The 57384-nt window shown below is 59.6% G+C and carries 53 protein-coding genes (1 of these 53 running past the window's edge); 35 read left to right on the forward strand and 18 right to left on the reverse strand.

Translation table 11 applies throughout. The features are described from left to right. Positions 1-44: 44 nt before the first annotated feature. The 5 genes from ubiG (at position 45) to yfaE (ending at position 5736) form a co-directional block, all read left to right on the forward strand. On the forward strand, positions 45-746 hold the full coding sequence (ubiG, locus tag DCS96_RS06110; RefSeq protein ID WP_116473422.1) for a bifunctional 2-polyprenyl-6-hydroxyphenol methylase/3-demethylubiquinol 3-O-methyltransferase UbiG: 702 nt from the start codon (positions 45-47) through the stop codon (positions 744-746). Beyond that, positions 746-1423, forward strand: coding sequence for an HAD family hydrolase (locus DCS96_RS06115; RefSeq protein WP_116473423.1), 678 nt, complete (start codon positions 746-748; stop codon positions 1421-1423). The genes ubiG and DCS96_RS06115 overlap by 1 nt, the downstream gene beginning before the upstream one ends. Positions 1424-1768: 345 nt before the next feature. Continuing rightward, on the forward strand, positions 1769-4048 hold the full coding sequence (nrdA, locus tag DCS96_RS06120) for a class 1a ribonucleoside-diphosphate reductase subunit alpha (RefSeq protein WP_116473424.1): 2280 nt from the start codon (positions 1769-1771) through the stop codon (positions 4046-4048). Positions 4049-4333: 285 nt separating this feature from the next. Next, positions 4334-5467 (forward strand): class Ia ribonucleoside-diphosphate reductase subunit beta, encoded by a 1134-nt coding sequence (gene nrdB / locus DCS96_RS06125; RefSeq protein WP_116473425.1) that lies wholly within the window; start codon positions 4334-4336, stop codon positions 5465-5467. Then, positions 5464-5736 carry a class I ribonucleotide reductase maintenance protein YfaE gene (yfaE, locus tag DCS96_RS06130; protein ID WP_116473426.1) on the forward strand — a complete coding sequence of 91 codons (273 nt, stop codon included), beginning with the start codon at positions 5464-5466 and terminating at the stop codon, positions 5734-5736. The genes nrdB and yfaE overlap by 4 nt, the downstream gene beginning before the upstream one ends. Positions 5737-5934: 198 nt before the next feature. On the opposite strand, the gene DCS96_RS06135 is transcribed toward yfaE, so the two are convergent. Together DCS96_RS06135 and DCS96_RS06140 are read right to left on the reverse strand one after the other, a co-directional pair. Next, positions 5935-7329 (reverse strand): DEAD/DEAH box helicase, encoded by a 1395-nt coding sequence (locus DCS96_RS06135; protein ID WP_116473427.1) that lies wholly within the window; start codon positions 7327-7329, stop codon positions 5935-5937. Between the two features lie 487 nt (positions 7330-7816). After that, positions 7817-8128 (reverse strand): DUF6172 family protein, encoded by a 312-nt coding sequence (locus tag DCS96_RS06140; RefSeq protein ID WP_116473428.1) that lies wholly within the window; start codon positions 8126-8128, stop codon positions 7817-7819. A 331-nt stretch (positions 8129-8459) separates the two neighbouring features. Here DCS96_RS06140 and DCS96_RS06145 point away from each other — a divergent pair, with 331 nt between their 5' ends. Next, positions 8460-8753 (forward strand): DUF6482 family protein, encoded by a 294-nt coding sequence (locus tag DCS96_RS06145; RefSeq protein ID WP_269801914.1) that lies wholly within the window; start codon positions 8460-8462, stop codon positions 8751-8753. A 92-nt stretch (positions 8754-8845) separates the two neighbouring features. Here DCS96_RS06145 and ppsA read toward each other — a convergent pair whose 3' ends face one another. Beyond that, on the reverse strand, positions 8846-11227 hold the full coding sequence (ppsA, locus tag DCS96_RS06150) for a phosphoenolpyruvate synthase (RefSeq protein ID WP_116473430.1): 2382 nt from the start codon (positions 11225-11227) through the stop codon (positions 8846-8848). A 188-nt stretch (positions 11228-11415) separates the two neighbouring features. Between ppsA and ppsR the strand changes: the two genes are divergently transcribed. After that, the gene (gene ppsR, locus DCS96_RS06155) at positions 11416-12228 is read left to right on the forward strand and encodes a posphoenolpyruvate synthetase regulatory kinase/phosphorylase PpsR (protein ID WP_116473431.1); all 813 of its coding nucleotides are present in this window, start codon (positions 11416-11418) and stop codon (positions 12226-12228) included. A 272-nt stretch (positions 12229-12500) separates the two neighbouring features. Then, positions 12501-13916 (forward strand): uracil-xanthine permease family protein, encoded by a 1416-nt coding sequence (locus tag DCS96_RS06160; protein ID WP_116473432.1) that lies wholly within the window; start codon positions 12501-12503, stop codon positions 13914-13916. A gap of 81 nt (positions 13917-13997) precedes the next feature. Here DCS96_RS06160 and DCS96_RS06165 read toward each other — a convergent pair whose 3' ends face one another. Next, entirely contained in the window at positions 13998-14300 is a 303-nt protein-coding gene (locus DCS96_RS06165; protein ID WP_116473433.1) for a putative quinol monooxygenase, read from the reverse strand. A gap of 77 nt (positions 14301-14377) precedes the next feature. Here DCS96_RS06165 and DCS96_RS06170 point away from each other — a divergent pair, with 77 nt between their 5' ends. From DCS96_RS06170 to DCS96_RS06185, 4 genes are all read left to right on the forward strand, one after another. Continuing rightward, positions 14378-14791 carry a VOC family protein gene (locus DCS96_RS06170; RefSeq protein WP_116473434.1) on the forward strand — a complete coding sequence of 138 codons (414 nt, stop codon included), beginning with the start codon at positions 14378-14380 and terminating at the stop codon, positions 14789-14791. Positions 14792-14911: 120 nt separating this feature from the next. Next, a complete protein-coding gene (locus tag DCS96_RS06175; RefSeq protein WP_116473435.1) occupies positions 14912-15952 on the forward strand; it encodes a 3-deoxy-7-phosphoheptulonate synthase in 1041 nt (346 codons plus the stop codon). A gap of 95 nt (positions 15953-16047) precedes the next feature. Then, positions 16048-17064, forward strand: a complete 1017-nt coding sequence (locus DCS96_RS06180; RefSeq protein WP_116473436.1) for an efflux RND transporter periplasmic adaptor subunit — start codon at positions 16048-16050, stop codon at positions 17062-17064. Beyond that, positions 17042-20095, forward strand: a complete 3054-nt coding sequence (locus DCS96_RS06185) for an efflux RND transporter permease subunit (RefSeq protein WP_116473437.1) — start codon at positions 17042-17044, stop codon at positions 20093-20095. The genes DCS96_RS06180 and DCS96_RS06185 overlap by 23 nt, the downstream gene beginning before the upstream one ends. A 70-nt stretch (positions 20096-20165) precedes the next feature. Here the strand turns inward: DCS96_RS06185 and DCS96_RS06190 are convergent, their stop codons facing one another. Both DCS96_RS06190 and btuC read right to left on the reverse strand, forming a co-directional pair. Further along, entirely contained in the window at positions 20166-20918 is a 753-nt protein-coding gene (locus DCS96_RS06190; RefSeq protein WP_116473438.1) for an ABC transporter ATP-binding protein, read from the reverse strand. Next, positions 20905-21915, reverse strand: coding sequence for a vitamin B12 ABC transporter permease BtuC (btuC, locus tag DCS96_RS06195; RefSeq protein WP_116473439.1), 1011 nt, complete (start codon positions 21913-21915; stop codon positions 20905-20907). Before btuC ends, DCS96_RS06190 begins: the two co-directional genes overlap by 14 nt. A 355-nt stretch (positions 21916-22270) precedes the next feature. Between btuC and speD the strand changes: the two genes are divergently transcribed. Together speD and DCS96_RS06205 are read left to right on the forward strand one after the other, a co-directional pair. Then, on the forward strand, positions 22271-23083 hold the full coding sequence (gene speD / locus DCS96_RS06200; protein ID WP_116473440.1) for an adenosylmethionine decarboxylase: 813 nt from the start codon (positions 22271-22273) through the stop codon (positions 23081-23083). An 88-nt stretch (positions 23084-23171) separates the two neighbouring features. Next, positions 23172-24047 (forward strand): LysR family transcriptional regulator, encoded by an 876-nt coding sequence (locus DCS96_RS06205; RefSeq protein WP_116473441.1) that lies wholly within the window; start codon positions 23172-23174, stop codon positions 24045-24047. On the opposite strand, the gene DCS96_RS06210 is transcribed toward DCS96_RS06205, so the two are convergent. Beyond that, positions 24040-24822 carry a TSUP family transporter gene (locus DCS96_RS06210; RefSeq protein WP_116473442.1) on the reverse strand — a complete coding sequence of 261 codons (783 nt, stop codon included), beginning with the start codon at positions 24820-24822 and terminating at the stop codon, positions 24040-24042. The genes DCS96_RS06205 and DCS96_RS06210 overlap by 8 nt on opposite strands. Positions 24823-25000: 178 nt before the next feature. Between DCS96_RS06210 and msrA the strand changes: the two genes are divergently transcribed. The 4 genes from msrA (at position 25001) to DCS96_RS06230 (ending at position 27932) form a co-directional block, all read left to right on the forward strand. Beyond that, complete coding sequence (gene msrA, locus DCS96_RS06215) at positions 25001-25606, forward strand: peptide-methionine (S)-S-oxide reductase MsrA (RefSeq protein ID WP_116473443.1); 606 nt, start codon at positions 25001-25003, stop codon at positions 25604-25606. A 15-nt stretch (positions 25607-25621) separates the two neighbouring features. Then, the gene (msrB, locus tag DCS96_RS06220; protein WP_116473444.1) at positions 25622-26092 is read left to right on the forward strand and encodes a peptide-methionine (R)-S-oxide reductase MsrB; all 471 of its coding nucleotides are present in this window, start codon (positions 25622-25624) and stop codon (positions 26090-26092) included. Between the two features lie 193 nt (positions 26093-26285). Then, entirely contained in the window at positions 26286-26630 is a 345-nt protein-coding gene (locus DCS96_RS06225; RefSeq protein ID WP_116473445.1) for a DOPA 4,5-dioxygenase family protein, read from the forward strand. 432 nt (positions 26631-27062) lie between these two features. Continuing rightward, entirely contained in the window at positions 27063-27932 is an 870-nt protein-coding gene (locus DCS96_RS06230) for an oxygenase MpaB family protein (protein ID WP_116473446.1), read from the forward strand. 168 nt (positions 27933-28100) lie between these two features. On the opposite strand, the gene DCS96_RS06235 is transcribed toward DCS96_RS06230, so the two are convergent. Beyond that, the gene (locus tag DCS96_RS06235) at positions 28101-28280 is read right to left on the reverse strand and encodes a hypothetical protein (protein ID WP_116473447.1); all 180 of its coding nucleotides are present in this window, start codon (positions 28278-28280) and stop codon (positions 28101-28103) included. A gap of 234 nt (positions 28281-28514) precedes the next feature. Here DCS96_RS06235 and trhO point away from each other — a divergent pair, with 234 nt between their 5' ends. Together trhO and DCS96_RS06245 are read left to right on the forward strand one after the other, a co-directional pair. After that, entirely contained in the window at positions 28515-29501 is a 987-nt protein-coding gene (gene trhO, locus DCS96_RS06240; protein ID WP_116473448.1) for an oxygen-dependent tRNA uridine(34) hydroxylase TrhO, read from the forward strand. 112 nt (positions 29502-29613) lie between these two features. Continuing rightward, positions 29614-29961, forward strand: a complete 348-nt coding sequence (locus DCS96_RS06245; RefSeq protein WP_116473449.1) for a carboxymuconolactone decarboxylase family protein — start codon at positions 29614-29616, stop codon at positions 29959-29961. Positions 29962-29982: 21 nt separating this feature from the next. On the opposite strand, the gene DCS96_RS06250 is transcribed toward DCS96_RS06245, so the two are convergent. From DCS96_RS06250 to DCS96_RS06260, 3 genes are all read right to left on the reverse strand, one after another. Then, complete coding sequence (locus DCS96_RS06250) at positions 29983-33939, reverse strand: sensor domain-containing phosphodiesterase (RefSeq protein ID WP_116473450.1); 3957 nt, start codon at positions 33937-33939, stop codon at positions 29983-29985. 232 nt (positions 33940-34171) lie between these two features. Continuing rightward, positions 34172-34909: a 5-oxoprolinase subunit PxpA gene (locus tag DCS96_RS06255; protein WP_116473451.1), complete on the reverse strand. Its 738-nt coding sequence runs from the start codon at positions 34907-34909 to the stop codon at positions 34172-34174. A gap of 37 nt (positions 34910-34946) precedes the next feature. After that, complete coding sequence (locus tag DCS96_RS06260) at positions 34947-36413, reverse strand: RimK family protein (RefSeq protein ID WP_116473452.1); 1467 nt, start codon at positions 36411-36413, stop codon at positions 34947-34949. A 134-nt stretch (positions 36414-36547) separates the two neighbouring features. On the opposite strand from DCS96_RS06260, the gene DCS96_RS06265 reads away from it, so the two are divergent. From DCS96_RS06265 to DCS96_RS06275, 3 genes are all read left to right on the forward strand, one after another. Next, positions 36548-37663, forward strand: coding sequence for a GNAT family N-acetyltransferase/peptidase C39 family protein (locus DCS96_RS06265; protein ID WP_116473453.1), 1116 nt, complete (start codon positions 36548-36550; stop codon positions 37661-37663). 139 nt (positions 37664-37802) lie between these two features. Further along, positions 37803-38366: a cysteine dioxygenase family protein gene (locus DCS96_RS06270; protein ID WP_157953594.1), complete on the forward strand. Its 564-nt coding sequence runs from the start codon at positions 37803-37805 to the stop codon at positions 38364-38366. 110 nt (positions 38367-38476) lie between these two features. Beyond that, positions 38477-39154 (forward strand): Dph6-related ATP pyrophosphatase, encoded by a 678-nt coding sequence (locus DCS96_RS06275; protein ID WP_157953595.1) that lies wholly within the window; start codon positions 38477-38479, stop codon positions 39152-39154. A gap of 267 nt (positions 39155-39421) precedes the next feature. Here DCS96_RS06275 and DCS96_RS06280 read toward each other — a convergent pair whose 3' ends face one another. Continuing rightward, a complete protein-coding gene (locus DCS96_RS06280) occupies positions 39422-40378 on the reverse strand; it encodes a LysR substrate-binding domain-containing protein (RefSeq protein WP_116473456.1) in 957 nt (318 codons plus the stop codon). Between the two features lie 103 nt (positions 40379-40481). Between DCS96_RS06280 and DCS96_RS06285 the strand changes: the two genes are divergently transcribed. Beyond that, a complete protein-coding gene (locus DCS96_RS06285; RefSeq protein ID WP_116473457.1) occupies positions 40482-41315 on the forward strand; it encodes a PhzF family phenazine biosynthesis protein in 834 nt (277 codons plus the stop codon). Positions 41316-41368: 53 nt separating this feature from the next. Here DCS96_RS06285 and DCS96_RS06290 read toward each other — a convergent pair whose 3' ends face one another. Continuing rightward, positions 41369-41719 carry a hypothetical protein gene (locus tag DCS96_RS06290; RefSeq protein ID WP_116473458.1) on the reverse strand — a complete coding sequence of 117 codons (351 nt, stop codon included), beginning with the start codon at positions 41717-41719 and terminating at the stop codon, positions 41369-41371. A gap of 95 nt (positions 41720-41814) precedes the next feature. Here DCS96_RS06290 and DCS96_RS06295 point away from each other — a divergent pair, with 95 nt between their 5' ends. Further along, complete coding sequence (locus tag DCS96_RS06295) at positions 41815-43770, forward strand: PhoX family protein (RefSeq protein WP_116473459.1); 1956 nt, start codon at positions 41815-41817, stop codon at positions 43768-43770. A 6-nt stretch (positions 43771-43776) separates the two neighbouring features. Here the strand turns inward: DCS96_RS06295 and DCS96_RS06300 are convergent, their stop codons facing one another. Continuing rightward, positions 43777-44265 (reverse strand): prolyl-tRNA synthetase associated domain-containing protein, encoded by a 489-nt coding sequence (locus DCS96_RS06300; RefSeq protein WP_116473460.1) that lies wholly within the window; start codon positions 44263-44265, stop codon positions 43777-43779. A gap of 404 nt (positions 44266-44669) precedes the next feature. Between DCS96_RS06300 and DCS96_RS06305 the strand changes: the two genes are divergently transcribed. Beyond that, the gene (locus DCS96_RS06305; RefSeq protein WP_157953596.1) at positions 44670-45887 is read left to right on the forward strand and encodes a porin; all 1218 of its coding nucleotides are present in this window, start codon (positions 44670-44672) and stop codon (positions 45885-45887) included. An 11-nt stretch (positions 45888-45898) separates the two neighbouring features. Then, complete coding sequence (locus DCS96_RS18550) at positions 45899-46066, forward strand: hypothetical protein (RefSeq protein ID WP_157953597.1); 168 nt, start codon at positions 45899-45901, stop codon at positions 46064-46066. 105 nt (positions 46067-46171) lie between these two features. Here DCS96_RS18550 and ovoA read toward each other — a convergent pair whose 3' ends face one another. Next, the gene (gene ovoA, locus DCS96_RS06310) at positions 46172-48289 is read right to left on the reverse strand and encodes a 5-histidylcysteine sulfoxide synthase (protein WP_116473462.1); all 2118 of its coding nucleotides are present in this window, start codon (positions 48287-48289) and stop codon (positions 46172-46174) included. Between the two features lie 244 nt (positions 48290-48533). Here ovoA and DCS96_RS06315 point away from each other — a divergent pair, with 244 nt between their 5' ends. From DCS96_RS06315 to DCS96_RS06335, 5 genes are all read left to right on the forward strand, one after another. After that, positions 48534-49226, forward strand: a complete 693-nt coding sequence (locus tag DCS96_RS06315) for an aspartate/glutamate racemase family protein (protein WP_116473463.1) — start codon at positions 48534-48536, stop codon at positions 49224-49226. 72 nt (positions 49227-49298) lie between these two features. Then, positions 49299-49613, forward strand: coding sequence for a pyrimidine/purine nucleoside phosphorylase (gene ppnP, locus DCS96_RS06320; protein ID WP_116473464.1), 315 nt, complete (start codon positions 49299-49301; stop codon positions 49611-49613). A gap of 111 nt (positions 49614-49724) precedes the next feature. Further along, positions 49725-50807: a PQQ-dependent sugar dehydrogenase gene (locus tag DCS96_RS06325; RefSeq protein ID WP_116473465.1), complete on the forward strand. Its 1083-nt coding sequence runs from the start codon at positions 49725-49727 to the stop codon at positions 50805-50807. An 82-nt stretch (positions 50808-50889) separates the two neighbouring features. Continuing rightward, a complete protein-coding gene (locus tag DCS96_RS06330) occupies positions 50890-51339 on the forward strand; it encodes a YtoQ family protein (protein WP_116473466.1) in 450 nt (149 codons plus the stop codon). A gap of 125 nt (positions 51340-51464) precedes the next feature. Next, positions 51465-51824, forward strand: coding sequence for a rhodanese-like domain-containing protein (locus DCS96_RS06335; RefSeq protein ID WP_116473467.1), 360 nt, complete (start codon positions 51465-51467; stop codon positions 51822-51824). 22 nt (positions 51825-51846) lie between these two features. Here DCS96_RS06335 and DCS96_RS06340 read toward each other — a convergent pair whose 3' ends face one another. Further along, positions 51847-53580, reverse strand: a complete 1734-nt coding sequence (locus tag DCS96_RS06340) for a potassium/proton antiporter (protein ID WP_116473468.1) — start codon at positions 53578-53580, stop codon at positions 51847-51849. A 303-nt stretch (positions 53581-53883) separates the two neighbouring features. Between DCS96_RS06340 and catB the strand changes: the two genes are divergently transcribed. Beyond that, a complete protein-coding gene (gene catB, locus DCS96_RS06350; RefSeq protein WP_116473470.1) occupies positions 53884-54528 on the forward strand; it encodes a type B chloramphenicol O-acetyltransferase in 645 nt (214 codons plus the stop codon). Positions 54529-54704: 176 nt separating this feature from the next. Here the strand turns inward: catB and DCS96_RS06355 are convergent, their stop codons facing one another. Beyond that, positions 54705-55112: a helix-turn-helix domain-containing protein gene (locus DCS96_RS06355; protein ID WP_116473471.1), complete on the reverse strand. Its 408-nt coding sequence runs from the start codon at positions 55110-55112 to the stop codon at positions 54705-54707. 137 nt (positions 55113-55249) lie between these two features. On the opposite strand from DCS96_RS06355, the gene tmpT reads away from it, so the two are divergent. Together tmpT and DCS96_RS06365 are read left to right on the forward strand one after the other, a co-directional pair. Further along, the gene (gene tmpT, locus DCS96_RS06360; RefSeq protein WP_116473472.1) at positions 55250-55912 is read left to right on the forward strand and encodes a thiopurine S-methyltransferase; all 663 of its coding nucleotides are present in this window, start codon (positions 55250-55252) and stop codon (positions 55910-55912) included. Then, positions 55906-56715 (forward strand): sulfite exporter TauE/SafE family protein, encoded by an 810-nt coding sequence (locus tag DCS96_RS06365; RefSeq protein WP_116473473.1) that lies wholly within the window; start codon positions 55906-55908, stop codon positions 56713-56715. Before tmpT ends, DCS96_RS06365 begins: the two co-directional genes overlap by 7 nt. A gap of 88 nt (positions 56716-56803) precedes the next feature. Here the strand turns inward: DCS96_RS06365 and cobO are convergent, their stop codons facing one another. Then, on the reverse strand, positions 56804-57384 hold the 3' portion of the coding sequence (gene cobO / locus DCS96_RS06370; protein ID WP_116473474.1) for a cob(I)yrinic acid a,c-diamide adenosyltransferase. Its footprint extends 43 nt past the window's final position; only the last 581 of its 624 coding nucleotides appear in the window; the start codon falls outside the window, past its right edge — the gene reads right to left on this strand; its stop codon occupies positions 56804-56806.

Below are 57384 nucleotides of genomic sequence, written 5' to 3' on the forward strand. Positions count from 1 at the left end.
ATAATGGCTGCTCTTAACTTTGCCAATCATTTAAGGCGTTGCCCGTGAATGTAGACCAACAGGAAATAGACAAATTCGAGGCCATGGCCTCCCGCTGGTGGGATCTGGAAGGCGACTTCAAACCCCTGCATAAACTCAACCCCGTGCGCCTGAACTGGATTGCCGACAAGGCCGGCGGCCTGTTTGGCAAACGGATAGTGGACATCGGCTGCGGCGGCGGCATCCTGAGCGAAAGCATGGCCCGGGAAGGCGCCGAGGTCACCGGGGTCGATATGGGCAAGGAACCGCTGACGGTCGCCCGCCTGCATGCCCTGGAGATGGGGGTCAGCGTCGATTATCGCCAGGCCACCGCCGAACAGCTGGCCGAGCAACAGCCGGAGCAATTTGATCTGGTCACCTGTATGGAAATGCTCGAGCATGTCCCCGAGCCCGCCTCTGTAGTGCAGGCCTGTGCCACGCTGGCTAAGCCCGGTGCGCCCCTGGTGTTTTCCACCATCAACCGCAATCCCAAGTCCTGGCTGATGATGATCGCCGCCGCCGAGCACCTGTTCAAGATGGTGCCCAAGGGCACCCATGATCACCGCAAATTCATCACCCCCGCCGAACTGTGCCACTATATCGAACAGGCCGGTCTGGTGGTCAGGGACATCAGCGGTGTGGTCTACCGGCCGCTGTCGGACAGTTTCACGCTCAGCCCGGACGCGGATGTAAACTATATGGTGTATGCCATCAAACCGGAGCTCTGATGCAGACCAAGGCGGTATTGTTCGATCTGGATGGTACCCTGCTGGATACCGCAGGGGATATGGGGGCGGCGGCCAATCATGTGATCCAGAGCCTGGGGCTGCCGCCCCTGTCCGACGACGTTATCCGCTCCACTACCTCGGACGGCTCCTATGCTCTGCTGCAGGCCGGCATTCATGCGGCACTGATCGAACAACTCGGGCTCGAACAACTGCGCCGCCGTATGCTCGACTACTATGCCCTCAACCTGTGCGTCCATACTCGTCCCTACCGGGGCATACCGGCGGTTATCGACTGGCTGGACAACCGGCAGATCCCATGGGGCATCGTCACCAACAAGCCGTCCGCCCTGACCTTGCCGCTGCTGGCCACCCTTCCCCAGTTTGCCCGTTGCGGCGTCACCGTCAGCGCCGATACCCTGCCCCGCAAGAAACCCCATCCCGATCCCCTGTTGTATGCCGCCGAGTGCCTGGCGGTGGCGCCCGGCCACTGCCTCTATATCGGCGATCATCAACGGGATGTCGAAGCCGGCCGAGCGGCGGGCATGGCCACCGCCGTCGCCGCCTGGGGCTATATTGCAGCAGACACCGCCCTGCCCCAGTGGCAGGCCGACCATATCATCGACTCGGTACAGGACTTCGGCCGCTGGCTGGAAGATACATTCGGCACCAACTGCTGAGGGATCGAGCAGGATCTCCATTGGCCCGTTTTGGCAAGCCATTTATTTGAAAAAAAGTTTCGATGAGGCCATAAAATCACCGCAGTTTTGTAAGCTCCTCATAGGAAACGCAGTAGCAGTTAGTGAGCACAAACCCCGAAAAGATCCACACAGATTATCCACAGAGTATGCAGATCCCTCGGCTTGAAAATAAGGGGGGCACCCACTATCTTGTAGTCCATCTTCAATACTACAACTATATGTTGTGCATTCCTCTCAATATTGGACCACAATAATGAGAGGTGAGGCTTGGGCCGCTCAACCGCCCACAGCCCTGCGCAATAACAATGGGAGACGGTCCGTTCCATGAATAAACATCTGCTGGTTACCAAACGTAGTGGCGCCCAAGAGCCTATCGATCTGGACAAGATCCATAGGGTAATCACCTGGGCCGCCGAAGGACTGGACAATGTCTCCGTCTCCCAGGTGGAGCTGCGCTCTCATATCCAGTTCTATGATGGTATCCGCACCGAAGATATTCATGAAACCATCATCAAGGCCGCCGCCGATCTGATCTCCGAGCAGACCCCGGACTATCAGTATCTGGCCGCCCGCCTGGCCGTCTTCCACCTGCGCAAGAAGGCCTTCGGCCAGTTCGAGCCGCCCCATTTCCATGACCATGTGGTCCGGCTCACCGAGATGGGCAAGTACGACCAGCATATCCTGGCCGACTACAGCCGCGACGAGTTCGAAGCCCTGCACGCCCATCTGGTGCATGAGCGCGACCTGACTTTCTCCTATGCGGCGGTCAAGCAGCTCGAAGGCAAATACCTGGTACAAAACCGGGTAACCGGCGACATTTACGAAAGCCCCCAGTTCCTCTACATGCTGGTGGCCGCCTGCCTGTTCTCCAAGTATCCCAAGGAGACCCGGCTCGACTATGTGACCCGTTTCTATGATGCGGTATCCCAGTTCAAGGTGTCGCTGCCCACACCCATCATGTCCGGCGTGCGTACCCCTACCCGTCAGTTCAGCTCCTGCGTACTGATCGAATGCGGCGACAGCCTGGATTCCATCAATGCCACCTCCGGCGCCATCGTGCGTTATGTGTCCCAGCGTGCCGGCATTGGCATCAACGCCGGCCGCATCCGCGCCCTGGGCAGCCCCATCCGGGGCGGCGAAGCCTTCCACACCGGCTGTATCCCCTTCTACAAGCACTTCCAGACCGCGGTCAAGTGCTGCTCCCAGGGCGGCGTGCGCGGCGGCGCCGCCACCCTCTTCTACCCCATGTGGCACCTGGAAGTGGAATCCCTGCTGGTGTTGAAAAACAACCGCGGCGTGGAAGAAAACCGGGTCCGCCATATGGACTACGGCGTACAGATCAACCGGTTGATGTACCAGCGGCTGATCAAGGGCGGCGACATCACCCTGTTCTCGCCTTCCGATGTGCCCGGTCTGTACGACGCCTTCTTCGAGGATCAGGCAAAGTTCGAGCAGCTGTATGTGCAGTACGAGCAGGATGACAGCATCCGCAAACGTACCATCAAGGCGCTGGAACTGTTCTCGCTGATGATGCAGGAGCGGGCCGGCACCGGCCGTATCTACATCCAGAACGTGGATCACTGCAACACCCACAGCCCGTTCGACCCCAAGGTGGCCCCGGTGCGCCAGAGCAACCTGTGCCTGGAAATCGCCCTGCCCACCAAGCCACTGATGGACATCAACGACGAAAACGGCGAAATTGCACTCTGTACCCTGTCGGCCTTCAACCTGGGCGCCATCGATAGCCTGGACGAGCTGGAAGAGCTGGCCGAGCTCGCGGTTCGCGCCCTCGACGCCCTGCTCGACTATCAGGATTACCCGCTGCTGGCTGCCCAGAAAGGCTCCATGAACCGCCGCACCCTGGGTATTGGCGTGATCAACTATGCCTATTACCTGGCCAAGCACGGGGTTAAGTACTCCGACGGCAGCGCCATCGGCCTGACCCACAAGACCTTCGAGGCCATCCAGTACTACCTGCTGAAAGCATCGGTCAAGCTGGCCAAGGAATTCGGTCCCTGCCCGGCCTTTAATGAAACCACCTATGCCCAGGGCGTGCTGCCTATCGATACCTACAAGAAAGACTTGGACGGTATCTGCCAGGAGCCGCTGTACCTGGACTGGGAAGCCCTGCGCGAACAGATCAAGACGGTGGGCCTGCGCAACAGCACCCTGACCGCGCTGATGCCGTCCGAGACCTCAAGTCAGATCTCCAATGCCACCAACGGCATAGAGCCGCCCCGTGGCCTGGTGTCGGTCAAGGCTTCGAAAGACGGCATCCTCAAGCAGGTGGTGCCCGACTATGCCGAGCTGAAGGATCAATACGAACTGCTGTGGAAAATGCCCTCCAACGACGGTTACCTGCAGCTGGTTGGGGTCATGCAGAAATTTGTCGACCAGGCCATTTCCGCCAACACCAACTATGATCCGGCCCGTTTCGAGGGAGGCCGGGTGCCGATGAAGCAGTTGCTGAAAGATCTGCTCACCGCCTACAAGTTCGGTCTCAAGACCCTGTATTACCATAACACCCGTGATGGTGCCGCTGACGCCCAGAACGATATGCAGGAAGAAGACGACGGCTGTGCCGGCGGCGCCTGCAAAATTTAAGTCATGACGGCGGGGTGAAGCCCCGCCTTGATGCGTAATGCCCGTCAGTCAAGTGCTATCGGGAGAAGAGAACCCCATGCCAACACGCAGCATACAATGGTCACCTTCGTTTTTACCTGCTGCGAACATTCACCGGATGTTCGGTCAGGTAAAAAACTCGGTACAAGCGAGCAAGCTCGCCCATCTATGCTCGGCGACGGCACCCCTGCCGTCGACGGTTGGCCTGGGGCCCCTCTTATCCCTCTTTTCTGGCTAGCATTGCGCCTTATGCGCGGAATAATAGAAATGTCTTACACTACTTTCAGTCAAGTTCAGAACGATCATATGAAAGAACCCATGTTCCTCGGCAATCCGGTGAACGTGGCCCGCTATGATCTGCAAAAATACGATATCTTCGAGAAACTGATCGAGAAGCAGCTGTCCTTCTTCTGGCGTCCGGAAGAAGTGGACGTGTCCCAGGACAGGATCGACTACCAGGCCCTGCCCGAGCACGAGAAGCATATCTTCATCAGTAACCTCAAGTATCAGACCCTGCTGGATTCCATCCAGGGCCGCAGCCCCAACGTGGCGCTGTTGCCGCTGGTGTCGATCCCCGAGCTGGAAACCTGGATTGAAACCTGGGCGTTTTCCGAGACCATCCACTCGCGCTCCTACACCCATATCATCCGTAATATCGTCAATAACCCGGCCACCGTGTTCGATGATATCGTGGCCAACGAACATATCCTCAAGCGGGCACGGGACATCGCCGGCTACTACGATGAGCTTATCGAATACACCAACTTCTATCATCTGTACGGAGAAGGCGAGCACGAGATCAAGGGCCGCAAGGTCACCGTCAACCGCTACGAGCTGAAGAAGAAGCTCTACCTGTGCCTGATGTGCGTCAACGCCCTGGAAGCGATCCGCTTCTATGTGAGCTTCGCCTGCTCCTTCGCCTTCGCCGAACGCGAGCTGATGGAAGGCAACGCCAAGATCATCAAGCTGATCGCCCGCGACGAAGCCCTGCACCTGACCGGCACCCAGCATATGCTCAATATCCTGCGCGCAGGCGAGGACGATCCGGAAATGGCCCAGGTGGCCAAGGACTGTGAGCAACAGTGCTTCGAGCTGTTCAAGGCCGCCGCCATTCAGGAAAAGGAGTGGGCCGAATACCTGTTCAAGGATGGCTCCATGATCGGCCTGAACAAAGACATACTGTGCCAGTACGTGGAATACATCACCAACCTGCGCATGCAGGCGGTGGGCCTGTCCCCGGCCTTTGACGGCGCCAAGCAGAATCCCATTCCCTGGATCAATGCCTGGCTGTCGTCCGACAACGTACAGGTGGCCCCACAGGAAGTGGAGGTCAGCTCCTACCTGGTCGGCCAGATCGACTCCCAGATGAGCCACGACGATCTGGGTGACTTCGAGCTGTGAGCCAAATCCACACCCGGCATGCGAGTTTTACCCTGCGAGCGGGGGAAACCCTGCTCGACGGGCTGGAGCGCACCGGCCATGCGGTGGAATACCAGTGCCGCAGCGGTTACTGCGGCTCCTGTCGCACCACCCTGCTGGCCGGCCAGGTGCGCTACCAGGAGATCCCCCTGGCCTGCGTGGCCAAGGACGAAATCCTGCCTTGCTGCTGCCGGCCGGTGGGTAACATCACCCTCGGCATAGAAGCCGAACCGGTAAAGAAGCAGGCTTAGACCATCCGGCATTCCTGCTGAATACTCAATGGCAGCCAGCTCCCTCCGGCTTTGGCTTGCTGCCGGATCTGTAACGCGCCTTGCCCAAAAAGGAAAGCCCCGGACATCATGGTCCGGGGCTTCCTATTTAAGCGTTCCTCATCGTGCTGCACAGGTCAGGGCAGCACGCAGCCTCGCCAAGTGGCACCGATTTTTTAGTTAACGTGAATATTGCTCGGCGCGTTTCCCCCGTAAAATTTTCTTCTTCGGGCCGCTATTTTTTTGCGCGTTCGTCTTTTTCAAGCGCACGGGCTTCGCCGTGGTCTTATTGCTCGTCCCTTCACCCGGCTTGGCGCGACCTTGCTTACCCTTGTGATGGGTATCATGTGAACCTTCCAGCTCGATAACGGTTTCACTGGCTCTGTTCGAGCGGCCGGACAGGACCTTAAGCGAGATACTTTTTAACAGTGAGCCACGGCTACTCACTTCAAAGCCCGGCTTGATAATGCGTTTGATGTCGGTACCAATCAGCTTTTGAATGCGTACCAGGGCTTGCTCTTCTTCACGACTGACGAATGAAATGGCAGTACCTTTCGCCCCTGCCCGTCCCGTGCGACCGATACGATGGACGTAATCTTCCGGCAGATATGGCAAGTTAAAGTTCACCACATAATCCAGGCCTTGAATATCCAGCCCCCGGGCGGCAACCTCGGTGGCGATCAGGATTTGCAATTTGCCGGATTTAAAATCAGCGATAGCGCGACGTCTCGACCCCTGGCTTTTATCGCCATGACAAACCGCTGCCTCGATCTTGCTCTTTTTAAGGCCGGCCAATAGTCGGTCGGCCTGCTCCTTGGTACTGGTAAACACCAAAACCTGAAACCAGTTATTCTCTGCCAATAACTGTTCAAACAGTTCGATCTTGCGACTTTCTTCTACCGGATACACCGCATGCCTTACGGTATCAGCCGTACTATTGATTTTAGTCACACGGATGTGCTGATGATTGTTCAGAATCTTATGTGACAACTCATTTACGGCGGGTGACGTGGTGGCTGAAAACAGCAGGGTCTGACGGGTCGGAGCTGTCAACTGCATCAACTTCAGCACATCGGTGATAAAGCCCATATCCAACATACGGTCGGCTTCATCCAGCACCACAAACTCGACATCACTTAATGCGACGTTACCCAGGGTAAGGTGCTCTAACAAACGGCCGGGGGTGGAAATCACGATATCAACGCCCGCTCTTAGTTTGTTGGCCTGGCCACCCATTTTAACGCCGCCATAGAGTGCCGTCACACCGAGAGGCAAAAACTGCGCATAAGCACCGATGGCGTCGGATAATTGCTCTGCCAATTCTCGGGTGGGCGTCAGGATCAATGCACGCGGGCGCCGTTCGACGGCTTTTTTGGGTTTATCCAGCAGGCGTTGTAAAACAGGAATAGCAAAGGCAGCGGTTTTACCTGTTCCCGTTTGTGCGGTCACTTGCAAGTCTTTACCGCGGCGGGCGGGCACAATGGCCTGCTTTTGTACGGGGGTCATAACACTGTAGCCACATCCAACAAGAGCTCGTTGCAGCTCAGGAGCCAAATCTAAAGATGAAAATTGCATGAGTTATCCTCTGTAGAGTCGCTACAGTCAAAAAATCGAGGGCAGAATATACAGTATTTTGGCGGTCGAGGTGAGGATTGATTGTGCTTTTGAGTAAACTGCCGTTGGAATCGCAACATCGCCGTTGCTGCCGACGCTCGCCAGTTATGGAGCTCCACTCGTCCAGGATTGCTGTTTTAAGCGCAACAACGGCCCCGCTCCTCGGGGTACTCCGACGGGATCCGCGACCCACCCGGCAGCATCCGTGTCGATTGCGCTATGGCAGGATTGGAAACCGCGGCCCGGGGCCATGATGCCCGTGGCAATACCACTGCTCGATGCGCTGTTCATCCAACCGATGAGTGAGCCGTGATCAAGCGAGGCCCGCTTGTATTGTCGCCAGGTGCTGAGATTGTGTCTGCCTTATCCATTCGTCTGCTCCCGCGCCCGTTCGTCAGGAGCCAGGCTCACGGGAGAGGCAGAAAGCTCTCAGGCAACATGGCGCTTGTTAATCCTGCTCCTCGACTGCAGCATTCGGCCGCGGCGCGTGGTTACAGGCTCTGGCCAGAATCTCTACATAGAAGCCGGGTAGTTCCTGCGCCACGGCGGCATCGATATGTTTATTGATTTCAGACGTATAGATCTCTACTGCTGTATCCTCTGACGCACCAAAGCGACAATCGAAAGTCCAGTAGTCCATACCTGCAGGCAGCGTCTTGCGGCGCTCTCTGTTAAGGTACTTTTTAATATCATGCTTGATTGAGTCTACCAGCCGGGCTGGTTTCAGCTTGGGATGGGTTAAAGCGATGGTCTTTTTCATGGAATTCCTACAGAAGCACACTCAACAGTAAAAGCTGAATGATCGTTAAAAAGCGCATTCTACATGGATGGCTGGCAGATCACTGTCATTTTCTGCGGTTTTCTACCCAGCCAAAGACCAGGCTATGCCCCATCGCCTCACGGTTACTTCATGGCTGGAAGTAACAAAATGGAACCGCCCGACTTTGTCGATACTTGCCGGTCAATGTGCGGCCATCGACAGCCGCACATTGACCGGCCCCTGACGCGCATCGAAGGTGCCGGCCCCGAGCCGGGATCAGGCTCTAACCGCTTTCCGGCTGACTATACTCTGTATGAGTGTGTTGACAGCGATGACGACCCGTTTCGTTCACATTCGGCACAACCCCGGAGGCAATATGAATCTGTTTATTGAATCGATTGAAGGCGGCACCTATCTCGCCAGCATGGTCGACGGGCAGGATAAAAAACTGGTCAGGGATAAACACAACCACCCCATGGCCTTTCATTGCCTGAATGAAATCAAGGAGCATTTCGCACACCAAACGTTTGACGAAGTGTGGCTGAAACAAGCCACGCCCTATGACGAAATGTGCGGCTCGGACATCAACCAGGAAAAACTGGAAATGCTGGTAGACTGGCATTAATGCCGCCGCTGGCTAAACAACCACAGACAGATGAAAAACAACAAGGGCGCCCGCAGGCGCCCTTGTTCAACTATGTTACTCAGCGTGTCGGCTTATGCTTCTTCGCCGAACTGCTTGGCCAGGTACAGCCAGGTGTCGACCACGGTATCCGGGTTGAGAGATACGGAGTCGATGCCCTGTTCCACCAGCCAGGCTGCGAAGTCGGCGTGGTCGGACGGACCCTGACCACAGATGCCCACGTACTTGCCGGCCTTGCGGGCGGCCTGGATGGCCATCGACAACAGCGCCTTGACCGCGTCGTCACGCTCATCGAAGGAGCCGGCCACCAGACCGGAGTCCCGATCCAGGCCCAGGGTCAGCTGGGTCATATCGTTGGAGCCGATGGAGAAACCGTCGAAGTATGACAGGAACTTGTCGGCCAGCAGGGCGTTGGACGGCAGCTCGCACATCATGATCACCTTGAGGCCGGCTTCACCGCGCTTGAGGCCGTTCTCCGCCAGAATGTCGATAACAGAGGCCGCTTCGGACAGGGTACGCACGAAGGGGATCATGATCTCGACATTGGTCAGACCCATATCGTCACGCACCCGTTTGACCGCCTCGCACTCCATGGCGAAACAGGCACGGAAGTCGTCGGAGATATAGCGGGAAGCGCCGCGGAAACCCAGCATGGGGTTTTCTTCGTCCGGTTCAAAGGCATCGCCGCCCATCAGGTTGGCATATTCATTCGACTTGAAGTCGGACAGGCGCACAATCACCCGCTCCGGCCAGAAGGCGGCGGCCAGGGTGGCGATGCCCTCGGTCAGCTTGCCGACAAAGAATTCGCGCGGGCTGTCGTAACCGGCGATCTGTTCGTCGATCTTCACCTTCAGCTCGGGGCTCTGCTTGTCGTATTCCAGCAACGCCTTGGGGTGTACGCCGATCATCCGGTTGATGATAAATTCCAGGCGCGCCAGGCCCACGCCCGCGTTGGGTAGCTGGGCAAAGTCGAAGGCCCGATCCGGGTTACCCACGTTCATCATCACCTTGACCGGTGATACCGGCATGGAGCCGACTTCGGAGGTGGACACATTAAAATCCAACTTGCCCTGGTAGATAAAGCCGGTGTCACCCTCGGCACAGGACACAGTGACTTCCTGGCCGGTCTGGATACGGTCGGTGGCATCGCCACAGCCGACCACGGCGGGAATCCCCAGCTCGCGGGCGATGATGGCAGCGTGGCAGGTACGACCGCCACGGTTGGTGACGATGGCCGCGGCCCGCTTCATGATCGGCTCCCAGTCCGGATCGGTCATGTCGGTGACCAGCACGTCGCCGGCCTTGATGTCATCCATCTGTTCGATGGAGGCGATGACTTTGGCGGCACCGGCACCGATCTTCTGGCCGATGGCCCGGCCTTCGGCAATCACTTCCCCTTTCTGGCTGAGCGCGAAACGCTCCAGCACATTGGCGTCCTGGCGGCTGCGCACGGTTTCGGGGCGAGCCTGTACGATATACAGCTTGCCGTCGACCCCGTCCTTGGCCCACTCGATGTCCATCGGGCGACCATAATGCTGTTCGATGATCATCGCCTGCTTGGCGAGTTCCATCACTTCGTCGTTGGTCAGAGAGAAGCTGCGACGCTCGCTCAGGCTGGTTTCCTTGATGTCGACCTGCTTGCCCAACTCGACCCCCTCTGCATAGATCATCTTCTGCAGCTTGGAGCCCAGGGTCTTGCGCACCACCGCCGGGCGACCGGCCTGGAGGGTCGGCTTGTGCACATAGAATTCGTCCGGGTTAACCGCCCCCTGCACCACCATCTCGCCCAGGCCCCAGGAGGAGGTAATGAACACCACCTGATCGAAGCCGGATTCGGTGTCCAGGGTGAACATCACGCCGGAGGCGGCGATGTCGGACCGCACCATGCGCTGGATACCGGCGGACAGCGCCACGCCTCGGTGATCATAGCCCTGGTGTACCCGGTAGGAGATGGCCCTGTCGTTGAACAGAGAAGCGAATACGTGCTTGATAGCCACCATAACGGCATCCAGGCCACGCACGTTGAGGAAGGTTTCCTGCTGCCCGGCGAACGAGGCATCGGGCATATCTTCGGCGGTGGCGGAAGAGCGCACGGCGAACGAAGCCTGATCACCGGCCTGACCGGCCAGCTGATGATAGGCATCGGCGATGGCCTGCTCCAGCTCGGGCAGGAAGGGAGTGTCGATCACCCACTGACGGATGGTACGACCGGCTTCTCCCAGGGCCGCAATATCGTCCACATTCAGGCTGTCAAGCAACGCATGAATGCGATCATTGAGGCCGCTTTGCTCAAGAAACTCATTAAAAGCATGGGCCGTAGTGGCAAAGCCACCGGGCACGGATACACCGGCACCGGCCAGCTGGCTGATCATTTCGCCCAAAGAGGCATTCTTGCCACCCACCCGGTCCACATCGTGCATACCGAGCTGTTCGTACCAAATCACATTATCCTGCACTGCGACGTCTCCATTAATTAGCCGAAGGTTCCGTTCAATCTTACTGCGAAAATGCACATGCCTGGTTTCACTCTTTTATTATTTACGTTCGCTTATGGGCGCATGCACGAGATGATTCTACAATGGCGCCAAAAAGCGGGTAAACGGTTTACCCAAGGCAAATGTTAAAAGTGAGACCTGGAGGTCCCATGCACACGGTTTTTTATGTTTCTGATGGGACGGCGATCACAGCCGAGGTATTCGGCCATGCGGTGTTGAGCCAGTTCCCGTTGCCTTTTGAACAATTCAGCATGCCCTTTGTCGAAGACCAGGAGAAGGCGCTGGCCGTCAAGGAGCGCATCAATCAGTGTTACCATCAAAGCGGCAAACAGCCACTGGTGTTCCATACCATAGTGGACGACAAGGTGCGCCATATCATCACCGACAGCGACGCCATGTGTTATGACTTCCTCAATACCTTCGTCGCCCCCATCGAACAGCAGCTGGGGGTCAAGGCCGAGCCACGCACCCACAGGACCCACGGCATGGACAACCGCCAGCATTACGATGCGCGCATCGATGCGGTCAACTATGCCCTGGACAACGATGACGGCATCAACACCAAGGAATACGACGAGGCAGACATCATACTGGTGGGCGTGTCCCGCTGCGGCAAGACCCCCACCAGCCTGTACCTGGCCCTGCAATTCGGCATCCGGGTCGCCAACTATCCCTTTATCGATCAGGACATGAAGCACCTGACCCTGCCGCCCATGCTCAAGGCCAACCGCCACAAGCTGTTCGGCCTGACCATAGACGCCAACCGGCTGCAGGAAATTCGCCAGCGCCGCCGGGCCGACAGCCGCTATGCGGATCCGGAGCAGTGCCGCTACGAGCTGAACCAGATAGAACGGCTGTTCCGTATGGAGGCCATCCCCTTTATCGACACCACCTTCCACTCGGTCGAGGAAATATCGGTCAAGATCCTGGAGCGTGCCGGTATCCGCCGCCGTATTTTCTAATGCCTGCCTGGCCGGGCCATCCCTGCCCGGCCCTTTCCCAGCCTCGCTCTCGCCTACCTTTCCCTTGTTGTTCAACCTCCTGCATTATGTAAAACACAACATATTAATTTTTTGTTTACAGAAATGTACACATTAATGGATAATGAATCACATCAATCATTCGATAACAGAGATACAACAGCAGCTCAACACAACTGATACGCCGATGCGTAACCAGCTCAATATGGATTGAAGAAGCCAACGACAAAAGAAATCATCAGGGACTCGTCTTTATGAACACCACCAACCAGAACAAATCGGTATTCGATTTTTATGGAAAACCCTCGCTGGGCAAGGCCTTACCGCTGTCTTTTCAACACATACTCGCCATGATCATGGGGGCCGTTACCCCCCCCCTTATCGTTGCTGGGGTGTCCGGTGCCAATGCCTATGAGACGATGCTGCTGATCCAGGTCGCCCTGCTGTTTTCGGGCATCTCGACCCTGCTGCAACTCTACCCCGTCGGCAGGCTGGGAGCCGGACTGCCGACCATCTTCGGCGTCGGCTTTGCCTATGTACCGACCCTGATCGCCATCGGCAGCGTCTATGGTGTACCCGGTATCCTGGGTGCCCAGATAGCCGGCGGTATCTCCATGATAGTGGTCGGTATCTTTATCAAACAGATCCGCCACTTGTTTCCCCCCGTGGTGGCCGGCACAGTCGTACTGGTGATCGGCCTGTCCCTGTATGATATCGCCATCAAATACATGGCCGGCAGCGGTAATATCAATGCCGCCGGGTTCGGCAGCGGTGAAAACTGGCTGGTGGGTCTGACCACCCTGGCCGTGGTGCTGTGCTGTTCGCAGTTTGCCAAGGGCTATCTGCGCCTGGCGGCCATCATCTGCGGCATCCTGGTCGGCTATGTGATGGCCTTCGTGTTCGGCATGGTCGATTTTTCCAGGCTGGCCGACGCCCCCTGGTTGCTGGTGCCCACGCCCTTCGCGCTGGGCATTGAATTTCACACCACCGCCATCATCTCCATGGTGGTGATCTGTGTCGTCAACTCGGTGCAGACCATCGGTGATCTGTCGGCCACCACGGTCGGCGGCATGAATCGCGAGCTGGCAGACAAGGAACTGTCCGGGGGCCTGCTGGGCAATGGAGTCTGTACCCTGTTCGGCTCTCTGTTCGGTGCACTGCCGACCGCCTCGTTCAGCCAGAACGTGGGTATCGTCGCCATGACCAAGGTGATCAGCAGGTATGTACTGGGGGTGGCGGCGGTATTCCTGATCCTGGCCGGCTTTATGCCCAAGTTCGGTGCCCTGATGACCACCATTCCCTATCCGGTACTGGGCGGCGCCACCATCATCGTCTTCGGCATGATCACCATGACCGGCATCCAGTTGCTGATCAAGGACGAACTCTCTTCCAGAAACGTCACCATAGTGGCCCTGTCGCTGGCACTGGCCATGGGCATCAAGGCGGTGCCCGAGGCGATCGGGCAACTGCCGGACACCCTGAATATGCTGGTCAGCTCACCGGTGATCGTGGCCGCCGTCATGGCCTTTACCCTCAACATGGCACTGCCGAAGAAGACGCTGCTGGACGAGGCCCGGGAACGGGAACAAATTGAACAGGAAATGAACGGCGAGGAAGGAAAAAAGCCCGCCTTTAACAACAAGGCCGCAGAAGTGAAAGCCACCCACTGACCCGGCTGCCAACCCGGTCCACGACTATAGAGCCGGTCCCATGACCGGCTTTTTTATGCCAAAAACGACAAAAACAGGCAATCAGCGCCCCGGATTGAGCGCCAGTACCTCGGCCCGGATCACCGACTGCTCGGCGATCAGCGGGTTCACCAGGGCCCGGCTGCGCTGATAATGGGGGGTTTCCTTATGGGCGGCCAGCGCGGCTTCATCCTCGTAGACTTCATACAGATAAAACAGCTCGGGATCCGCCTTATCCTGCAGCACATCAAATACATGGCAGCCCGGCTCATCCCGCACCGAGGCCGCTGCATTTTCCTGCATGACCGGCAGGAACTGCTCCCGGGTACCGGCCTTGAGCCTGGTTTTGACAATAATCGAATACAAGGTAGACTCCTTAACAAATGCTCCAAAAAACATAAAAATAGTACACAATATTTTCAATAAATATACAAGGAGTCCCCATGGAAAGACCTGGACGCTTAAACGGCATGCGCCATATCGCCTTCGTGATGCCCAACCTGGAAGAGTGTGAACGTTTCTACGTAGACATTTTGGGGATGGAAGTACTGAACCGGGCCAGCAAAAACCTGGTCTACCTGACCTGCGGCAACGACAACCTGTCCCTCGGTCGCGGTGAGGCGACAACCGGCGGCCAACAGCGTATGGATCACTTCGGCTTTGTGGTCGACACCAGGGAGGAGCTGGATGCCTGGTATCGTTATTTCCAAAGTAAAGGCGTGCCACTGCTCGACCAGCCTCATGACCACTCGGACGGCGCCCGCAGTTTTCATATTACGGACCCCGCCGGCAATGTGATCCAGCCCATCTATCATCCTGCCATTTCCGGACAGCGGTTCAGTTCCCCGGGTAACTGACTCCCTTTGAGTACCCCATCCGATGATAATAAAGCCGGCAGGTTTTCAGCCTGCCGGCTTTCCGTTATGGTAGTGACATAGTGCGCCCGCACGCCAACTTTCCATCTTTTTGAGAACACTATGTCGATACACACAGACGAATTAAGAAGCCGCCGACTGGACCGCCTGATCACGCCCAAGGCATTGAGCCAGGCCTATCCGCTGACCGACGCCATGGCCGAGACGGTGCTCGGGGCGCGGGCCGAGATAGAAGCCATCCTCAAGGGTGAAGATCCCCGCCTGCTGGTTATTGTCGGGCCCTGTTCGGTGCACGACACCGAGGCCGCCCTGGCCTATGCCGAGCGACTGAACGCCCTGCGTCTGCGCTATCGGGATCGGCTGTGCATCGTGATGCGCACCTATTTTGAAAAGCCGCGCACTATCGTCGGCTGGAAGGGCCTAATCAACGATCCGCACCTGGACGGCAGTTTCGATGTCAACACCGGCCTGCGCCTGGCCCGCAAGCTGCTGTGCGATATCAATGCCCTGGGATTGCCCACCGCCACCGAATTCCTGGATATGGTGACCGGGCAGTATATTGCCGATCTGATCAGCTGGGGCGCCATCGGTGCCCGCACCACCGAATCCCAGGTACACCGGGAAATGGCCTCGGCCCTCTCCTGCCCGGTCGGGTTCAAAAACGGTACCGACGGCAATATCCAGATCGCCCTGGACGCGGTGCGCGCCGCCAGCTACGGCCATATCTTCTGCTCTCCCGATAAAGACGGCCAGATGACCATCTACCAGACCCAGGGCAATCCCTTCGGCCACCTGATCCTCCGCGGCGGCAAGGCCCCCAACTATGATGCCGACAGCATCGCCCTGGCTGCCGAGGGCTTAAGCCAGGCCGGCCTGACCCCACGACTGGTCGTGGATCTGAGCCACGGCAACAGCCTGAAACAGCACAGCCGCCAGCTGCTGGTGGCCGAAGATATCTGCCGCCAACTCCGTCAGGGCAGCCGGCATATTGCCGGTATCATGGCCGAAAGCTTTATCGTGGAAGGCAACCAGCCGGTGGTAGACGGCAAGGCCGCCGTGTTCGGCCAGAGCATCACCGATGCCTGCCTGGGCTGGAGCGACAGCGAACGCCTGCTGACCATGCTGCATGACGCGCTAGCCTGATCGTTAACAGGCCCGGATCAGGGCCTGTGTCACCCTCATCGACGACCGGCTTTCCTCTATGCTTGTGGTAACCCATCAACAAGCAGGAGGCATGGATGAAGCTAATCACCGGGATACTGCTGCTGCTGGCCTGCCCGGTACTGGCGCAGGTCCCGGTCAGGATCGCTCCCCTGTCCGCCCTTACCCAGCCTCAGCGACACAGCGCACCGGCCAGGGTAGTCAACGACCAGCAAGCCCTGCTGGCCGCCCGCATCTCCGGGGAAATCAGCCGAGTCCTGGTCCGGGTTGGTGACCGAGTCGCACAGGGGCAGCTGCTGCTCGAACTGGATTGCCGGGATCAAGAATTGAGCCGCCGGCAGCTGGCCGCAGCCCTGGAACAGCTACAGGCTCGCCATCCACTGCTGACCCGCCGTCTGGCCCGCGCCCGCTCCCTGTATAGCCAAAACAACCTGCCCGAGGAAACACTGGATCAGCGCCGCAGCGCGCTGGCGGTGCTCAATGCCGATATCAGATCCGCCCAGGCCACCCTGGCCAGGGCCGAACTGGATATCGAACGCTGCCGCATTGCAGCCCCCTTCGACGCCACCATTCTGGAACAACTGACTGCCACCGGTACCCTGGTGCAGGCCGGCGCCCCCTTGTTCCGGGTACAGCAGGAACAGGGCGCCGAGCTGAGCGTGCAGTTGCCCCCCGAGCGGGTGGTCCGGGTTCGTCGGGCCGAGCGCCTCTGGTTCGAGTTTGCCGGCCGGGCCTATCCGGTGCGGCTGCGCCGGGCAGTCGATCAGATCAAGGCCGGTCGCACCCAGGAGCTGCGCCTCGACTTTACCCATAACCGCCCCCTCACGGGTGCCGCCGGGGTACTGATCTGGCAGGCAGCCGAGCCGCTGCTGCCGGCCAACCTGCTGGTCAGACACGATAACCGGCTGGGCGTCATGGTGGTAAATCGGGATCGGGCCCGTTTCGTACCCTTGCCGGATGCCATCGAAGGCCAGGCCAGTACCATCGCCCTGCCGGCCGACACCCGGGTGATCATCGAAGGACAATTTACCGTGCGCGACGACGACCCGATCCGGGTCGAGGGCAGCCTCGATGATACAGCGCCTGCTCACTAATCATGTCCTGGCCAATCTGACCTTCCTGCTGGTGCTGGTAGTAGGCGCCATTGGCTATGGGCAACTGCCGCGTCAACAGGATCCCACCATCAACTTCAATTGGCTGGCGATTACCACCGCCCTGCCCGGAGCCGCTGCCGAAGATGTAGAGCGTCAGGTAACCAATCCGCTGGAAGAGGCCCTGCGCACCATTCCCGACACCATGTTCGTTTCCTCCAACAGCCGGGAAAATGTCTCCAGCCTGCTGATCCGCTTCAAGGACATAGACAGCCGCACCTACGACAAGCGCGTACAGAGCGTGCGCCGGGAGCTGAGCAACGCCGAAGACGAACTGCCCGAACTGGCTTCCTCCCCCTTTGTGCTGGAAATCACCTCGGCCAACGCCTTCCCCACCGTAACCCTGGCGGTGGTAGGCACCGCCAACGACGAAAACCTGCGCCGCCAGGCCTTTGCCATCCGCCAGGACCTGGAGCGCCTCAATGGAGTGGACAGGGTCGATCCCATCGGCCTGCACAGGCCAGAGCTTCAGGTACGCTTCGATCCCGAGCGGCTGGCGGGCCAGGGGCTGTCACCGGTGCAACTGGCCGACGCCGTGGCGCTCTGGTTCCGGGATATTGCCGCCGGCCGGGTGTCGGTCGAGGAACAGGCCTGGCTGGTACGGCTGATCGGCCGGGAGCCCGATGCCGATGCCCTCAAGCAACTGCCCCTGGTGGGCCTGGACCGGCATCTCCGCCTGGCGGATTTGGCCGAGGTGCGCCAGGCGCGGCGCGATCCCCGCCAGCTGGCCCGGGTAAACGGCCGGCCGGCAGTCCTGATGTCGGTGATGAAACAGGGAGACGCCAATACCCTGGCACTGGTGGCTCGCGTCCAGGACTATCTGCACAGCCGCAACCGGCTCGGCGTACAGACCGGTGTCGAACTGATCCTGATCGATGACCAGACCATTCCCACCCGCAATGCCATCCGGGTGATGCAGACCAATGCACTAATCGGCCTGAGCCTAGTGCTGCTGGTCGCCTGGCTGTTTCTGGGCCTGCGCATCGCCCTGCTCACTGCCATCGGCATTCCCTTTATCCTGGCCGGCACCTTCCTCGTGCTCTGGGTCGGCGGCGAAACCCTGAACGTCGTAGTGCTGCTGGGGGTGGTGATCGTTCTGGGCATGCTGGTGGACGACGCCGTGGTGGTGGTTGAATCGATCTATTACCGCCTTAACCGGGGCTCGGCGCCTCTGGATGCCTGCCTGGGCGCCATTGCCGAAGTCGGCCGGCCTGTACTCAGCGCCGTGCTCACCACCATGGCGGCCTTCCTGCCACTCATGTTGCTGCCCGGCATCCTCGGCCAGTTTATGAAGGTGATCCCCATGGTGGTCAGCCTGGCCCTGGCCATTTCGCTACTGGAAGCCTTCTGGATGCTGCCCGCCCATGTGCTGGCGGCCCGGGTCCGCTTTCACCGGCACAGCCGGGGGGCACGTTTTCGCCGACGGATGGCTCGCCGGCTGCAGCGGCTGTATCTGCGCTACCTGCTCAAGGCCATGCGACACCCCTGGCTGACCTTTGGCCTGATCGGCAGCCTGTTCCTCGCCGCCCTGCTGTCTCTGGCCCTGGGGCTGATCCGCATGGACTTCTTTGCCTCGGATCCCCTGCGCCTGTTCTACATCACCCTGGAAATGCCGGCCCATACCCGGGTGCAGGATACCCAGGCCAAGGTGCAGCAGCTGGAGCGGATAGTGCGGGCACACCTGGATCACGACGAGATCCGCGCCATCGCCGGTTACGGCGGCCAGAAGTTTACCGATCGAGAGCCCCTGTTCGGCGACCACTACGGCCAGCTGCTGGTGGGGCTAAGACCCAAGCCGCCGGATGGCAGGGAAGTGGCCGAGATCATCGACAGCCTGCGCCAGCCCGTTGCCAGCCTGCCCGGCCCCCTGAATCTGACCTTTCTGACCCTGGCCGGCGGGCCGCCAGTGTCCCGCCCGATCAGCATCAAGGTGCGTGGTAACGAGGTCGACGAAGTCACCCGGGCAGCCCGGGCGTTGCAGCAAATGTTGACCGAAATAGAGGGAGTGACGGACATCGGCAATGACGCCGGTGGCGGACGCATGGCGTTGACTCTGACCCCCGATTACGAAGCGATTATCCAGGCCGGGCTTGACCCGCTGCAGGTGCTGCGCACCCTCAACCTGCTGGTGGACGGCGAGCTGGTCGCCGATCTGCAGCACCAGGGGCAGAAACTGGAAATCAGGGTACAGGCCAAAGCAGCCCGGCTAACGGATATCCGCCAGCTACTGGACTTTCAGTTACCGGGCCCCGCGGGCGCCACGCCGCTCAGCCAGCTGGTGCACGCCGAGCACCGCCAGAGCCAGGCCAATATCCGCCATTACAATTTCCGGCGGGCCATCACGGTGGAGGCCTCGCTCGCCGAGGGCGGTCCCGATACCCTGACGGCCAATCGGCTGATCAAGGAACGCTGGGACCGGCAATATCAGGCCAGGTTCGCCAATATCGATCTGGATTTTTCCGGCGAACTTGACGACATACAGCAAAGCCTGGATGCCATGGGCCGGCTGTTTCTGCTGGGGGTGGGTGTCATGTACCTGATTCTGGGCACCCAGTTCAACAGCTATTTCCAACCGCTGCTGATCCTGGCGACCGTGCCCATGGCCTTTACCGGGGTAGTATTCGGCCTGCTGCTGAGCAATAACCCGCTCAGCCTCTATACCCTGTACGGGGTGGTGGCCCTGGCCGGTATCGCGGTCAATTCGGCCATCGTGCTGATCAGTGCCGCCAACCAGCGCCGCCAGGCGGGCATGGGTCTGCTCCACGCCACCCTGTTCGCCGCCCGGCGGCGGCTGATACCTATCCTGATCACGTCGCTGACCACCATCGCCGGGCTGTTTTCCCTGGCCACCGGACTGGCCGGCCATTCGTTGGTCTGGGGGCCGGTCGCCACCGCCATTGTCTGGGGGCTGTCGGTGTCCACCCTGCTCACCCTGTTCGCCATTCCCCTGCTGTATCGGCAGTTTAATCAATGAGGTGAAAACACCGAAGCAACCCGGCGCCGGGTTAAAACCTGATCTACGAAACTGATTGGCTATAGCCAATTTAATCCAGCGGCACAAACACCTGGCTGCCGTCCTGTTCCAGTTGCCGGGTGCGCACCCCGAACACCTGATCAATTAAGCAGCAGGTGATCACCTCTGGCCCGCCCCTGGCCACCAGTTGTCCCTGTTGCAGACACCAGAGTTCATCACCGTAATGGCAGGCCAGGTTGATATCATGGATGGACACCACCACTGCCAGTCCCTGCCGGCTGAGTTGCTGCAACACCCGCAATACGCTCAGCTGGTGCTGCCAATCCAGGCTGGCCAAGGGCTCGTCCAGCAACAGCAGGCGGGCCTGTGAATTCACCGAAGGGCTTACCTGCACCAGGGTCTTCGCAATCATCAGCCGTTGTTGTTCGCCCCCCGACAAGCTGCTGACAGTGCGTTCTAACAGGCTGGCCAACCCCAGCGGTTCGGTGAGGTCGGCAATGGCCTGGCACACCGCCTCGCTCACCCCGCCGATGGGCTCGGCGCCCAGCGCCAGCAGCTCGAAACCGCGCAGCCCAAGGGGCATGGTCTGCTGCTGGCCGAGCAGGGCCCGCCGCCGGGCCAGTTCGGCCAATCCATAACGTTCCAGGCGCCGTTCGTCCAGGCTGATTTTACCCTGCCCGGACAACAGGCCCGCCGCCCCCGCCAACAGGCTGGACTTGCCGCTGCCATTGGGTCCCAACAGGCAGGTCAGCCTGCCCGGCTGAAAATGTCCGCTGACAGGACCGATACGGCCGGGCACCGCAAAACCTTCAAACGCCAGCATGGCGGCGTACCAGTAAATAGAGGAACAGAGGCGCCCCCAGGGTAGCGGTCACCGCCCCGATGGGCAATTCACCGTTGCTGATCCCCTGACGGGCGGCGATATCGGCCAGGGTCAGGAAGCAACCGCCGGCCAGCATGGATGCGGGCAATAAAAAACGCTGCTGGCCCCCCACCCGCAGGCGCAGCAAGTGCGGTACCACCAGACCAATAAAACCAATCACCCCCGCCATCGCCACGCAAAAGGCGGTCAGCAAACACACCGCCAGCACCAGCAGGGGGCGCAGCCGTCGGGTATTGAGCCCCAGCAGACGCGCCTGATTCTCACCCAGGGCCAGCAGATCCAGCTTGGCGCCCTGCCTGCCCAGCCATAACAGCACCGCCAGCGGTACCAGCCATAACCAGAGGCTGAGCTGCTGACCATAGCCCAGGCTGCCCATCATCCAGAACAGGAAGGTGCGCAGGGAGGCATCATCGGCCAGATACAGCAGCCAGGTCATGATGGCATTGGCAAAGATACCCACCGCCACGCCGAACAGCAGTAGCTGGCCCGCTCCCAGCCACTGGCGGCGCGCCAGGGTCAACAGGGCCAGGGTCACCAGCCAGGCACCAAGAAAGGCTGCCAATGACAGGCTCCAGTGCGGCAGCACCCATCCCAGGTGCGCGCCCAGCGCCAGGGTACTCACCGCGGCCAGGCTGGCGCCGCTGGAAATACCGATCAGGCCGGGTTCGGCCAGCGGATTGTGCAGCAAAACCTGTAGCACGGCGCCACACAGGGCCAGGCTGGCCCCGACCAGGATGGCCAGCAGGGTACGCGGCAACCGCAGTTGCCAGAACACCTGCCGCTCCAAGGGCGACAGCTCTCGCCACAGGGCGTCCAGCCCGACGTCGAAGGCGCCCAGGTGCAGGCTGAGTGCGGCGCTGAAAAACAGGACAAGGGCCAGTCCCCATAGCCAGCGTTTTTGTCTGTCTTGCTGTCGTTGAAGAGGAAGTGCGAGCAACGGCGGACACCGATTGGAAAAAAGGGCATGGTACCATCCTGATGCGCCACCACAAGCCTGCCGGGGACGACAAGTTTATCCCCTGAAAATGTCGTGGGCTTGCTAAAATGACAGATAACAAGGTTGTGATTGGGGGACTGAATCTCTACAATTCGCCCCCTATTCTTGCCCGTTGTTGGGTGAGAGCGACTCTACATGGTAATCAGGATGCGTAAGACCCTTGTCTTGCTAACATCAACGAGAATGGTGCGGTTGCCCAGGGGGCTGCCCGCATTCATGGGCTAAGCCCACCTGCCGGGCGCAGGTGGGGACATTTTTGATACCGGGGAACCGGTGCAGTTGAGGATTGGAATAAGTGCTATCGACCAAAAAACTCAAGCTCAAGGGATTTAACAACCTCACCAAAAGCCTGAGCTTTTGTATCTATGATATCTGTTATGCGCCGACGTCGGAAAAGCGCGACGAATACATAGCCTACATAGATGAGATGTACAACGCCGACCGGTTGACAGAAATCCTGACCGAAGCCTGCGATATCGTAGGGGCCAATGTGCTCAACATCGCCCGCCAGGACTATGAGCCCCAGGGCGCCAGCGTCACCATCCTGGTGAGCGAAGAGCCCATCAAGGAATCGGATCAGGTCGACAAGACCGAAACGCCGGGTCCCATTACCCCCGAGTCGGTGGTCGCCCACCTGGACAAGAGCCATATCTGCGTGCACACCTATCCGGAAAGCAACCCGGACACCGGCATCTGCACCTTCCGCGTCGATATTGAAGTGTCCACCTGCGGCATTATTTCTCCGTTGAAAGCGCTGAACTACCTGATCCACCAGCTGGACTCCGATATCGTCACCATCGACTACCGGGTACGCGGCTTTACCCGCGACGTGAATGGCACCAAGCATTACATCGACCACGCCATCCACTCGATCCAGAACTTCATGACCGACGACATCAAGAGTCTGTACCACATGGTGGATGTGAACGTGTACTCGGAAAACATGTTCCACACCAAGATGATGCTCAAGGACTTCGATCTGTCCCTGTACCTGTTCGACGTGGAGCCGGAGAGCCTGTCCGAACAGGAAGCCGAAGTGATCACCGAACGCCTCTACAAAGAGATGCAGGAGATCTACTACGGCCGCAACCTGCCGGACATTAAATAAGCCTCCCGAGCCCGGCCTTCAGCCGGGCTTTTTCTTTCCCCGCAGATACTGGTAAGCTCCCTATTCCACCCAGGAATAGGTTTTCATTATGCTGCTCGAAGGACTGGAAACCCTCTATCTGCTGGCCCGGGAAAAAACCATGGGCAAGGTGGCGAGTCGTTTGTACATCACCCAGTCGGCGGTCAGCAAACGCATCAGTAACCTGGAAGCCCGCCTGGGCAAGAAGCTGGTCGAACCGGACGGCCGCCATCTGCGGCTGACACCGGAGGCCATCGCTCTGCTGACGCGTATCGGCCCCAACCTGAATGAACTCAAGGGAATACTGTTCGACAGCCAGCAGCTGACCGACGACAGCAGGCTGCATATTGCCTGCTCGGAGACCATCCTTGCCGGCTACCTGGGCCCCTTTTTACGCGACTACATGCAGCGGGATCAGCACCTCGATCTGGCCACCCACCACACCCCCGTCATCCTCGAACAGATCCGTGCCGGCGATGCGGTGCTGGGGATCTGCGCCGGCGAAATCATCGGCGCCCAGGGACTGGAAATACAGACCCTGCTGGAGGAGCCCTTTTGCCTGATTTACCCCAGCCGACCCGAATTCGGTCGCCCGCTCCGGGTGATCACCATCGATCTGGGAAACCCGGCCAACCGATACCTGGATGCCCGCCTCAGCCAGGCACAATTATCCCCCTGGATGCAGATGGACTCCTATTTTGCCGCCGCCGAGCTGGGACGCGCCGGCCTGGCGCCCGCTACTGTGCCGCTCGGGGTCGCCCGCCTGATGGGCATAGCCGCGGCGTTTTGCCATTTACCGCCGGCCGGCAGCCGGTTAACCCGTCCGGTCAGCCTGTGTTTCCGGCCCAGCGCGCGCAAACGCGAGCGGATTGCCCGCCTGATCAGCGCCCTGGAACACCACTTCGGTACCCTGAAGCCGACCTTCGACACGGGTTGGCTCAGCTGAGCCAGCCGGCAAACCACTCCGGGTGCTGCTGCCACAGCAGACGGGCCGACATCAGCAGCGACACCGTCACCAGCATGGGTTTGATGATGCGGGTGCCCTGACTGACCACTACCCTGGAGCCCAACCGGGCCCCCAGAAACTGTCCCCCGGCCATCGCCAGCCCGACCGTCCACACGACCTGGCCGCCCAGGATGAAAAACAGCAGGGAAGCGAAGTTGGAGGTGAAGTTGAGCAGCTTGGTGTGGGCGGTGGCCCGTGCCATGCTGAATCCCGCCAGGGCAATAAAACCCAGGGCGAAGAAAGAACCGGTTCCCGGACCGAAGAATCCGTCGTAAAAGCCGACGCCGGTGCCTACCAGCAGCGCGAAGGGGATCACCCCCAGTCGTCGCTGCCGATCCTGGTCGCCCACTCGGGGAGAACATATAAAATACAGGGCGAATGCCGCCAGCAGAAACGGCAGGACCTGCTGCAGCAGGGCGGCATCGATGCACTGTACCAGCAGGGTACCCAGCATGCTGCCGATAAAGGTACAGGCCACCGCCCAGCGCATTCCGGACCAGTCGATCAACCCTCGTCGCCAATAATAGAAGGTCGCGGAAAACGAGCCGAAGCTGCTTTGCAGCTTGTTGGTGGCCAGGGCCATGGTCGGCGGCATGCCGGTCGCCAGCAAGGCGGGTAAACTGATCAGGCCGCCACCACCTGCGATGGCATCGATAAAGCCGGCCACCAGCGCCACCAGCGCCAAGCCCCCCAGGGTGAGTAAATCCAGTTCCATATTCGTTTCTCAGGTATTCATCCGGGCGCTAGCCTAACAGGAGTGTCCCGCCAGAGACAGGGAAAGCAAAGACTGCAACCCATTCCTTTTATTCATCATTCAGGCAAATCGTGCTAATCGTTTAGCCTGGCCCCTCGTCTATGGTAACGTAACGCTAACATTAACGAGGAGAAGTGCGATGACCGACTCCGTTTTAAGCTTGTTGCCCAGCGATTTTCCCGAGGCCGACGACAGCGCCTTTATCAACACCGGACAGCGCCGGCTGTACCTGGCGGGTGGCTGTTTCTGGTGCACAGAGGCCGTGTACCGGCAACTGGAGGGGGTGCTCTCGGTCACTTCCGGCTATGCCGGTGGCAGCGCCGACACCGCCAACTATGATGCGGTGTGCACCGGCCGGACCGATCATGCCGAGACCATCTGCATCGAATACGACAGTACCCTGATAGGCCCAGCCACCCTGCTGAAGGTGTTTTTCGGCATCGCCCACGATCCGACCCAGCTCAACCGCCAGGGCAATGATCAGGGTCGCCAGTATCGCTCTGCTGTATTCTATCAGGACGATGACGAACGCCGGCTGGCCGCCGACTATATCGCCCTGCTTGAAAAGGATTCGGTATTCACCGCCCCGATAGTGACCACCCTGGAGCCGCTGACCGCCTTTTTCCCGGCGGAAGACTATCATCAGAATTATGCGGCGCTGCATCCCGGCCAGCCCTATATCGCCGCCGTGGCTCAACCCAAGGTGGCCAAAGTGCAGCATTACTTTAAAAGCCGGTTGAAATAATAAGGACACCCGATCATGGCACAGACCCCCAGCCCCTACGATCTAAGCCCACCCGAGCCGCAACAGCTGGCCCGGCTGGCCGCCGGCCTGAGCGACGAAGAGCGGCGCATCCTGCTCAATCAGGGCACGGAGCCGCCATTTTGCGGCGGCCTGCTGGATAACAAGCAGGAAGGCAATTACCTCTGCCGGCTGTGCGCTCTGCCGCTGTTTTCCTCGGCCTGCAAATTCGAGTCCGGCACCGGTTGGCCCAGCTTCTATGTGCCCTACCACCCGGACCACATCCGCGAGCTGATCGATACCGGTCATGGCATGCGCCGGGTGGAGATCCGCTGCGGCCGCTGTGACAGCCACATGGGCCATGTATTCCCCGACGGTCCGGCCCCGACCGGATTGCGCTACTGCCTGAACTCCGCCTCCCTGAGCTTTTGCCCCAGTAACGAAGAAAAGCCCGATCCCCTTAACCGGGGTGAAACCGGCTTCCTGTAAGCCCCGGTTTTCGCTACCCGTGCCGCGGCCAACCGGCCGCGCGCACGGACAGGCCGGCAGCCCTTGCTGTACCGGGGCTCCGCCTGGAAACATCGGTTAATAATAATGTTCAATTCCGCTCGGTATGGTTACCATAAGGGACTGCAGGAAAGCGCATCCCTCGGCGCACAATGGCCAAACACCGGAACTCAAGATGTCACAACAACCCGCCAATGTGCATGACCACTATCATGCCCATATTTACTTCGATAACGCCACAGCCGAGCAGGCCGATTCCCTGCGACTGCAGGCGGGTGACTTGTTCGGGGTCGGCGTCGGCCGAATGCATCGGCAACGGGTCGGTCCCCATCTCTACTGGAGCTGCCAGCTGTCTTTCGACCGGGCCCAGTTTGACGATCTGATCCCCTGGCTGGAGCGCCACCGCAACGGCCTGAACATACTGATCCACGGCCGGACCGGTGATGACCTGGCCGATCATACCCGATACGCCTACTGGCTGGGCAAACCCTGCCCGCTCAGACTGGAGGTGTTCACATAACATCGGGGCCATTGGCAACGGCCCCCTGGGATCGACCAGGGTTGCCCCGGCGAGCATGTCTTTTTTGGTGGCCATCTGCCACTCCTTACGAGCTCTGCTGAACACAACACCCATATACCCACTGGCCATGGGTGAAACATTCCGGTACTTGCTTTTGAATTCCACCTGCCAGTAACTAAATAGCTGTTCCTGATTGTGCTACAGAAATCAGGCTCGAACGCAGACTCGCCGTGAGCGCATGACGCTCGATGGTTCAACCCACTGCGAACTTTCACTGGATGTTCGGTTAGCTTGAAACACCTCGTCTCAGCGAGCAAGCTCGCTTCCCAGGGACTCGCACCCTCGATATTGCTGCCATGAAAAGGATGGAGGTATGCTTAGATAGTGGTACTTCGGCACTTACCCGTTTCCCCTTTCGGTTATCATTGCAATATGGAAGTCATTCGACAACATATCGAGCGGCAGGTGATGGGTCTGACCGGTCTGGCGCTGGGCGGCATCGATTACGAACGTCCCCTGGGCGATCCCGGCCTGTTTGGCCCGCACAGCATCTGCTGGCAGGTACACAGCGATTTTCCCTCCATGCTGTGTGGCGGCATCAGCGCCCTGATGCTGCAGATGATGCATCCCCTGGCCCTGGCGGGGGTCTGGGAGCACTCCAACTTTCGCAACGACATGCTCGGCCGGCTGCGCCGCACCAGCCAATTTATCGCCGGTACCACCTTCGCCCCTACCGCCGATGCCTGGCGTCTGATAGAGAGGGTCAGAAAGATCCACGCCAAGGTAACCGGGACCGCCCCCGATGGCCGCTCCTACGCCGCCAGTGATCCCGAATTGCTGGGTTGGGTACATGTCGCCGAGGTGCGTTGCTTCCTCGCCGCGCACCTGCGTTATTGCAACCCGCAGCTGAGTGGTGCCGCCCAGGATCGATACTATAACGAGGTGGCGCGCATTGCCGAAGCGCTGGGCGCACGGAATGTGCCACGCTCGCGCCGGGCAGTGGCAGCCTACCTGGACAAGATACGTCCACAGCTGGTATTCGATGCCCGTACCGCAGAATTATTCACGTTGTTGCTGACGGCCCCCTCGCCCAACCTGCTGACCAAGCCAGTCGGGCGGCTGATGGCCCACGCCGGCATCGATCTACTGCCCCCCTGGGCACTCGCCCGCACCGGCCTGCAGCTCGGCAACGGCAGACGCCGGCTGATACGGCTGGGCATGAACGGCGTGGTCCCCCTGCTGAGATGGTCGATACGCAACGGCGCCTCTCATCGTGCCCGGCGGCGTGTCGCAGCCCAATAGCTGTGCCTTATGGTGCGAGACTGGACCCCGGCCTGGATCCGGACTCGTCAAAACCGCTCCCGGGAACTCCGCCGCACCACCGACCGCCAGGGATGCCAGGCGCTACCGGCCTGGCCGCCGGGTGTCCGGGTCTCGGTCTTGATATGTAGCGGTATTTGGACTGGTGGTTCAGCGAGACGCAAGCGCCTCCACCTCGCTGAAACGATCGACCCGACGCAGGGTTTTAAAGCCCCACATCCAGGCGCCCGCCACCGCACGGGTTGCAATCCCATCCCACACCGCCACCGACCGCGCGATCAGAAAAGGCAGAAAACCGCGCTCTTGCAGTACGCCGCGACGCGGGGACACAGAGGCGATTCGGGACTCATTGACACAATACCTATGGTTGTTTTATGCATCCATCAAAAGGCCAGCAGGGTTAGCACTGAATTCCTCCCGTCATGGCCGATGGGCCGGCAGACAAGGCATCCGCTCAGCAACGGCCATGCGCACTCGTTGAAAATTTGCTATGATCGCCGCCCTGTATTCGAACCCAGTTAACCAAGTCAGCGCCAGACCAAGGTCTCCGGTGCTGGAGGAAATATGACCAAGATTGTCGTCTGCGCCCTGTACAAATTCGTGACCCTGGAAAACCACGCTGCCCTGCGCGAACCGCTGGCCGAGCTGCTCGACGCCGAGCAGATCCGCGGCACCCTGCTGCTCGCCGGCGAAGGCATTAATGGCACGGTCGCCGGCTCCCGTCAGGCCATTGACCGCCTGAAAGCCTGGTTTGCCGATGACCCGCGTTTTACCGGTATAGATTACAAAGAGTCCCTCAGTGACGAACAGCCCTTCTATCGCACCAAGGTCAAGCTGAAAAAGGAAATCGTTACCCTTGGCGTCGAAGGCATAGATCCCCAGCGGGTGGTAGGTACCTATGTGGCACCGAAAGACTGGAATGCGCTGATCTCGGATCCGGAGGTGGTACTGGTTGATACCCGTAACGACTACGAAGTGGGTATCGGCACCTTCAAGGGAGCCCTCAACCCCAACACCGACAGCTTTCGCGAATTTCCCGACTATGTGAAAGAAAACCTGGATCCGGCCAAACACAAAAAAGTGGCCATGTTCTGCACCGGCGGTATCCGCTGCGAGAAAAGCACCGCCTACCTCAAGGAGCAGGGCTTCGACGAGGTTTATCATCTGCACGGCGGCATCCTCAAATACCTGGAAGAAGTGCCCCAGGAACAATCCCTGTGGCAGGGCGAGTGCTTCGTGTTCGACAACCGGGTCACCGTCGATCACGCTCTGCAACCGGGTCACTACGAACTCTGCTCCGCCTGCCGTATGCCGCTGTCGGTCGAAGACAAGCAATCCCCCCATTACCGGCACGGGGTCAGCTGCCACCACTGTCACGACCAGCAAACCCCTGAACAGCGCCGGCGCTATGCAGAACGGGAGCACCAGTTGCAGCTAGCCAGGACCCGCGGCGAGGTCCATATCGGCAGCGACGCGGTCAAGATGGCCGAGCAGCGACGGGCGGAAAAACAGGCCCGCAAGCAAGCTCAGCAGCAAAAGAAAGTCGACTGACGCTAACCCGCTTGTCCCTGCCCTGAACCGCGGGGACAAGCATCTCCCCCTCCTCGCTGGCAAGCTCTTGTAGATAGGCCATAGTAAGGCTAGGCCTCAGCAGGAGATAACCATGAACAGCAAACCTTCCCCCCAGTATCTGAAGTTCAAACAACTGTACCCCGATCTGTTTTCGGCACTCGAAGCCATGGGCAAGGCGGCCAAGCAGGCCGGACCGCTGGATGAAAAGCAGACCCAGCTGGTCCAGCTGGCGGGGGCCGCCGCCAGCCATTCGGAAGGGGCCGTGCACAGTCATACCCGACGTGCCCTGGACGCGGGCGCGACCGTAGAAGAAATTTGCCACGCGCTGATCCTGCTCACCAGCACCATCGGTTTCCCGTCGGTGATGGCCGCGCTCAGCTGGGCCCAGGACGTGATGGAAGGACGTATTCCCCCTGTCGAGCATACCGACTCACCATAGCGACCCGCCGAACAGCCGCACCTATACGGCCAGCTGTTCGGCGGTTTTCAGGCCATCGACCTGGCGCTCGCGCAGGAAAGCCTGCAACTGTTCAAGCGGCATGGGCCTGGCAAAGTAGAATCCCTGGAAGAGATCACAGCCATGGTGTAGCAAAAACGCCTGTTGCTCCCGGGTTTCTATGCCTTCCGCCACCACCACGAGTCCCAACTGATGGGCCATGGCAATGATACCTTGGGTAATGGCGGCATCATGGGAATTGCTGGTTACTTCCCGGATAAAGCTGCGATCTATCTTGATCTTGCCGATGGGCAGGATCTTCAGGTAGCTGAGGCTGGAGAAGCCGGTGCCGAAGTCGTCGATGGCGACACTGACCGCCATTTCCCGCAGGGACTGCAGTATGCCGATGGCGTACTGGGTATTATCCATCAGGATCCCTTCGGTCAGCTCCAGTTCCAGGCAGCGAGCCGGCAGGTCGGTATCGTGCAGTGTGCCTTGCAGCGCCTCCAGAAAGTTGGAACGGTGGAATTGCAGCGGAGACAGGTTGACGGCCACCCGATATTCGCCATCCGGGCTCAAGGCCCGGGTATCGCGGCAGGCCCGCTCCAGCACCCACTGGCTGATGGGGATAATCTGGCCGGTGTCTTCGGCCAGCGGAATAAACTCGGCCGGGGAGATATAGCCCTTTACCGGATGCCGCCAGCGCAGCAAGGCCTCAAAACTGCACACGCGACCGTCCCGGCCTATCAGCGGCTGATAGTGTAATTCGAAGTGCTGATGGTCGATGGCTTCCTGCAATTCGTTTCGAAGCACCACCAGCTGGCCCAGCTTCTTATTGATATCATCCGTATACCATTGGTAATGGTTGCGGCCCTGTCGCTTGGCCTTGTACATGGCCATATCGGCCTGCTGGATCAGCCGCATGGGGTTGGGATGCTTGCCGTCGCTGGCGGTCACCCCGATGCTGGCCGTAATCGAATGTTCATGCTGCTCAATCAGGTAAGGACGGGCAAGGGTAGCCAGGATACGGTCGATGACCGCCACCGACTCGGCGGGATCAGCAAGACCCGTCAGCAGCACCACAAATTCATCACCACCAAAACGGGCGAGCGTATCCCCCGGAGACATCAGCGCCAGCAGGCGCTCGGTAACCTCGATCAGCAGCCGATCGCCAACAATATGCCCAAGGCTGTCATTGATGGGTTTGAAGCCATCCAGGTCGATAAACAGTACCACCAGCTGATTGCCATGACGGCTGGCCAACCGGCAATAGTGCACCAGGCGTTCTTCCAGCAAGACTCGATTGGGAAGGCCGGTCAGGGCGTCATGATTGGCATGATGGGCCAGCTGGGCTTCCTGTGCCTTGCGATCGGATATGTCGTTTTGCACCCCGATAAAGTGGCTGAGCTGCCCTTGTTCATCCCGTACCGGTGCAACATAGAGATCATTCCAGAACGGGGTGCCGTCCTTGCGGTAGTTGCGCAGAGTTGTATGGATCTCCAGCTGAGCAGCCAGGCCCTGGCGGATCTTGGCCACTTCCCGGACATCGGTGTCGGGGCCTTGCAGGAAACGGCAATTCTGCCCGAGGACCTCTGCCTCAGGGTAGCCGCTGATGCGCTCGAACGCCGGGTTGGCATAGACGATGGGCAAATCCGGTCGGCGCGCATCGGCGATGATAATGCCATTGCTGCTGGCTTCCACGCTGCGCTGCAGGATCTGCAACCAGGCCTCGTCCTGCTTGCGCCGGGTAATGTCCTTGGCGATGCCATAGATACCGGTGATCCGTCCATCGATCACGATCGGCAGGCTGGTCACATCCAGAATCCTCTGCTCGCCTGCCCGCCCACGGCTGCGCAGCTCGTGGCGCTGAGGCGTTCCGGACATCAATGCCCTGAACATCTGCTCGCCGTCGGGCAAGTGTTCGGCCTCGACCAGTTCGGAGAAATGCCGGCCGATAATCTCTTCTTCCCTGAGCGCAAGCAACTCGCAGCCGACCCCGTTGACGGTCACCAGGACTCCCTTCAGATCCAGGGAGAATACCGCATCGGGATTATAGGTAAACAGGGAACGGTAGTGCTGTTCACTCTCGGCCAGCTGACGACGATCATGATATCGCTCCAGTGTCAGGGCAAACAGGCTGGCCGCATTTTCAATCAGGCGCCGCTCTTGCGCTGCGGGTGAACCGGTTCGGCGGTAATAGAGGGCAAAGGTACCCAGTACAGTGTCGTCGGTGGCTATCACCGGATGCGACCAGCAGGCGTGCAGGCCATGGGCCAGGGCCAGCTCCCGATAATCGGCACAGCGCGCATCGGTCGCTATGTTGTCGCAGATCACCGGCTGTCGATGGTAGGCGGCGCTGCCGCAGATGCCGGATCCCAGAGGAACGGCGCCCAGCCCCTGTTGGTAACCGACCGGCAGGCTGATACTGGCCGCCAGGTTCAGGACCTGACCACTCTCGTCAAGCAGCAGGGTAGCACACAGGGAATCGGGCAACTGTTGTTCAACCAGTCGGCAGATCGCCTCCAGGGTGCCCTTAAGTGGCGTATCCCGGGCAATCATGTCCTGGATCTGCTGCTGACTCTGCAGATGCAGCTTGGCTGCGCTCAAGTCACGGCTGCGGATCAGGGTCAGCTTGATCAGCTCCAGGCAGATCACCAGCAACAGGCTGAGCGTAAAACCGATCAGTGCCATCCCCAAAAGCAGGTTTGCAGAACGGTTCAGCGCCTGAAAATCGTCAAGGTAACCGACACTGCGCAGTTCGGGTCCATAGGGCAGCCGCACGCCGGATTTGGCGAGCAGCAGGTGATGTCCCTGAGGCCCTGCCTCCCCCCATTCCACCAACGGATGATTGACCAGCGAGGTGTACACCCTGAAGGGGGAAAGCTGAATCTGCGGTTGCAGCAGCATATCGAGGTTGACGATGCTCACCAGGTAGCCGGCCTCATCTCCCAGTCCATCCAGCGGCAGGGCCACCAGGGCAAGGGTCTTGTTGGCCGAATCGCGGATCATCATCCGCGTTTGGGAGCTCGGCTGTGCCAGCCAGTCTTCTACTCCGGGGGCGCTCAGCAGTTGCTGCCCGCTCCGACCACCGGCTTCCCGCGCGTGCTCCCAGACCAATCGATGCCGTGAATCCAGCAGTATCAGCCGCTCGATACTGGGTATATCGCGCAAATACGAACGGATATCGGCCAGCAACAGGCTTTCCGGCGGCATGCTGTCAAACGACAGCCAACGATCGGCCATGCGCTGTAAGAGCCGAATCCGGCTTTCCAGCCGCTGCGACACCGACGCCTGAATATTCGCCACCGTATATTCGCCCTGTTGGCGCAAGCCCTGATTGTGCTCCAGGCTGAGCAGATACCAGCTCAGGCAGGACAAGAAAATGCCGAACAGGCCGGCCAGCAGAGAGTGGCGTCCCAGCATCAAGGGTTGCTCGGCTGCGCCCGTTTCAGCCAACAACATGGCCAGCCCGAATACCACCATAAACAGGCTGGCTATGGTAGAGGTGGCAGGGTGGGGGCCGAGCCAGGAAAACACCTCGGTAAACCAGTGCGCCACCACCAATGTCAGACCCGCTAACAGCAAACCAGCCCCCGTCACTCGCCAACCTTGCCGGGCGGCGGGGTGCACCCTGCCCAGCAACAGGCAGGCGGCAATCAGCATAAACACAGCGGCAACAGGAGGATAGAGGCGGTTGTAGTCATCGGCTCCCGCCGGCAGGAGCAGGCTGTTTCCGGCGATGGCCAGAATAACCAGGCCGGCCAACCTCCCCGGCCACCGGCGGCCCGTCACGGCGCACCACAGGCCCAGCCCGGCAAAGATGGCGGCCAGCGCGCCGTCATAAGAAATGATCAGGCTCAGCGGGTTATCGGGAGCAAGCCGTAATCCGGCCAGCAAGCCGGTCAGCCCCATGATAATACAAGAACCGATGGCCATCAGCAGGTAGGCCTGGCGAGCAATAAGCTTGGTGTCGAGTGGCATCCCTGTACTCTTTATTCTGGTGGCGTCCCGCTGCCGATTTCGTGACCTGCGTTGTTGATGGGCGGAAGCATGTTATTAAACAGGATAGTAACAGCCCGAGTCGGATGACACCATGGACGAAAATTCTCATTTGAGACTTATCCAATACTCTCCATGCGGTCTCTCTGCCCCGCCCCCTCGACTCCCCCGTCCCCGACGCAATCACGCCGCCGTCTCAATTCCGGCTTCGCCCTCAGGCTGACAAGGCCTGCCTGGCTACACGAGCGATAGCAACCGCATTGGCATTATCCCCATGCACGCACAGGGTGTCGGGGGCCAGCTTCAGCACCTTGCCGGTCACGCTCAGTATTTCGCCGGTGTCACGCAAGTGGCGCACCCGCTCGCGGATCTGTTCCACATCATCCAGTACGGCCCCGGGCAGATGCCGGGGCGCCAGGCCGCCATCGTCCAGATAGGCCCTGTCGGCGAAGGCTTCGCGCAGCAGCTCGACACCGGCCGATTGCGCCAGCCGGGTATAGTGACCATGGTTGGGGGTGGCCAGCAACATCAGCCGGGGATGACCGGGCAGGCGGACCAGCGCCTCCAGCACGGCGCGAAAAATGGCTTCATCGCGCATCATGTCGTTATACAGGGCCCCGTGGGGCTTAACATAGTCGAGCGCGGGCAAGCCGGCCAAGGCCGTCAGGGCCCCGGCCTGATACAGCACCAGGTGGGTGATGCTGGCCGGTGCATGGGGAATGCTGCGCCGACCGAAGCCTTCTTTGTCCTGATACCCCGGGTGGGCGCCGATAGTGACCTGGTGCCGCTTGGCCAGTGCGATGGTGCCGGCCATGGTATCCGGATCGGAAGCATGGAAGCCGCAAGCGATGCTGGCCTGATCCAGCCAGGGCATCAGGGCCTCATCCTGGCCCATGGTCCAGGCGCCGTAACTCTCCCCCAGATCGCAGTTCAACAAAAGTTTATGCGGCATTGCTCTTCCCTCTCTCACGATTCCCGGGCAGGCGCGTTCAGCCTGCCTCGAAACGGCGTACAAAGTCCTCGATGACGATATCGTAGAGCCTGTCCTTGAGGAAAACGTCTTCCACCCCATGATCGATATTGGGATTGTCATTGACTTCGATCACCGCCACCCGGCCCTTGCCCTCCTTGATGTCCACCCCGTACAGGCCATCGCCGATTGGCTTGACTGACTTCAGCGCCGCATTGATTACCGCCTTGGGCACCTCGTAGGTGGGCAGGGTGACAAAGGCGCCGGAATCCGCCTCCTTCTCTTCATTATGGCGGTAGATCTGCCAGTGTCCTTTTACCATAAAATACTTACAGGCGAAGATTGGCTGATGATTCAAGATCCCGATGCGCCAGTCAAACTCGGTAAACAGATACTCCTGCGCCAGCACCAACGCCGAGGCCTTGCGCAGCCTGGTCAGGGTATCCTGCAGCTGGGACCTGTCCTGTACCTTGTACACACCGCGAGAAAAGGCGCCGTCGGGGATCTTCAGCACCAGTGGATAGCCCAGATCCTGCTCCAGCCAGTCGGCGGCGTCTTTCTGGCGGGGACTGACCAACAAGGTCTTGGGGGTGGGCACGCCGTGCTTGGTAAAGCTTTCAGCCAGGAATACCTTGTTGGCACAGCGCAGTATGGATGTCGGCGAGTCCATCACCACCAGGCCTTCGTGTTCGGCTTTCTGGGCGAAGCGGAAGGTGTGATGGTCGATGGCGGTTGTCTCACGGATAAACAGGCCGTCGTATTCCGCCAGCCGCTGATAGTCCTTACGGGTAATGATTTCTACATTGACCCCGGCCCGCTCGCCGGCCTTGATAAAACGCTTGAGCGCCTTGGGGTCGGACGGTGGCAATGCTTCGTCCGGATTGACCAGCATCGCCAGATCGTAGCGGCTACGCTTCACCGATTTCGGCTTGCGCCAGATGATGCGGGAATAGGCTTCCAGCGCCTGGGCGAACTGATCTTCCTCCTCCCCCTTCAGCTCCCTGGGCGACAGGGTTCTCAGCCCGGCCAGCTCCCAGCGGCTGCGCAGCTTGAAGGTCAGCTCCATGATCGGGCTCGGCAATCGTTCGAACAGCTCCCGACACAGGGGCAGCAGTCCCGGCTGCGCGCACTGACCGAAATAACTCTTGAGCCTGAGTTCGCGCACCGGCTCATCGCCCGACTCCGCCAGCCGCTGCAACGCCTCGCCCACGCCGTCAAAGCCAAAGGCGAACAGCGCCTTGTTGCGCAGGCTGTTGAGGGTGGCCACCGAGGGAATGACATGCTGCCCCCTGGCCTCGGCCAGCAGCGAACAATAATACCCGTTGGACAGATACTTGTCGGTTCTGCACAGGTTGATCACCCGGGTTCGGGTGGCGTCCCTGCCTGAGCTTTGTTTCAGATAGGTCTGAAAGTCCACCAGGTCCTCACTGGGAAAATAGGGTTCCCACGCGCTTAATTCATCCACCACCAGTATCAGCTGGGCCATGACAGCTCCTGAGTCACAACGCTTTGGAATAGCCTAACACTATACTCAAAGTCCGCTCCGGATCATGGAAATTCACTCGCCGCCGGTTTTTTTTTGACGTATGTTGAAGTGACCCATCTGCACCAAGGTCGCATATGTCAGATCTTGCACTCCGTCCCGCCCTCAAGATCGATCTGCCGGCGCTGGAATTACTCGAAAACCGTAGTTTCAGCCAGGACAGGATCAGCCGGCGCAGCTTTCAACGCTTTATTGAACATCCCCGGGACCTGCTGCTGGTCGCCGAGCGACAACAGCAGCTGCTGGGCTATATCCTGGTACTGTTCCGCCGCAATACCCGCCTGGCCCGGGTATATTCCATTGCGGTGGACCAGGCTGCCCGTGGCCAGGGCATCGCCCGGGAATTGATGCTGGCCGCCGAAGCCGGCGCACTGGAAAAAGGCGCCGTCTTCATGCGCCTGGAAGTACGTGCCGACAATCAGGCGGCCCAGGGACTTTATCAGCAACTGGGTTACCGCCAGTTCGGTGTCCACCATGATTACTATGAGGATCATCAGGACGCCCTGCGCTTTCAGAAACGGATCCACAGCTATCATCCGCTGACCGGGGCCAAGGAGGTGCCCTACTATCGCCAGACCACCGAATTCACCTGTGGTCCCGCCTCGCTGATGATGGCGGTCAGCGCACTGAACCCGGATTACCAGCCGGAAATCGATGAAGAACTGCAACTGTGGCGTGAAGCCACCACCATCTTCATGACTCAGGGACACGGCGGCTGCGGCCCCCACGGTCTGGCGCTGGCAGCCCACCGACGCGGCTTCGAGGTGGGACTGATGCTCAACCAGCCGGGCCCCCTGTTCGTCAACAGCGTGCGCACCCCGAACAAGAAACGGATCCTGGAGCGGGTGCATGGCCAGTTCCTGGCGCAGATGGCGCTGCTGGGTATAGAGCCCCAATACGGCAATTTTACCCTTGCCGATCTGGAACAGGGACTGGCCCGGGGCCGGTTACCACTGGTACTGATCAGCACCTATCACCTCGATGGCCGCAAGGCGCCCCACTGGGTGCTGGTATGCGCCATGGACAAGGAGTTCGTCTATATCCACGATCCGGACATCGATGAAGAGGCGGGCGAAAGCCCGGTGGACAAACAATACCTGCCCATCGAACGCAGCCGCTTCGACCGCCTGGCCCGCTACGGCCAGAACGGCTTGCGCACCCTGGTGTGGGTATCGAAGACAGCTTCCCCGTAGGAGGGCGGGGAGAAGCCCGATGGACTTCAGGACAAGGAGATCGGTTAATCACGCACGCCGATACTGGGATCCCGTGCCTGCCTCTGGCACGATAAGCCAGGATACATCAGAGAAAATTCACAGGATAAAGCAGACCGATATGAACACAGCGCCCTATTCCATCACCCAGTTTGTCGACGATGTGTTACGCATCATGTCCCGCACCGGGAGCGAAGCCGCCCTGCTGGCCGAAGTCGCCCCCCTGGCCCAGCGTGCCGCCGCCGATCCGAGCTGGCGTACGCCGGAGATGTATCTTGCCGACCCCGAACTCGGTTTTGGTTCCACCCTCTTGCATGCCCAGCCGGATCATTCCCTGTTTATCGTGGTCGATAGCTGGTTGCCCGGGCGCGGCGTCCAACCTCACGATCACGGCACCTGGGCGGTGGTGGTGGCGGTGACCGGACCGGAGCGAAATACCTTCTGGGAGCGGGTCGACGACGGCACCCGGCCAGGCCATGCCAGATTACGTCAGCTGCGGGAACAGACGGTATCGGTAGGGGAAGTCGTCACCATGCCCACCGGCGCCATTCACAGTGTAGTCAACGATAGCACCGAAACCACCCTGTCCTTTCACGTCTATGGCCGCCACCTGAACCATACCGGCCGATCCCAGTTCGATACCGAGCACCATAGAGAGATCCCCTTTATCATAGAGACCCGCTAAATAATCGATGTGGATTATGCAACAGCGGCCGGTTCCGGATGCAGACAATCCGACCTCGACCGATTGTTCCGGACATCAAGCAATCGGACATCATGACAAAGGGTAATTCCATGCAAAACGCAGCCATACTCTGGACCGGCGGCAAGGATTCCGCGATGGCCCTCTACGAGGCAGAGCGGGAGGGTTATCACATTCGCTGCCTGGTCACCTTCGCGCCGCCGGAACCCAGGTTTCTGGCCCATCCCCTGGCGCTCATCAGGATGCAGGCCCGGGCATTGGGGCTGCCCCATCATGTGTTGACCATTCGTGCCCCCTTTGAGCAAGGCTACGAAGCCGGCTTGCGCCGGCTGAAAGAGGAAATGGGCATCGACTGCGTGGTGACCGGCGACATAGCGGCGGTAAATGGCAGTCCCAACTGGATACGCGAACGGAGCCGCCCCGTCGGCATGGCAGTGTATACCCCCTTGTGGGGACGCGATCGACACCGCTTGCTGCAACAGCTTGTGGAGCTGGGCTTCAAGGTGCGTTTTTCCTGCGTCGATACCCGCTGGCTTGATGCCGGCTGGGTTGGCCGGGAGTTGAATAAGGCGGCCATTGCCGAGCTGCGCATCCTGGGTGGGCTGGGCGAGCTGGATCTGTGCGGTGAGCAGGGTGAATACCACACCATGGTGGTTGACGGGCCAGGGTTTGCGCAAGGCATCGACATCCTTGCCTATTCAAGGTGCAGCGCCGATCCGCTGGCCTATATGGACATCCACGAGCTGGCATTGAAGGAATCTTCCGGATAACGGCCGCTGTTATACCAATCCCAGTAAAGTTCTGATCATCTTTTGGGTCGGGAGTACAGAGGCAACACAGGCCGGATATACGTATGCAGTTTTATCCTGATTACCACAACAACGACAACCTCACTTGCAGAAAGCGAGGTGTCCATATAGGTATTCACGGTGTGGCGGCGGAGCAGACTCTTTGTCCGATATTTACACAGGGATGAGATAGATCAATTGTTTACTGGGATTGGTATGACCGACGCAACCAGCTGTTTCACCCCCTCTTCACTCCGGCACCGGCCGGCCCAGCTCGACGGCCAGGGTGCTTTTTACCTGGGCCACATAGGTGTCTATTTCTGCCAGCAGCCAGCGCCTGAAGGCCATCACCCTGGGGTTGTCCTGCTCGGCCGAGCGGCTCACCAGGTAATAGCCGTATTCCGTGCTGCGCCAGGGAAACAGGGCCTGCACCCGGCGCTCCTGTAACAACTCAAGGCTTACCGACAACCGGCCGACACACAGGCCCAGGCCCCGCTGGCAGGCGGCAAGCGTCATGCTGCTGTCCGACAGCCGGATCGTCTGCAGCCCCTGCGGACGCAGGCCGGCTTCGCGCAACCAGGGCGACCAGCCGTTCCAGGGTTCACCGGCCGCGATCCCCATGTCTTCCAGCAGGGGCATGCTTTGCATCAGGGCCCGGGGTCGGCTGTCGGCACGTGCACGTACCGCCTGTATCGGAGCCAGTACCGTGACCGCATCGCCCATCAGATATTCGGCCTGCAAGCCCGGGTAACCACCGCTGCCAAAACGCACTCCCAGATCTGCCTGCCCGTTACGCAGGTCAGCCAACCGGCTGTCGCCCACCAGGCTCAACTCCAGCCCGGGAAAGCGGCGCATCAGCCGCTCCAGCCTGGGGGCCAGCCACAGCTGGGCGAAGGAATGCGGGGTGGAAACGACAAGCGGCCCGTCGACCGCGCCCCGGTCGATGCCGGCGGTGGCCCGCTCGATGATTTGAAAGGCGCTGGCGACGCTGTCCCGATAGCGGCGGCCGATCTCGGTGAGTTCTACCCCCCGCGGCTGCCTGACAAACAACGCCACGCCCAGGCTGCCTTCCAGCTCCTTGACCCTGTGGCTGACGGCCGCTGCCGTCACATTCAATTCGCCGGCAGCGGCCGCAAAACTGCCGTGGCGCGCCGCCGCCTCGAAGGCGCGCAGGGTATTGAGTGAGGGCGTTCGCGGTCGGTTCATTGGGCAAAAACAGCTAAGCCTTAGGCCAAATTAATATCCATTGTCATTAATCATGCTAATGCCAGAATAGCCCTATTGTAAACACGCAACAGAGGTAACCTAGATGGACGGCACCCTATATCGCTTATCGGCGTTTAGCACCCACCCTTCCGGCGGCAACCCGGCCGGCGTCTGGCTCGGCGACCGGTTACCGGATAGCGCCAACATGCAGCGCATCGCGGCCGAGGTCGGCTATTCCGAGACGGCCTTTATTGCTCCGCTCACCGGCACCGCCAGAACCATCCGCTACTACAGCCCGGAGGCGGAAGTGAGCTTCTGCGGCCATGCGACCATCGCCGCCGGGGTGGTACTCGGGCGTACCGCCGGTGTGGGCGACTACCGGCTGTCGACCAGGGTCGGAGAAGTACCGGTAACGGTGCATGAACGGGAGGGGACACTGGAAGCCTCGCTGGTGTCCGTGGCCACCCGGCATCAGCCGGCCTCCGCAGCCCTGCTGAACGAGGTACTCACCTGTCTGGGCTGGAGCCCGGACGATCTCGATCCGAACCTGCCCCCGGCCCGGGCCTATGCGGGCGCCTGGCACCTGGTACTGGCGGTGGTCACAGAAGAGCGGCTGAACCGCCTCGAATACGATTTCGACCGGCTCAAGGCGCTGATGCAAAGGGAACAGCTGACCACACTGCAATTGGTTTACCGAGACCGGGATCAGCTGTTCCATGCCCGCAATCCGTTTCCGGTCGGCGGCGTGGTTGAAGATCCCGCCACCGGCGCGGCGGCGGCGGCATTGGGCGGCTACCTGCGCGATGCAGGGCTGGTAACGACCCCGATGAGCCTGCAGATCCGCCAGGGCGAGGTCATGGGACGACCCAGCCTGCTGCGGGTCGACATTCCTGCCGACGGAGGCATAGTGGTGACCGGCGGCGCCGTCGATATGTAAGCAGCCTGCCGAGGGCGTTTTCACCCTCGGCAGGCAAATGAAACCGGCTTCGCCTAGTGTCGGGGATGATACCTGAGCTTCAGGTAGATCAGCCCCGCTCCCATCAGGGTGCCAAGCGGGAAGGACGGCAGCTGGATAACCACCAGCAGCCAGAACGGCCATTGCTGTTTCAGGCCCCCCTCTGCAAGGTAACCATCCCAGGCACGGCGGCACAGCCATAACCAGGCCAGGGCAAGCGCCCCCATCAGCAGCCAGAGGCTGGAGCCCTGCATGGCAGGGACCTGCATGCCCGGCATCTGGCCGCCGTACATCATCCACCCCATGCCCAGCAACATGATGCTGACCAGCACTGCCTGCAGGCCGATGATCAGCCTGGCGATGGTATCGGCGGTTTCTCTGCGCATTGTCTTATTTCTGTCATCTAAAATTTATCAAACTGCCATTAGCAGGTCCTAACATGGCTGCGATACAACCCCATGTAAGCAAAGGATAAGTGAAAATGAGTCAGTTTGAGCAACAGGATGAACTGAATAATCCCCGCCCCCAGATCCCCGAGTTTACTCAGATGGTAGAGCAAGGCCTGAGCCGCCGCCGCTTCCTGGGGGGGGCCGCCGCCCTGGGAGCTGCCGCCTTTTTCAGCCTGTCTCCGGTTTCCCGCGCGCTGGCCGCCGCCGGTAACAGCCCCTTGCTGGGATTCACGGCCGTGCCGACCAGCACCGCCGACAGCTTCATAGTGCCGGAAGGCTACCGGGCAGAGCGTTTGATCTCCTGGGGCGATCCCCTGTTCTCCAACGTGGCCGAATTTATCAACCATGGCGGCAACTCGGCGGCCGATCAGGCCGGCCAGTTCGGTGACAACAACGACGGCATGAGCCTGTTTATGGTGAATGACAACACCGCCATCCTGGCCGTCAACAATGAATATACCAACTACGAGCTGCTGTTCCCTCCACTGGCGCCACCACAGACGACCGGAGACGACCAACAGGACACCGCCACGCCCGTCCGGCAACTGACCGCCGACGATGTCAAGAAGGCCCAGGCAGCGCACGGCGTTTCCATACTCACCCTCAAGCGGCAGGCCGACGGCTGGCGCTTTGTGAAAGACGGCCACTACAATCGCCGTATCGACGCCAATACTCCCATGGCCATCAGCGGCCCGGCCAAGGGCCATGCACTGCTCAAAACCAAGGCTGACCCCAGGGGCGAGCGGGTGCTGGGTACCTTCAACAACTGCGCCAACGGCATGACGCCCTGGGGTACCTACCTGACCTGCGAAGAAAACGTCAATGGCTATTTCGGCGCCGACCAAAAGGTCGAGATCTCGTCTGCCCTGGCCCGTTACGGCGTGGGCGCGAGCGACGCCGGCTATCAGTGGTACAGGTTTGACGAGCGCTTTGATCTGAGCAAAGAGCCCAACGAGGCGAACCGCTTCGGCTGGGTGGTGGAAATCGATCCTCACGATCCTGAGTCCCTTCCCGTCAAACGTACTGCCCTCGGCCGCTTCAAGCATGAAAATGCCGAACTGGTGGTAAACCAGGACGGCCATGTGGTGGTCTATCTGGGCGACGACGAGCGCGGTGAGCATCTGTACCGCTTTGTCAGCGAAGGCAAATACAACCCGGATGACATGACCGCCAACCGAAAGCTGCTGGATAACGGCACCCTCTATGTGGCCAAATTCCATGAGGGTGCCGAAGACGAACCCAAGGGCAAGGGCGAATGGCTGGAGCTGACCCACGGCAAGAACGGCCTCACCGCCGAAAACGGCTTCAACAGCCAGGCCGAAATACTGATCCATGCCCGGCTGGCGGCCACCCAGGTGGGCGCCACCACCATGGACAGACCCGAGTGGGTAGCGGCTCACCCGACCGAGCCCATGGTGTTCTGTACCCTCACCAACAACAAGAACCGGGGCGTCAACGACCAGCAACCGGTGGGCGGCCCCAATCCCCGCCCCGAAAACCACTACGGCCAGATCCTGCGCTGGGTACCGGCCGCAGGCAGCCATACGGCCCGTGAGTTCGACTGGGATCTGTTTGTGCTGGCCGGCAACCCGAACGTGCATAACGGCACCCCCTATGCGGGCTCGGACAACATCAATACCGACAACATGTTCAACAGCCCGGACGGCATATGTTTCGACCAGGGCGGGCGCCTGTGGATCCAAACCGACGGCAACTATTCCAACCAAGGCGACTTCGCCGGCCAGGGCAACAACCAGATGCTCTGCGCCGATCCCAAGACCGGTGAAATCCGCCGCTTCCTGACCGGTCCGGTTGCCTGTGAAATCACCGGCATGGCCTTTACCCCGGATCACAAGACCCTGTTCGTCGGTGTCCAGCACCCGGGCGAAGAGCTGGCGCCGTCCCACTTCCCTCTTGGCGGAGACAGCACCCCCCGCTCCAGCGTAATGATGATCACCCGCACCGACGGTGGCGTGATCGGTGCCTGATAGCAGCTAACCCAGCTCCGGCACCGCCAGCCAACGGGGCCGATGACCGGTCTGCTCGGCAAAGCGCAGCAGATCGATCCGGCTCAGCAGTAGGGTGGCGGTGTTACGCAGGGGATGGCAATGAAAGTCATCCCCTGCGCTTAGCTCTTCATCCAGCCACAGGTCCACCTCCCCGCGCACATCATTGATCAACGCCAACACCGACACATGGCCGGGCTCGACGCCCAGGTAGCGGCCCAGCCGTTCACTGGAGGCAAACCCCAGCCGGGAAATCCCCTCCTGAATCGACAATGCCTTTAAATCCACCTGCTTGCCGGGCCGGGTCAGCAACAGGAAATGCCGCCGGCCATAGTTGTCCCGCAGAAACAGGTTCTTGATACGGGTCCCCGGCCTGTCGACCAGCAACCGATCCGCGTCTTCACAGGTGAACAGGGGCGGGTGTTCGATAACCGGCGGACAGATCTGCCACAGCGCCAGCTGGGCTATAATATCCATGTGTGTCTTCCTCCTTACCTAGTCATTCGCTCCATCTTAGCCAAAGCCGACAGTAGTTGTAATGCCCGGATAACACGACATCGCCCTGCCAAACTGCCCTCCCCCGCCAGCGAAAAAACGGGTTTTGGCGACATCTTGATTTTTTTAATATTTTTTTGAACTTTTCTAAAAAGCAGCAATACACAGTGGTCATCCGACCTGTGCTTGACTATGGTTAACGTGAAGACGCTGTACAAAAAATAACCAATTCAACGGATGAACAACAGGACAAGAGGAGCAAACACCAAGTCACATCTCTGAAATCAGCTGCCCTGTACAACGCCTTGGACAACACCAGCCACCATCGATTTTCGGTGGCGGGTGTCTGGTATTTCAGATTGCAGTGGAGAAAGAGGAGAACAATCATGGCACATAAAAAAACACTATTGGCAACGGCTGTTGTCTGTGCAATGGCAAGCACTCCCTCTTTAGCCCAGACCGACGCCCAGGAATTACAGATGCTGAAAAGCCAGCTAGGTACCCTGCTCGAACGAGTCGAACAGCTTGAGGCCAAGACACAGGATGCAGAGGCGCGGGCCGAAGCGGCAGAAGCAAGGGCCGACGCCATGGCACCCGCCGCCGTCGGTTCCGGTAACGACAAGATTCGGGTTTCCGTGTCCGGCCATGTCAACCGGGCACTGCTGGTCGTCGATGATGGTGAAGAAACCGATCTGTACCACGTCGATAACGACAGTTCATCCACCCGCTTGAGGGTAATTGGTGAAGGCGATGTTAGCCCCGACCTCACCGTGGGTACCGCCATCGAGGTGCAGCTTGAGTCCAATTCGTCCTTCGCAGTCAGCCAGGATAACGAATCCGCTGATGGCGACAGCATTTCCGATCGTCGTCTCGAGGTGTATTTCGACCACGACAGAGCCGGTAAGCTGTGGATGGGTAAAGGCTGGACCGCCAGTGAAGACAGCTCCGAAATGGATCTGTCCGGCACCGCCCTGGCCGGCTATTCATCCACCGCCGATATTGCCGGCGGCATGAAGTTCCGGGATGGCGCCGGCAACCTGACCGGCAACACGGTGGGCGATACCTTTATCAACCTGGATGGCCTGGGACGGCAAAACCGCCTGCGCTATGACACCCCGTCAGTGGGTGGTGCCAAGCTCGCGGCCAGTGCGGTAGAAGATGGTGCCTGGGATACGGCCCTGAGCTATTCCGCCGACTACGGCATGGGTAGCATGGCCGCCGCCGTGGCCTATTCGGACCAGAAAGACAACAGCGGCCAGGTTAACGGCTCGGCTTCCTTCCTGCACAACAGCGGGGTCAGCGTGACCCTGGCGGCCGGGGAGCGGGACAACGTCGAGGATCCCAACTTCGTATACGGCAAGCTGGGGTACCAGAACCAGTGGTTGAGCACAGGTACCACAGCCCTGTCCGCCGACTACCATGTCACCAACCATGCGGTAGAGAGAGGTGACAAAGGTAAATCCATCGGTGTGCAGATGGTTCAGAATATCGACAACTGGGCGACCGAAGTCTATGTGGGTTACCGCAACTATGATCTCGAACGGGCGGGCGCATCGCTGGATGAAGTCGATGCGGTGATCGCCGGTGCCCGGGTCAAGTTTTAGCAGGAGCATGCATGAGAACGAAAACCGTCCTGGCCCTGTCGCTGATGCTGTTGCTCGTTGCCTGTAACGGGACGCCCGCGCAATACCACAGTGACCGGGAAATCCCCGATGGACCCGGCCTGTTAAGCGGTCCAGACGGGGCCTTCGGCCATGATCCGGACGGCCTCAAAGGGAGATAAGGTACTCCGAAACGGCCTGTCCGTAGTATTGATAACAAATGCGGTGGGCGCCGTTGTTGCAGCGTAAATACACAACAACGGCAACCACCCTTTATCGCTTTTCCCCTATCGTTTCAGCTTCCAGATGGTCATCTCGGCTATCGTATGCTGAAACTTGCGCCGGGTCTCGCGGATAACAAAAGGAATATCGAGCACACCCACCAGCTCGAACCGGCGGCCCAGGGTATGTTTCAGGCCATCCAGGGTGGTGACGTTCTCGCCGTTGATCTTGATGCCGCCCAGCCATTTCTCTTTCGGCGTGTACTGCGCCAGCCAGGTATAGGGCGAGGTCAATACCAGGTAACCGTCGTCGTTGAGCCGCTCGTGCACCTGACCCAGAAACAGTGCCGGATCATAGAGGCGGTCAATCAGGTTGCCGCAGAAGATGAGATCGTAGCCGGTAAAGCCGGGCTTGAGGTTGCAGGCGTCTCCCTGCACAAAGTTGACCCTGTGTTCCAACCCGTCGTAGCCCAGATCCGCCAGGCTGGTCTCCCTGAACTCCACCAGCTCTCCTTCGATGGGAATGGTGTATCGGGTCTGGCCGCTTTCCTTGAGCTGGAAGCCGTGCTGGATAAAACGAGCGGAAAAATCGATGCCGTCCACCTGTTCGAAGGTGCACGCCAGCTCGAAACTGGCACGACCGACCGAGCAGCCCAGATCCAGTGCCCTGATTCGGTTAACATCGGGTAGCAGTTCCAGCAGCGTCCTGATACAGGCCACCGGAAAGTTGGCCACCCCGAAATACTGGGCACCGTAATGGAACTCCAGATACTGGGCGACCAGTTCATCGGTTTCATAGCTGTTGACGGGCTCCACCGGAACCTCGCCCGCATCGGATTCAACATAGCGGAACCCTGCATGCTGGAAGAAATGCCGTCTGAATGCATAGCGGGAATAGCGGGTGGCTTCGTTGCCGGTGGAAATCCAGGAGCCCCCCTTGAACACATTATGGCGGCCATCAAAGGTCGGGGTAGAAAAATCATCATACAAAGGATGCACCTTGAAGCCGGGAAAGCCGTCTATCGGGGTCTCGGTCCACTGCCATACATTGCCCAGCAGATCGTAGATGCCGGCCACCTCAAAGCGGTTGACCGGGCAGGGAGAGGCATAATGCTCCAGGTTCACATTACCCAGGGCCCGAGGCCAGTCGGGCTGATCCTGATCCAGGCGCTGCCTCAGCAGGGTCCATTCGGCCTCGGTCGGCAGCCGCACAAAGGTGCCGGTCTGCTGTGCCTTCCAGTTGCAGAATGCCTTGGCCTCCAGGTAATTGACTTCCACCGGCCAGTCATGGGGCAAAGGCACCTGCTGCAACAGGTTACGTTGATAATACTCCCCCTTGCTCCGGCACCAGAAACGGGGCATGGTCGCCTTGCTGTACGCCAGCCAGCGGGCCCCCTCTTCGCTCCAAAGTTCCGGCCGGCGGTAGCCGCCCGCCTCCACAAAGGGCAAAAACTCCCCGTTTGACACCAGATAGCGGGCTACCCTGAACGGCTGTATCTCAACCGTTTTTCGGCCATATTCATTATCCCAGCCGTAGGTATTGGCGGCGGCCGGCTTGCCCAGGGTGAGGGTGTCTCCGGCGACCGCCAGTAAAGTATTCTGCGGGGCGGGGCCGGCATCGGGACAGGGGCTCCACAGGGGGTGCTGCCGCAGACAGGCCAGCGGCAGCATGCGCAAGATCACGGAGGAGGTTTCCAGGTGAATTCGCTCGTGTTCTATGCCCATCAGCACCACCCAGGCCGGTGAGTCCTGGGTGATGGGCAGGCTCAGGGGCATCCGGCTTATCACCTCATCAACCCGTTGCCGTACCTGCTGACGGTAGCTACGGGTCTCGGCCACGGTCGGCCAGTCGTAGTGGGCGCTGTCGAGATCGTCCCAGGACATTTCATCCACGCCGATGGCAAACATGGACTCCAGCCGCTCGTCCAGCCGCTCGGTGACATACCTACCCAGCATCAGCTTGTTGATAAAAAATACCGCGGTATGACCAAAGTAGAAGATCAGCGGGTGACGCAGCGGTTCGGCCCGGATATAAAATGCCTCGTCATCGGCGAGACAATCGAACAGGGCCTCGTAAAGATCGCAAGTCTGATGGAAATAACGACGCAGCTCTTCGCGCTTGGCGTCGACCGAGGTGCCGGTCAACAGGGGAGTCCTGGTCACTATCCGGGCAAGCTGTTCCATATGCACATCCCTGATATCTGTTGATATAAAAATAAACTAGCGTGCCGAGGTGCCGATTTGAAGAGAAAATTGCCGTCACCGCCGGTAGGGTAACAGACCCGGACAGCCGCCATATTCCATTTCAGTCCGTAGCCACATCCATGAACGCCATCAATATATCTGACATATCGACTTGTTTTTTCCGGTATTGCCCCAAGGCTTAGTTCTGATATTAGCTTCACACGGCGACGACAAGGGGACAACTATGAAAACCATAGGTTTACTCGGTGGCATGAGCTGGGAAAGCACCGGCCATTATTACAGGCTGCTCAACGAAGGTATCAAGGCGGCCAGAGGCGGACTGCACTCCGCCCCCATCGCCATGGTCAGTGTCGACTTTGATCCCCTGGCCAGATGGATGCAGGAGGACGACTGGGACGCCGTCAGCCGCCACCTGTGCCAATCGGCAAAACAAGTGGAAGCGGCCGGCGCAGACTTCCTGATGCTGGGTTCCAATACCATGCACAAGGTGGCCGACAATATCGCCGCCGCCATCGATATTCCCCTGCTGCATCTGATTGACGCCACCGCCGAGGCGATCAAGGCTCAGGGCCTGAGCTCGGTGGGCCTGCTCGGCACCCGCACCACCATGGACGACCCTTTCTATACCGACCGGTTGACGACCCATGGCCTGACCGTACATGTACCCATGTCAACGGCCCAGGACAGGCTCAACCGTATTATCTTCGAAGAACTGTGTCTGGGACGCTTCACCGATCCGTCACGCCGGGAACTGCTCTACATCATGGCGGAGCTAGAACAGGCCGGAGCCGAGTGCATAGTGGAAGGTTGCACCGAAATCGGCATGCTGGTGGAGCCCAGTCATACCGGCCAACCCCTGTTCGACACCACCCGTATTCATGCCCAGGCGGCGGTGCGGCTGGCACTGGACGATTAAAAAATCGGTTTCAGCCGGCGGGCTTTATGCTATAAACGGGGCCCATTTTTCGCATCAATACAGGAAGTATCCATGTCCCAGTTTGAAAACGTCACCGTCATCAAGCAAGCCAACGTCTACGATGGCGGCAAGGTCACCAGCCGAGTAGTCAAGTTCGCCGATGGCAGCCGCAAGACCCTGGGCATCATGTTGCCCGGTGAATACACCTTCGATACCCAGGCCGCCGAGCTGATGGAAATTCTGGCCGGCGAACTGGACGTTCAGCTGCCCGGCAGCGAAGACTGGCAGGCCATCAAGGGCGGCGAGTCCTTCAATGTGCCCGCCAACGCCATCTTCAAGCTGAAGGTGCACAGCCTGGTCGACTACTGCTGTTCCTATTTCGAGTAATACCCCCTACGCCATGGCCGGTCCCGGCCATGGCGCCTTCTTCGACCTTCGACTGGCGTCGCCGGGCCTGTGCATTTAGCCTTAAGTCAGATACCGCACACGGAGCCGCCGATGAGGTCTGTCCTTGCCCTGTTACTGCTGTTCAGCCTGCATGCCCTCGCCCTGGACTACCGGGTGGAAGTGGTCGCCGACCGCTTGTCCCATCCCTGGGGATGGGCCGAGCTGCCCAATGGTGACATGTTGGTCAGCGAACGGGGCGGCCGGCTGTGGCGAATCAGTCCCGACTGGGCACGTACCGAGATTAGCGGCCTGCCCAGCATCGCCGTCGGTGGCCAGGGTGGCCTGCTGGATCTGGCCCTGCACCCGGACTTTGCCAATCATCCCTGGCTCTATTTCAGTTATAGCCAGCCGGGCCCGGGCGGTGCCGGCACCGCCGTGGCCCGAGCCCGGCTGGTTGAAAACCACCTGACCAGCCGAAAACAGGTGTTCGCCCAGCAACCCAAACTCAGTGGTCGAGGCCATTTTGGCTCGCGGCTGGTCTTCGACAAGGACGGCTTCCTGTTTATCACCACCGGCGAGCGCTACCATGCCCGCAACCGGGCCCAGCAGCTGGATAACCACCTGGGCAAGATAGTCCGCCTGCACGATGACGGCCGGGTCCCGGAGGATAATCCGTTCGTCAATCAGGAGGGTGCGCTGCCGGAAATCTGGAGCTACGGTCATCGGAACATACAGGGCGCGGCCATTCACCCTCAAAGCGGAGCCCTGTGGATCAATGAGCATGGTCCCAGGGGCGGTGATGAGGTCAACCTCATCAAGAAAGGCGCCAACTACGGCTGGCCGCTGGTGACCTTTGGCGAAGAATACAGCGGCGGCAAGATCGGCCTGGGTAGCAGCATGGTCGGCATGGAGGACGCCCTGTGGGTATGGGTGCCCTCGATTGCCCCCTCAGGCATGCTGTTTTATACCGGGAAGCTGTTCCCCCAATGGCAAGGCCAGCTGTTTATCGGTGCGCTCAAAAGCCGCAAGCTGGTGCGCCTGACCCTGGACGGCGACACCATTGTCCAGGAAAACCATCTGCTGACCGAGCTCGGCGCCCGGATCCGCACCGTCGGTCAGGGTCGTGATGGTGCCATCTATGTATTGACCGATGAGGAAAATGGCCAGCTACTGAGGCTGGTTCCGGCGCAATAGGCTGATTTTTTTGAAAGATTGAGTTATCCTGTTAAAACTGTTTAAATTGATCGAATAAATTGTAAACAATAAAGAGGGTTTCATGTCTCAAAAAATATGGCAAATCTATCTGTCCGGCGAGATCCACAGCGACTGGCGCGAGCGCATCATCACCGGTGCCCGAGAGCGTAACCTGCCGGTCAGCTTCAGCTCGGCGGTCACCGATCACGATGCCAGCGACATGGTCGGGGTGAATATCCTGGGCCAGGAAGAAGATCCCTTCTGGCGCGATCGCAAGGCGTCCGGCATCAACAGCATCCGCACCTCGACCGGCATCAAGCAGGCCGATCTGGTGGTGGTGCGTTTCGGACCCAAGTACAAACAATGGAATGCCGCCTTCGATGCCGGTTTTGCGGTGGCATCAGACAAGCCCATCATCACCTTGCATGACGCCGAGCACGATCACGCCCTGAAGGAAGTGGACGAAGCCGCCAAGGCCACCTGCCGTCACCCTGAGCAGGTGGTAGAGATCCTGTCCTACCTGGTTTCCTGATGCCCACGGGAGCCGGATTCCGGCTCCCGACTGCGGCAAACCCTGTCTCCCCTCCCCCGATTCCGGATCGAATTTTCGCCGGTGTCTGGGTTACACTCGGGTTACCGTCAACCGGAGGAAGTAACATGTATTCGTGGATATCCGCACTTTTGCTCTTGACCCTGAGCTCGCTGGCATGGGCCGGCGACGAGATCTGGATCGATGTGCGCAGTACAGAGGAATATCAGCAGGAGCACCTGGTTGGGGCCATCCATATTCCTCATACCCAGATAGCCAAAGGTGTCAGCAAACGATTCCCGGACCGGGATACGCCGCTCAACCTGTATTGCCGCAGCGGCCGTCGCTCGCAGCTGGCCACCGAGGCACTGCAGGCCCTGGGTTATACCCAAGTTGTGAACCGGGGCGGGCTCGACCAGCTGAAACAGGGGGGTATGCCCACGGAGGGCAACCAGGTGAATCCGGAGGCGCTTACCGCCCAACCCTGAAGCCACCCCGGTACTTTCGCGGTCAGTCTCCCGGTTTGTCGGTTTCCTGCTCCCGCAGGCCGACCTTCAGTATTTGATCGCCGTCCACATCAGCCACCGTCCATACCATACCGTAACGGGCAAAGTGATCCCCGACTACTGGATGACCGCTGTTATGGCGCTGCATGAAGGCTTCCAGGGTCAGCCCCGCCTCACTGTCATCCACATCCACGCCGTACATCAGCGCCACATCCTGCATACCGGCCTTGGCATCCAGGATAAAGTCGCCAAAGAAGGCGCGGGCCTTGCTGCGTGCCGCATCCAGATCGCCGCCGAACATGTTGTTAAGGGTCTTGAGGTGATTGCTGCGTCCAATAACACAGAGGGTATCGTTGAGCGCCAACCGGGTGCTGCCCGATGCCGGCAGCAGGTACTCCCCCCTGAATACCGCCGCCACCCGGCAATGGGGCGGAAAGGTCAGCTGGCGTACTACTACGCCATCGATGGATTCGCTCTCGACCCGGTAGAGGAACATTTCGAAATCATCCTCGGGGAAGATCCCCAGCATGGAGCGCCGTTTGGGGGCCGGTTCGGGCGGCACTTCCAGATCCAGCAGCCGGGCTACCCGCGGCAGGCTGGAGCCCTGCACCAGCAGGGAGATCAGCACCACGAAGAAGGCCACGTTAAACAGCATGCCGCCTTCGGGGATCCCCGCCATCAGCGGAAATATCGCCAGCACGATGGGCACGGCCCCCCTGAGCCCCACCCAGGAAATAAAGCCCAGCTCGCGCCCGTTGAACCGGAAAAACGGCAGCAGCGAGGTAAGCACCGCCAGCGGCCGGGCGATACAAATCAGCGCCAGGGCAATCAGGGTGGCGGGAATGGCCATGGCCCACATCTCCGTCGGGGAAATCAGCAGGCCCAGCACCAGGAACAGGCCGATCTGGCTCAACCAGGCCATGCCGTCGAACATCGGCAGGATCGACTCCATGTGCCGCAAGCGGGCATTACCCAGCACCAGCCCCGCCAGATAGATGGCCAGGAAACCGCTGCCCGACAGGCTGGCGGTCAGGGCAAACAATGCCAGGCCAAAGCCGGTGACCAGAATGGGATACAGGCCTGCAGCAAGTTCCACCCGCTTGATCAGGTGTATCAGCAACCAGCCGCCGAGCAGGCCGGCCACCGAACCAATGCCGAACTGCATCAGCAAGAAGATCAACGCATCGGTCAGCCCTTCCACCTCGCCGGTGATCATGCCAATCAGGGTCAGGGTCAGGAAGATGGCCATGGGATCGTTGGTACCCGACTCTATCTCCAGGGAAGCGGCGACCCGCTGGTTAAGGTGCACGCCCTTGCCGCTAAGCATGGAAAACACCGCCGCCGCATCGGTCGAGCCGACAATGGCTCCGAGCAACAGGCCGTGCAGCCAGCTCAGATCCAGTATCCAGACCGCCAGCAGCCCGGTTATCCCACTGGTGATCAGCACCCCCAGGGTGGCCAGGCTGAGGGCCGGTTTGAGGCCCACCCGGAAGGTTTCCATGCGGGTGCGCATGCCGCCATCGAGCAGGATGATCGCCAGCGCCAGGTTACCAATGCCGTAGGCCAGGGAATAACTCTCAAATTCAATGCCACCCGGACCACTTTCTCCCGCCAACATGCCGATAAAGAGGAAGATCAATAAGATAGGAATACCAGAGCGGGCAGACAACAGGGTGGCCAGCACACTCAAACACAGTAAAACCCCGGAGAGCAAAAACAGATGTTCAATATTGGTCAAGGGAAGTTCCGGCAGGTTTCGAGCTTTTAAGTAGAGAAGTTATACCATAATTCATCCCTCAATAAGATATTGAATTTTTATTTAAAAAATAGCAATTTATAATCAAAAAAGCGCCAGCAATACCCCCATCCCTTATTCACCATTGCGCGGCTAGAGCGGCCTGTTGCGATTGCTTTTGCGTAGCAGATGCTCAGAATGCTCTCAAATGAAATAAAGCCGTCATCCACTTGTCCGAGTATGACGGCGGCCGGGATGCACGACCAATGCACACCGCCTTGAATAACCAATAAGGGAAAGAGCACCATGAGCAATTATTTCAGCAGCCCCTTCAGAGGCGTTCCCCTCGCTGAGCAGGTTACCAACCCCAATATCCGGGTCGGCCGCTACAGCTATTACTCCGGCTATTACCACGGCCATTCGTTTGATGATTGCGCCCGCTACCTGATGCCCGACCGGGATGACGTGGACAAGCTGGTCATCGGCAGCTTCTGTTCCATCGGCACCGGCGTCAGCTTTATAATGGCCGGCAACCAGGGCCATCGCCACGATTGGATCAGCAGCTTCCCGTTCTTTTATATGCATGAAGAGCCGGCCTTCGCCGACGCGGCCGATGGCTACCGCCCGGCGGGAGACACCATAGTGGGCAACGATGTGTGGATAGGTGCCGAGGCGATGATCATGCCCGGCGTCAATATCGGTGATGGCGCCGTGATCGGCAGCCGGGCACTGGTCACCGGGGACGTGCCTCCCTACACCCTGGTCGGCGGCAACCCGGCAAAGCCCATCCGCAAGCGCTTTCCCGACCAGGATATCGCCAGGCTGCTGGAAATGGCCTGGTGGGACTGGCCGCTGGAACAGCTCAAGGCCGCCATGCCGCTGCTGTGCTCGGGTCGAATTGACGCACTGTACCACCAGTGGCAGGCCGGTCATGCCGAACACCAGTCTTGAGTCCTGGCGCAGCACGCCTCGGCCGGGGGCGGCAAGCGGCGCGCACATCCCAGTTGCAGTGCGCCGTGCTCCATCTTGCTCCCGGATTAAAACCTCTCGACAGCCGGCACGGACGCTGCTGATTAAGGGTATCCCGCAATCATCCCCCCTAATCCATCCCCTCTCCCAAGCCGACGCTATTTCAGCTTGTTCGGCCGCCTCACCCGCTTTTTGCCGGCGATGCGCAGGATACGTAGAAACTTCGGACATTCAAAATGACTGGGCGCCTTGCAGGCGGCAGCGTGACGCAAACCATCGCGCATGGCGGTCAGCTCGTTGATTTTTCTGTCCAGCTCGTCCGCCTTGGCCAGCAGCAGATCCCTGTCAATATCGGGCCGCCGGCCGGTGAACAAGTCCGCCATCTCGTCCAGCGAAAATCCCACTCGGCTGCCCAGGGTAATTAACGCCAGTCGCTCTATCACCTGCTCACCGAACTGGCGGCGCAAGCCGTTCCTGCCAACGGAGTGGATCAGCCCCTTTTCCTCATAATAACGGAGCGTCGAGGCCGGCAGCCCCGAGGCCCTGGCAACCTCTGCAATATCCATCCTGTTTCCCCGATCTGCGGACACTTGACTTAAAGTCGACTTTAATTTGTATGCTAGCCCAGGAGATGAAGAGGAACAACAGCTTGATCGTCGGAGCCGTGAACAAGGTTAACGATGACGAATAGAGGGAATGGGATATGGATTCAAGTTTCTGGCACGAGAAATGGCAGACGGGCGACATTGGTTTTCATCAAAGGGAAGCCAATCCACTGCTGGTTGCCCATCTTGGCCGGTTGCATCTGCAGCAGGGCAGCCGGGTGTTTCTGCCCCTGTGCGGCAAGAGCCGGGATCTGGCCTGGCTGCTGAAATCGGGGTTTCGGGTGGTGGGCGCAGAACTGAGTGAAACGGCCATCATCCAGCTGTTTGCCGAGCTGGGCCTGTCGCCGCAGATCACGAAATTGGGCCTCCTGCGCCACTACAGCGCCGACAATATCGACATCCTGGTGGGGGATATTTTTGATGTGACCGAGGAATACCTTAGCCCGGTCGATGCCGTCTATGACAGGGCGGCGCTGGTCGCCCTCCCCGCCGGCATGCGCAGGCGTTATGCTAGGCACCTGATGAACATCACCCTGGCCGCCCCGCAATTACTGATCACCTATGAATACGTGCAGAGCGAGTTTGCCGGTCCGCCATTTTCGGTCGACGCGGAGGAAGTCAAAGCCCATTACGGCACTGTCTATCGGGTCATGCCGGTTGCCAGAGAAACCGTCGACGGCGGACTCAAGGGCCAGGTCCATGCCCACCAGGCTGGCTGGCTGCTCATCACAACAGGCACCGCTGAGGTATCCCCATGCTGAGCATCGAATGGCTGTTGCTATATGCCTTGCTGGGTACCCTGGTCGGCTTTATGGCAGGTTTGCTGGGTGTGGGTGGTGGCGGGATTCTGGTGCCCCTGCTGGCAGCTATTTTTGCACACCAGGGGTTTGAGGCTGAGCATGTTATTCACATGTCACTGGGAACCGCATTAACCTGCATGATCCTGACCTCGGCGGCCAGCGTCAGGGCCCATGCGTCCCGCAAGGCAGTAGAGTGGCACCTTGTTGCTCGTATGGCGCTGGGGATCATGGTGGGTGCCTTCCTGGCCTCACAACTCGCCGCCCATCTCGCTCCCGTCTACATCGCCCTGTTTTTCGCCCTGTTCATGGCCCTGGTCGCGATACAGATGTTCATTAACTGGCAGCCCTCCGCCCCCCGGTCACGGCTCACCGCCACGGGGCTGGTGGGCGCAGGGATCGGCATTGGCTCTGTATCGGCACTGGCTGCGGTAGGTGGCGGTTTTCTTGCCATCACCTATCTGAACTACAAAAACATCACCATGAAAAAGGCGATGGGTACCTCGGCGGCAATTGGACTGCCCATTGCCATTGCCGGGGCGGCGGGTTACATGCTCAGCGGCTGGGCAGACACCTCAGGTGTTCCCTACACCCTGGGCTACGTGTATGTGCCCGCTTTCCTGGTGTTATCGGTGGCGAGTATGCTGGCAGCCCCTTATGGTGTTCGTTGCTCTCACCGCCTGCCGGAGTCCAGCCTGAGAAAAGTGTTTGCACTGCTTTCCCTGCTACTGAGCCTGCATATGTTATTGTCGGCCGTTCAGCCCTGAGCCGTGGTGGACGGGCTGCCTGCCAGCACAAGGCGTGTATGGCGTTGCGGCTCAATCACGCTTTGTTGCCGCACCAGCGGTACAGCCCTCAGTAATCAAATCCCGGCTGGGCCTTTACCCCGGCCTCGAAGGCGTGCTTGACTGACTGCACCTCGCTCACTGTGTCGGCCAGTTCGATGATGGCTCTGTGGCAGCCACGACCGGTGATAATCACGTGCTGGTGTTTGGGTCGGTTTTTCAGCGCGGTCAGCACCCGTTCCACGTCCAGGTAATGGTAGGCCACCATATAGGTGAGCTCATCCAGCAGTACCAGGTCGATGCTCGGGTCGGCCAGCATCTGCTCGGCCGGCAGCCAGGTCTGTTCGCAGGCGGCGATGTCCTGTTCCCGGTTCTGGGTTTCCCAGGTAAAGCCGGTGTTCATCACCACGAAAGGCACACCCACTTGCTGCAGCAGGTTGCGTTCGCCACATTCCCAGCCGCCCTTGATGAACTGCACCACCGCCGCCTTTTTACCATGGCCCACGGCCCGCGCCACAGTGCCAAAGCCGGCGGTGCTCTTGCCCTTGCCGTTGCCGGTAATCACCATCAGCACACCTCGCTCGTCGCGGGCCTCGGCAATCTTGGCGTCGACCGCCGCTTTCAGTTTTTGCTGTCGCTGCTGGTGACGCT

It is taken from the genome of Zobellella maritima, from assembly GCF_003075035.1.
GTDB classification, from domain to species: Bacteria; Pseudomonadota; Gammaproteobacteria; order Enterobacterales; family Aeromonadaceae; genus Oceanimonas; species Oceanimonas maritima.

Bases quoted from the DNA above. Each gene is read 5' to 3' on its own strand.
- DCS96_RS06115 (WP_116473423.1), top strand. From the start codon at position 746: ATGCAGACCAAGGCGGTATTGTTCGATCTGGATGGTACCCTGCTGGAT.
- nrdA (WP_116473424.1), top strand. From the start codon at position 1,769: ATGAATAAACATCTGCTGGTTACCAAACGTAGTGGCGCCCAAGAGCCT.
- nrdB (WP_116473425.1), top strand. From the start codon at position 4,334: ATGTCTTACACTACTTTCAGTCAAGTTCAGAACGATCATATGAAAGAA.
- DCS96_RS06135 (WP_116473427.1), bottom strand. From the start codon at position 7,329: ATGCAATTTTCATCTTTAGATTTGGCTCCTGAGCTGCAACGAGCTCTT.
- DCS96_RS06140 (WP_116473428.1), bottom strand. From the start codon at position 8,128: ATGAAAAAGACCATCGCTTTAACCCATCCCAAGCTGAAACCAGCCCGG.
- DCS96_RS06145 (WP_269801914.1), top strand. From the start codon at position 8,460: ATGACGACCCGTTTCGTTCACATTCGGCACAACCCCGGAGGCAATATG.
- ppsR (WP_116473431.1), top strand. From the start codon at position 11,416: ATGCACACGGTTTTTTATGTTTCTGATGGGACGGCGATCACAGCCGAG.
- DCS96_RS06160 (WP_116473432.1), top strand. From the start codon at position 12,501: ATGAACACCACCAACCAGAACAAATCGGTATTCGATTTTTATGGAAAA.
- DCS96_RS06170 (WP_116473434.1), top strand. From the start codon at position 14,378: ATGGAAAGACCTGGACGCTTAAACGGCATGCGCCATATCGCCTTCGTG.
- DCS96_RS06175 (WP_116473435.1), top strand. From the start codon at position 14,912: ATGTCGATACACACAGACGAATTAAGAAGCCGCCGACTGGACCGCCTG.
- DCS96_RS06180 (WP_116473436.1), top strand. From the start codon at position 16,048: ATGAAGCTAATCACCGGGATACTGCTGCTGCTGGCCTGCCCGGTACTG.
- DCS96_RS06185 (WP_116473437.1), top strand. From the start codon at position 17,042: ATGATACAGCGCCTGCTCACTAATCATGTCCTGGCCAATCTGACCTTC.
- DCS96_RS06190 (WP_116473438.1), bottom strand. From the start codon at position 20,918: ATGCTGGCGTTTGAAGGTTTTGCGGTGCCCGGCCGTATCGGTCCTGTC.
- DCS96_RS06205 (WP_116473441.1), top strand. From the start codon at position 23,172: ATGCTGCTCGAAGGACTGGAAACCCTCTATCTGCTGGCCCGGGAAAAA.
- DCS96_RS06210 (WP_116473442.1), bottom strand. From the start codon at position 24,822: ATGGAACTGGATTTACTCACCCTGGGGGGCTTGGCGCTGGTGGCGCTG.
- msrA (WP_116473443.1), top strand. From the start codon at position 25,001: ATGACCGACTCCGTTTTAAGCTTGTTGCCCAGCGATTTTCCCGAGGCC.
- msrB (WP_116473444.1), top strand. From the start codon at position 25,622: ATGGCACAGACCCCCAGCCCCTACGATCTAAGCCCACCCGAGCCGCAA.
- DCS96_RS06225 (WP_116473445.1), top strand. From the start codon at position 26,286: ATGTCACAACAACCCGCCAATGTGCATGACCACTATCATGCCCATATT.
- DCS96_RS06230 (WP_116473446.1), top strand. From the start codon at position 27,063: ATGGAAGTCATTCGACAACATATCGAGCGGCAGGTGATGGGTCTGACC.
- trhO (WP_116473448.1), top strand. From the start codon at position 28,515: ATGACCAAGATTGTCGTCTGCGCCCTGTACAAATTCGTGACCCTGGAA.
- DCS96_RS06245 (WP_116473449.1), top strand. From the start codon at position 29,614: ATGAACAGCAAACCTTCCCCCCAGTATCTGAAGTTCAAACAACTGTAC.
- DCS96_RS06250 (WP_116473450.1), bottom strand. From the start codon at position 33,939: ATGCCACTCGACACCAAGCTTATTGCTCGCCAGGCCTACCTGCTGATG.
- DCS96_RS06255 (WP_116473451.1), bottom strand. From the start codon at position 34,909: ATGCCGCATAAACTTTTGTTGAACTGCGATCTGGGGGAGAGTTACGGC.
- DCS96_RS06260 (WP_116473452.1), bottom strand. From the start codon at position 36,413: ATGGCCCAGCTGATACTGGTGGTGGATGAATTAAGCGCGTGGGAACCC.
- DCS96_RS06265 (WP_116473453.1), top strand. From the start codon at position 36,548: ATGTCAGATCTTGCACTCCGTCCCGCCCTCAAGATCGATCTGCCGGCG.
- DCS96_RS06270 (WP_157953594.1), top strand. From the start codon at position 37,803: ATGAACACAGCGCCCTATTCCATCACCCAGTTTGTCGACGATGTGTTA.
- DCS96_RS06275 (WP_157953595.1), top strand. From the start codon at position 38,477: ATGCAAAACGCAGCCATACTCTGGACCGGCGGCAAGGATTCCGCGATG.
- DCS96_RS06280 (WP_116473456.1), bottom strand. From the start codon at position 40,378: ATGAACCGACCGCGAACGCCCTCACTCAATACCCTGCGCGCCTTCGAG.
- DCS96_RS06285 (WP_116473457.1), top strand. From the start codon at position 40,482: ATGGACGGCACCCTATATCGCTTATCGGCGTTTAGCACCCACCCTTCC.
- DCS96_RS06290 (WP_116473458.1), bottom strand. From the start codon at position 41,719: ATGCGCAGAGAAACCGCCGATACCATCGCCAGGCTGATCATCGGCCTG.
- DCS96_RS06295 (WP_116473459.1), top strand. From the start codon at position 41,815: ATGAGTCAGTTTGAGCAACAGGATGAACTGAATAATCCCCGCCCCCAG.
- DCS96_RS06300 (WP_116473460.1), bottom strand. From the start codon at position 44,265: ATGGATATTATAGCCCAGCTGGCGCTGTGGCAGATCTGTCCGCCGGTT.
- DCS96_RS06305 (WP_157953596.1), top strand. From the start codon at position 44,670: ATGGCACATAAAAAAACACTATTGGCAACGGCTGTTGTCTGTGCAATG.
- DCS96_RS18550 (WP_157953597.1), top strand. From the start codon at position 45,899: ATGAGAACGAAAACCGTCCTGGCCCTGTCGCTGATGCTGTTGCTCGTT.
- ovoA (WP_116473462.1), bottom strand. From the start codon at position 48,289: ATGGAACAGCTTGCCCGGATAGTGACCAGGACTCCCCTGTTGACCGGC.
- DCS96_RS06315 (WP_116473463.1), top strand. From the start codon at position 48,534: ATGAAAACCATAGGTTTACTCGGTGGCATGAGCTGGGAAAGCACCGGC.
- ppnP (WP_116473464.1), top strand. From the start codon at position 49,299: ATGTCCCAGTTTGAAAACGTCACCGTCATCAAGCAAGCCAACGTCTAC.
- DCS96_RS06325 (WP_116473465.1), top strand. From the start codon at position 49,725: ATGAGGTCTGTCCTTGCCCTGTTACTGCTGTTCAGCCTGCATGCCCTC.
- DCS96_RS06330 (WP_116473466.1), top strand. From the start codon at position 50,890: ATGTCTCAAAAAATATGGCAAATCTATCTGTCCGGCGAGATCCACAGC.
- DCS96_RS06335 (WP_116473467.1), top strand. From the start codon at position 51,465: ATGTATTCGTGGATATCCGCACTTTTGCTCTTGACCCTGAGCTCGCTG.
- catB (WP_116473470.1), top strand. From the start codon at position 53,884: ATGAGCAATTATTTCAGCAGCCCCTTCAGAGGCGTTCCCCTCGCTGAG.
- DCS96_RS06355 (WP_116473471.1), bottom strand. From the start codon at position 55,112: ATGGATATTGCAGAGGTTGCCAGGGCCTCGGGGCTGCCGGCCTCGACG.
- tmpT (WP_116473472.1), top strand. From the start codon at position 55,250: ATGGATTCAAGTTTCTGGCACGAGAAATGGCAGACGGGCGACATTGGT.
- DCS96_RS06365 (WP_116473473.1), top strand. From the start codon at position 55,906: ATGCTGAGCATCGAATGGCTGTTGCTATATGCCTTGCTGGGTACCCTG.